This window comes from uncultured Ferrimonas sp., assembly GCF_947489035.1.
Taxonomy (GTDB): domain Bacteria; phylum Pseudomonadota; class Gammaproteobacteria; order Enterobacterales; family Shewanellaceae; genus Ferrimonas.
Map to the genome: position 1 here is coordinate 1 of NZ_CANLCI010000030.1, position 57,671 is coordinate 57,671.

Below are 57,671 nucleotides of genomic sequence, written 5' to 3' on the forward strand. Positions count from 1 at the left end.
TCGTCAGCAAGTTGCATAATCAGCCAAGCTCTTTGATATAGCTGTGTTTTCTGGTTTGATTTGATCAACAACGCCTCGCTGAAGTGTTAGATGCAACAACTGACTCCAGTAGTAATCTACATTTTGCTAAATCAGCCTTTAATGTCTTATCTAGCCCTGTTGTGGCAAACGACACTTTAGATAAATTAAAAATAATAATTGCTGAGCAGCAAAAATCAGAGAAAAAAGAGACGGATGACTTTATAAAAACTATTGAATTAGAAGTTCCAGAACTCTCTGGTTTATCTAATTTAATTGTTCCAACCAATGCAGGTGAGTTTTACTCAATGTTAGGCTTTCTTCTTACTTTGATTTTATTCATTCAAACAATGAGAGCTTCGAACAAACAACCAGAGCCAACAATTATAAATAATTATTATGGGTCACAAGATCCAGAGAAATCTGCTTACGAGGCAGCACATAAAAGTGGTGGCTTAAAAAGAAAAGAGTTATGTCCTTGTGGTAGCGGTAAAAAATTCAAAAACTGTCATGGAGACTAGGCACTTAACAAGTTGCTTAAACGGACAAAAAACAGTTGGCTTTTGCTCGTTCCTCGCTAATTTTAGCCAACTATTTTATTGCCGCTTAGCAAGGCGTTATGCTTAATTTAACCCCTGTAAATAGGGGTTAAATTATTAGTATTGATATTGACCTAAAATGTCTTTCTTATACAGATATGAAAGCTGTGCGGCGTTGGAGCTCCAATTGTTAGTTATTCTGGGCCATTCATTCGCCGGTATCCCCTCAAGTGTTAATATGTCATCTCTACCGATGATACTTTCAGAAACCGCCATTTGAAAATTAGTAAGGGCTTCAAAAAACTCATTTGCTGCTGGTAAACATTTTGAGATGTATATGCGCTCTCCTTCTGTAACCCAAGATGTTAGCCCTTCATGCTTGAGTGCTGTAACTGTTTTGTCATATTCAAACCATAGGTCATAAAAACAGCGGAAATCACTTTCTTTAACATATCCGCAAGAAAAATCCCAAGTGTCTAGCCAAGTTATAGAGTTAGTATTGAGCCACCGTGGAATAAATTCTTTCATTGCTCGTATTGACTCTAGATATGCTTCCCGTGAATCTTGCCCAGCTTTAAAAAGCGAAAAAGCTGCTGGAAACAAACGAGACAAAACATTTTGAGGAACAAATGAAAGATCCTCATAATCTGAGAAGTATTTTACTAAGACTCTAAATTTTTCCCCATTAGGTCGCGTGTAATAATAAGGCTCATGGTTAAGCTTATCTTGGATAGTCGTATGATGGTTGGCGGTAGTAAAAAGAATGTAGCAACGAATAATGTTGGGGTAGTGGTCAGTTTTTTTTAGTTCTGCGTACACATCATTCCAGCTTAAATTGGTCTCTTTAAGTTTGCTTTGCCCAACAATGCCTGCAAGATTCCCTACCTGTGGGTATCTAGGTACAAGGTCGATGCCGTACTGACTTTGTCCTCTAGTACCATATGTTTGAAACTCAATAACGTTGTTTGTTTGTTGCTTAATGAAATGTTGCAGTAGGTAGCAGGTTAGTTCCTCCCACTGCTGCCAATTTTCGACTTTTAAGCCTTTCATATTGATCTTCCGTGGTATTTTGATTGTGATTACTCAGCCATACATTACAATAAATGCAACCTAAAGCATAACAAACAATTTAAGATTGATTCGGCACGCGTGGCATTTTTACTATGCGTTGGTTTTAGTGGTTTTAGTGGTTTTAGTGGTTTTAGTGGTATGCGGTAGCTTCGGTATTGCGTGCCTCACCCCTTAATTGTGCGTTATAATTACAAAGAGGCAGCATGAAATTATCAGGATTACTTGAAAGCTTTAAAAACTCTTGTGAGCGGACACAATTAGTTTCCTCTAGTTACACATCTCAACAGAAATACTCAAGTATTGCAGCTGTAGGTTGGGATGAAGATGATTTTTATTTTATTCCTGATGGTTGGGAAGGCTGTTTTGCTGACGCCATTAAAATAGAGGGCTTTAATGATTTGGCTCTTCTGCTGATAAAAAGGCGCAGTTGCAATCTTTGAATGTTCGAGTTCGAACAGGTAACAGGTGGGCAGAAGAAGGTACGGCTATTTCAAGTAATTCATTGGTGTTAGAGGTTAAAGAGTTAAATGAAAGTCTCTTTAACTTAATTCATGAAAGTGAACCGTCTACTTTGACATTTAAAGGTGTTAGAAACATTAAATATGTGCAATCAGCGTAATGCCAACACGATGGCAGCCAACGAATACGCGGCCGCGGCAAACGCCTCTTCGGCTCACTGTTATTTCGGCTCAAAGAATCGTTGTTTCCGCCAAGCTGTGGCAGCTTTTGCTGCCTGCCTTTCACTGATCCCGTCAACCAAGCCAACACATCGCCCCTTGCGGCTATAGATCAGGCTAACCGTCACCTCGAAAGAACAACACTCACACCGACAAACACAGAAAATAAGATGGATTATTGACCATCCATAAGATGGCTATCATTGTCGCCTTAGGTGTATTGTTATCTGTTTTTTGGCTAATTGAGCCCTAATATGTCGTAAATATTCAATTTTTTTGCCGTAAAAATCGCCATAATACAGCCTGATTGTTACAAATTATTATCGGTTGAATGAAAATGATCAGGCAGTTCAAACCAGAGGATATCGAGCAAGTTCTCGATATTTGGCTTAAAGCTTCAGTACAAGCTCATAACTTTGTTGCTGCAGAGTTTTGGGAATCTCAAGTCTCAAATATGCGTGAAATCTACATTCCCGCCTCAAAAAATTATGTGTTTGAATCTGATGGAAATGTCATTGGTTTTTACTCGCTACATGAAAACCTGTTGGCAGCAATTTTTATTTTCCCTGAGCATCAAGGCCAAGGTATTGGCAAGCGGCTGATTTCACATGCGAAAGAGCAATGTTCGCAATTGACTTTAAACGTATACAAAGCCAATGAAGCAACTTACCAGTTCTATTTGTCACAGGGTTTTAAGGTTGATAATGAGCACGTTTGCGAGCATACCAGTTGCGTTGAGTACGCCATGAGCATGAACACACAACAAAGGATCTAACAACGGCTCTTAGCTTGAGAACGAGGCTGCTAGCTGGCTCGAACTCACCCAAGGGGTTGAGCACCAGTTTGCTGGCTTGGAAGGCGGTTAACAATGCCGCCGCCAACAGAATGGCAGCCAAAAAATAGGCAGCTTCGGCGAATCTTTAACGTCACTTAAAGCCCGACCCCATTACTGCCAAGGTGCTGTACATCTGTTGCCTGTTGTTCACTGTTTGGGCCAATCAAGCACAACACTGTGCCCCTTGCAGCGGCAGATCCGCTAACAGACACCTCGAACCGAAGCCACAGCCATGAATACAGAAAACTTAGACGGATTATCGAACATCAATAAGATGGGTCTCTATTTAATTCTATTTGATTATTAACTCCGCAGACCGATATTGTGTGTATAATTAAATGGTAGAGGATGCCCTTTATTTTCTAAACTTAGCGTGATGTATCCGCTAAAATTAACGATTACTTACAATTAAATGTTTTGATTGTTGGCGTCATTTAAAAAAACATGGATTACTTAATGATTAAATATATTTTTGTGGCAGCCGCCAGCTTGATAAGTTTTAATGCTTTTTCTGACAGTTTGACTCCTTACTACCTTCAATTGAAAGATAGGTTGGATCGACCATCAGATGGCTACTGTGTGGATGTTGCAGGGAATGGCGAATATGTTCGATTCGACGTGCCGCTTACTGCACATAATTGTAAAGGCCCACAGCCATATGCGGATGAGACAATAGAATATAGAAAAGATAATACGATTTACTTCCCAAGTTATAACGGTTGTGTAACGGTTATGGGAATTAACGATAAAGCATTATCTGGAAATGCATTAATGCTGAAAGGCTGCGGTATTGAAGAACCGTTCTTAAATGCTAAGAATTTTCAAAAATTTGAATTTAACTCTAAAGGGCAAGTTCAATTAGAGGGAAGCCACTTGTGTATGGCTGCTGGTCCGGAATCACACACCACTTACACTCAGATGCATAAATGGCGAAGCCTGTTAATGCTTCCTTGCTCAGAGGTTGAGCTGAGCCGCAGTGTTTGGGAAGTTGTTCCAGCAGGCTACAAGTAGCGATCATAACAACGGTATCTGCTTCGAGCTTGGGCTTCATCCTTTACTTTGCGCGCCACGGCGCGCATTTGTTGTTTACCGTTCATTGATGCTTTTTATCCACGGGCCAATAAGATCCGCTGCAGCCAAAATGATCGAAAAATGATTTTCGCTCTCTACGGTTTTTATCACTTTGTTGGCCTTTTTGCCGCTGTGTTGTTGTGCAAATAGGGTGACTTTTACGGGATCAAACGCCTCGTCTTGTTGGCCTATCCATAAGCCGAACGGGCTGATTTTTGCTAATTGTGCATCCGGTGCATGGGGCGTAACTGCCTTCGACATATTCACGGTGTTAAACGGCACGATTTCAGGGTGATCTTGCAGTACCGCATCGGGAAAGTTAAACATAACGGCTTTTGAATGGCCCAGCAGTAACCCACCGCTGATGGCGTTGATGATAAAGCGTGAGGTTTTTACCGTGGAAAACTCAAAGCCGTTATTCGCGTTGTTATCGTGATCGGTTTCGGAACGAAACCCGAAGTAGGGCGCGAGAAAAACATAGCCATCAACCTCAGCACGCTGATCCCAGCTGGAGTAATTCAGTGCTAAGCCTGCACCAGCAGAATGGCCACCCATAAAGATGGGCAGGTTGGGGTGCTGCTGGCGAGCCAGTTCAACCATGGTTTTGGTGTCTGCCCACACTTGCTCAACACTGGGGCTGTCGCCTCTGTCCCCTGCGGAAGCGCCATGGCCGCGTATGTCGGGCATGTACACGGCGATAGCAAAGTCGCCACTTAAATCAACGCCAATGTGGTTGTAGCTCAGCCCACTGTGGGCCCCCGCGCCATGATAAAAGATCAGGACGGCTTGCGGTTGTGGCGGCCGGTAGGCGCGATACGCCAACCCGATCCCATCCGTTGCGCTGATCTGTTCAATGGCAGCCAGTGATTTTTTGGCGGCATGGTTAATTTCAGCCAGAGAGAAAAACGGCTCGGGTTCTGCGGTGCTAATGTGGTCGGAACCGTGATTGGCAAAAGACATAAATGAGAGTGCTATCCCGATGTAAGCAACAATGAGGTTGAGTTTCATTGAGGGTTCCTACTGTTTACTGCTGCCGAAGTTATCAGCCTAACCAGAAACGGCGAGGTGGGCGATGGGGCTTAATCGTTGGCATGGGTTCTTGGTGCGAACTCAAGCCAAACCCGACTCAAAACATTGCTGTGGTTTGAACGCCATGTTCTTGAATCAATGGGGCTGCACGATTAACGCCAACCGTGGCACATTATCCCCCTTTGCCCCAAACAGCAAACCCGCCAAAAGGCGGGTTTGTTGGTGCAACGCTTAGGCCAGATTGCGGCGTTATTTCACTTCTTTGCCCTGCGCTTGCAGATCGGCGTGGTAGCTAGAGCGCACCAGTGGGCCACAGGCGGCGTGGTCGAAGCCGATGCCTTCGGCAAACACCTTAAACTCGTCAAATTCGGCGGGGGAAACGTAGCGTTTCACCGGCAGGTGGTGACGGCTTGGTTGCAGGTATTGGCCAAGGGTCAGCATGGTAACGTCGTGCTCGCGTAGGTCACGCAGCACTTGCTGGATCTCGTCGTTTTCTTCGCCTAAGCCCAGCATAATACCGGATTTGGTCGGCACCTCTGGGTGGCGCTGCTTGAACTTCTGCAGCAGCTCTAGGCTCCACTGGTAGCTGGCACCAGGGCGCGCCTGACGGTACAGCCGCGGGGCGGTTTCCAAGTTGTGGTTAAACACATCCGGTGGGCTCTGGCTTAGAATATCCAGTGCTTTGTCGATGCGGCCACGGAAATCCGGCACCAAGGTTTCAATCTTGATGTGTGGGTTCAAGGCGCGAATTTCCCGGATGCAGTCGGCGAAGTGCTGAGCGCCGCCATCGCGCAGATCGTCACGGTCGACCGAGGTCAATACCACGTATTTCAGCTTCATGTCGCGAATGGTGCGCGCCAGTTTTACCGGCTCTTCCGCGTCGGGCTTCAGTGGGCGACCGTGGGCCACGTCGCAGAAGGGGCAGCGGCGGGTACAGATGGCACCCAAAATCATGAAGGTGGCGGTGCCGTGGTTAAAGCATTCGCTTAAGTTCGGGCAGCTGGCTTCTTCACAGACGCTGTGCAGGCCATTTTTGCGCATCGCTTGCTTTACTTCGTCGATGCGCTCGCTGGTTGGCGGCAATTTGATCCGCAGCCAATCGGGCTTACGCAGCATCTCTTCCGGCTTGCTAGGAACCACTTTTACTGGAATGCGCGCCACTTTGTCGGCGTCACGCAGTTTTACCCCTGGCTGCATCTTTACTGGCGCATCAGACATGAGGAACTCCTTGTTGAACTTCTACGTGCTGGTAGCCAAGGCGACCAACAAAAATATCACTTAGCTCGCGCCCGGTTTGGGTCACGTCGGTTGGGCCACCTATGTGACTGGTTTGGATCATGTTCATGCCCGCATAACCACAGGGATTGATCCGCAAGAACGGCGTTATATCCATGTTGATGTTCAGTGCTAAGCCATGAAAAGAGCAGCCTTTACGGATGCGTAGCCCAAGGGAGCAGATCTTATCGTCGCCAACATACACCCCTGGGGCATCGCAGCGTGGGGCGGATTCAATGCCGTGCTTGGCCAGCAGATCCACCACGGTTTGCTCGATTTCGGTCACCAGCTGGCGCACCCCAAGCTTGCGGCGTTTGATGTTTAACAGCGGGTAAGCCACCAGTTGGCCGGGGCCGTGGTAGGTTACTTGGCCGCCGCGATCCACCGGCACCACCGGAATGTCGCCGGTATTGAGCAGGTGTTCTGCTTTGCCAGCTTGGCCTTGGGTAAACACCGGTTGGTGCTCTACCAGCCACAATTCGTCTGGGGTGTTGTCGTCGCGGTTGTCGGTAAACTGCTGCATTGCCTGCCAAATTGGCTCGTAGGATTGCAGGCCCAGTTCTCGAACGATAAGCGTGTGTTCAACCAAGAGGAAGCCTTCCTTGCAGTGGGGGTGGGCGGAACGTGGGGCGATTATACGCCCGCCCAGATATGAAGTCAGCCAAGCCCGATAAATGGGCTTAGCTGCTTGGTCGATTGCGCCAATCGATTCACTTCTGTTGGCACAAACAACGGTTTTAGTACGGCAATGGCGGTTACAGTACGCCTTTAACGCCGTCTAATGCCGCCAATTCTGTGTACAGGGTTTCGATCTGCTCTTTGCTGTGGACAGTGCAGTTTACGGCGACTGAAATGTAGGTGCCTTTAGAGGAAGGCTTTTGGGTTGGGGTGTAATCGCCTGGGCAGTGTTTTTGTACCACTGCCACCACGCGATCCGCCAAGGTGTCGCTCTTCAGGCCCAATACTTTGAACGGGAAGGCACAAGGAAACTCGAGAAGTTCGTCGAATTTAGTCTGCATGGGATGGCTCCAAAAATACGTAAATAAGGTGCAATGGCACACAATCTTGGGGCGCTGCTGTTATTTTTCAAGCACTGCCGCCAGAAAAGCAAAAGGCCATCGGACGATGGCCTTTCAAATCAATGTGTTGTGCTGCTAGGGCAACAAAATTAGTCCAGCAAAGATTTAAACAGCAACTTGAAGTAGTCCAGCAGCTTAGAGAACAGGCTGCCTTCTTCCACGTCTTCCAACACGGTCAGCGGGTAGCTGGCTACGTCTTTGCCGTCGATGCGGAAGTACAGTTTGCCCACTTCTTGGCCGCGGCTCAGTGGCGCTTGCAGCTCTTGGCTGAGTTCAAACTCGGCTTTCATGTTTGCGGCTTGGCCACGGTAGATGGTGACCGGAGTGTCTTCCAACACGCCCAGTTTTACCTCTGGCTTGTCGCCGTACCAGATCTGCTGGCTCACAAAGGTGTCGCCGGCTTTGTACGGGGTAACGGTTTCAAAGAAGCGGAAACCGTAGTTCAGCAGTTTTTTGCTTTCGGCTTCGCGGCCTTTGGCGCTTTTGGCGCCCATCACGACGGAGATTAAGCGCATGTTATCGCGCTTGGCGGACGCCACCAGCGAGTAACCGGCGTTGTTGGTGTGGCCGGTTTTGATGCCATCAACCGCGAGCGAACGATCCCACAGCAGGCCGTTACGGTTGTGCTGACGGATCTTGTTGTAGGTGAACTCTTTTTGCGAGTACAGCGGGTAGTGTTCTGGAATATCACGAATTAAGGCGCGACCCAGCAAGGCCATGTCGTAGGCGCTGGTGAGCTGGCTTGGGGCATCTAAGCCGTGGGCGTTTTCGTAGATGGTGGCCGTCATGCCCAGCTCTTTCGCCCAGGTGTTCATCAAATCGGCGTAGCCCGATTCGGTGCCAGCAACGTGTTCGGCAATGGCCACACAGGCGTCGTTACCGGATTGGATCACCATGCCTTTGTACAGATCGGCCAACTTCACGGTGCTGCCCGCTTTGAGCCACATCAGTGACGAGCCTTCCAGCTTCGGGTTTTGTGCCCACGCGTTTTCGGAAACAACAATTTCGTCTTCCAAGCCAACGCGACCGGCTTTAAGTTCTTGCCCCAGTACGTAGGAGGTCATCATCTTGGTTAGGCTGGCCGGAGCGCGTTGCTCGTGGGCGTTTTCTTGCGCCAAGATCTGGCCAGTTTGGTAATCCATCAGCACGTAGGCACCAGCGGCTACGGTGGGTGAGTTCGGGATCACTACGGGCGCGGCGGCAACAGCGGTGCTGAGCAGCAGAGAAGCGGAAAGCAAAGTTCGTTTGATCAAAGTCATCTTTAGGGCTTGTGTCGTTTTAGGGCGGACGATTGTGTTGTGACAACCGGCGGCTGAAATAAGTTTCAATCGGTGGCGGCGCTATCGAGAATTTTAAAGGCGCTGCTGAAACCCGCTTGGCGCAGCAAGTTCAATAATTCTTGGGTACGGGCGACGGTGTCGAATGGACCCAGTTGAAGTTTATACAAGCTGCCTTGCTGAGTCACCCGTGAAGGCACGGAATATTGGGCGGAAATCCGCTGTTCTAGCTCGGTTAGGCTGGCTTGTTGGCCGCTGGCCGCCAATTGAATGAAATGACCAGCGTTGCCGTTGCTTGGGCGCTCAGAGTGGGGGGCCGCGTCTGCGGTTGCGTTGGCGGCTGGATCAACGGCATCACCGCGCTTGGCTTTCGCCGTTGGGCGCTCAAAGGTGATGGCTTCCACCCGCACATTGGCGGTGCCCGCTTTGAGCATATCCAGCTTGTAGGCGGCGGCGTAAGACAGATCGATTTCACGGTTACCATGAAACGGGCCACGGTCGTTGACGCGCACAACCACGCTGTTGCCGTTACCCAGGTTGGTTACCTTAACGTAGGTTGGCAGGGGCAGCGATTTATGGGCGGCGCTGAAACCGTACATGTCGTAGGTTTCACCGTTGGAGGTTAAGTGGCCATGAAACTTCTTGCCGTACCACGACGCGGTGCCCTCTTTGACAAAGCCGCGGGCGTCAGTCAGCACTTGGTAATCTTGGCCGCGCACGGTGTAGTCGCGGTTGCCGCCGGGGCTCATCGGTTCGTAACGTGGCGCGGGTGGTTCGATGTGGCTGAGATCCGGCGCGTTGTTGGGGGCGTGATCCTGATCGATGGCGTAGCGGCCTTGGGGGCCGCTGGCACAACCGGCCAAGGCCAGCGAGAGGGCCAGTGCGCCTAGGCGGAGCAAGGGGGCGACGAATGGCTTCATGGCTGGGCCATCGCTTGTTTCAATTGCTGGCTAAACTGCCACACCGCCATGGCATACAGCGGGCTGTGGTTGTAGCGGGTGATGGCGTAGAAGTTTGGGTGCACCAGATAGTGCTGCCACGTATCTTCGGCCACATCCAGCGCCAACAGCCCCAGTTTGTCGGCCTGGACCCCAGCCACATCAACCCCCGCTTGGGTTAAGGCATCGCTGCTGTGACGCAGCTTTTTGCCATTCCACAACAGCGGCTTGGCTTGGGCGGCATCGGTAACACTGACCGCTTGGGTAACCGGCTGGCCAGCTTGCCATTTGTGGCGAGCAAAGTAGTTGGCCACCGAGCCAATGGCGTCGCGGGTGTTGTTGAACAGATCTTTGTGGCCGTCGCCATCAAAATCCACCGCGTAGCTTAAGTAAGACGAGGGGATAAACTGGCCCAAGCCCATGGCGCCGGCGTAAGAGCCTTTTTGCTGATCCAGCGCCCAGCCTTGCTGCTGCGCTAACTGCAAAAAGTAACCTAGCTCTTTGCGGAAGAAGGTTTGTCGTGGCGGGTAATGGAAGCCCAAGGTGTACAGCGCGTCCACCACATTCCAGCTGCCTTTATGGCGGCCGTAATAGGTTTCTACGCCAATGATCGCCACCACAATTTCAGGCTCTACCCCAAACTTGGTGAAGGCGTCGTCCAGCGCTTGTTGGTTCTGTTGCCAGAAGGCGGTGCCTGCCGCTAAGCGCTCTTCGGTCAGAAACAACTTACGGTATTGGTACCACGGCTTGGCTTCCCAAGGTCGGGTAATGGCGTCGATGATCTTTTGTTGTTTGCTGGCGCCGGCGAGTGCCTGTTGCAGCAGTTCAGGGGCAACCCCTTTGGCTTGCCAATCGGCCACAAATTGCTGCTCGGCGTCGGATAACGCGCTGGCAGCATGGGCACTCAGGCTCAGCCCCAACAGGGCAGCAGGGGCGAGCAAGCGGATGAGTCCTTTCATGAAATACCTTAACGACTGATGAAGCGACGATGGGTGTGAATGCCCATCAGAATGCCAAAGCCAGCCATCAATGTCAGCATTGATGTGCCGCCATAAGAGACCAACGGCAGTGGCACGCCTACCACCGGCAGCAGCCCAGAGACCATGCCGATGTTTACGAACAGATAAACGAAGAAAGTCAGGGTAATGGAGCCTGCTAATAGCCGACCAAAGGCGGTTTGTGCCTGCGAGGCGATAAACAGGCCGCGGCCGATGATGAACAGGTACATCCCCAGCAGCAGGATCACCCCAAGAAAACCAAACTCTTCCCCCAGCACCGCGAAGATAAAATCGGTGTGGCGTTCTGGCAGAAAATCCAACTGCGATTGGGTGCCGTGCAGCCAGCCTTTGCCATCAAGGCCGCCAGAGCCAATGGCGATTTTGGATTGGATGATGTGGTAGCCCGCGCCTAAGGGATCTTTTTCTGGATCCAGCAGGGTCATCACGCGGGTGCGCTGGTAGTCCTTCATTAGGTAGAACCACAGCACCGGCATAAACGCCAACACGCCCACCACGCACACGGCGATCACTGCCCAGCTCATGCCCGATAAAAACAGCACGAAGACGCCGGAAGCGGCCACCAAAATGGAGGTGCCGAGATCCGGTTGGCTGGCGATAAGCAGGGTTGGCACCAATAAGATGGCGGCACCACCGGCCAGATAGCGTTTTTTTGGCGGTAGCGGAAATTGGCTGATGTACCACGCCATCATGATGGGGAACGCCAGTTTCATCACCTCGGAAGGCTGAAACTCCATAAAGCCCAAGTTCAGCCAACGTTGGGCGCCCTTGTTGGTTTCGCCAAAGAAGGTAACGGCCAGCAGCAGGCCGATCCCCAACAGGAAAATCGGCAGGGCCCAGCGGCGGAAGATCTCCGGATTAAACTGGGCGAGAACAAACATCACCCCTAAACCTAAGCCGATCCGTACCAGCTGTTTTTCGAGCATTAACGCGCTTTCACCACTGGCGCTGTACAGCACCATTAAGCCGTAACACATCAGCAGCAGCAAGCCGCCCAGCAGGGGCACATCAATGTGTAATCGTTGCCAAAAGGTGGGGCGTTGGTGTCCTACGTTAGGCATTAGGGGGTGTCCTTGGGCGCCAGATATTGATCAAACAGCGAACGGGCCACGGGGCCTGCGTTGACGCCACCCCAACCGGCGTTTTCCAGTACCACCGCCAAGACAATTTGGGGGTTGTCGTAGGGGGCGAAACCCACAAACAGGGCGTTATCGCGCAGGTGCTCGGCCACCTCGTTTTCATCGTATTCGGCGTCTTCGGCCACGCCGAACACCTGGCCGGTACCGGTTTTCACTGCGGCTTTGTAGGGGGCGTCGTTAAACAAGCGGTAGCCACTGCCGCCGGGGCGGTTCGCGGTTAGGTACATGGCGCGTTGAATGCTTTTCCAAGCGCTGGGTTGTTCAAGCACCAGCGGTGGCTTTTCTGGCGGCGGCACCGCTTGGCGTTCATTGCCGTCGCTCATCGCTTGCAAAAAGTGCGGCACGGCGCGGCGGCCATTGTTGGCTAAGGTGGTGATGGAGTTTGCCAGCTGCAACGGGGTTGAGGTCCAGTACCCCTGCCCAATGCCCACCGAGATGGTATCGCCGATGTACCACGGCTCTTTGTATTTACGCTGTTTCCAATCGCGGCTTGGCAGGTTGCCGTTGGATTCTTCGTACAGATCGATGCCGGTGCTTTGGCCGAAACCAAACTGATACATAAAGTTGCTGATGTTGTTGATGCCGGTGTTGTAAGCCAGTTCGTAGAAGTAGATATCACACGAGCTTGCGATCGCTTTGTTCAGATCAACCCAGCCGTGGCCCCACTTCTTCCAGTCACGATACTTGCGCTTTACGTTGGGGATCTGCCACCAGCCGGGATCCCACACCTTGGTTTTTTCGGTGATCAGCTGTTTTTCTAGCCCTAACAACGCCAGCAGCGGCTTTACCGTGGAGGCGGGGGCGTATTGGCCTTGGGTGGCGCGGTTGATCAGGGGCCGATCTTTGTCGTTCAGCAAGCCGCTGTACTCTTTGCCAGAGATGCCACTGACAAACAGATTCGGATCGTAACTGGGGCTGGAAACCATTGCTAAGATGCCGCCGTCTTTGGGATCCAGCGCCACCACGGCGCCACGGCGACCGGCCAGCAGTTCTTCCGCTTTTAACTGCAGCGGCAGATCCAGCGACAGGTGTAAGTCTTTGCCAGCCACCGGTGCGGTGCCGCTGATGGTACGCACAATGCGGCCACGGTTGTTGACTTCCACTTCGCGCATGCCCGGCTGACCGTGCAATGTGCCTTCGTAGTAGCGTTCAATCCCTTGCTTGCCGATGTTACGGCTGGCGGCGTAGCGGGCGGTGTCGCCCCGGTCATCAATGCGCTGTTGATCGCGGCTGTTGATGCGCGCTACGTAGCCCAATAGGTGGGTTAAGCTGGCGCTGTGGGGGTAGCTGCGTTTTAAGCCCGCTTCAACGGTGAAGCCGGGAAAACGATGGCTGTTGACGGCAAAGGTGGCGACTTGTTGTTCGTTCAGCTGCCCCATTAACGTAATCGGCTTAAAGCGGCGATGGCTTTTGACCCGACCTTCAAAACGCTCGATCTGTTCGGCACTGATCGGCAGCACCGATTGAATGTCTTGCAGCTGCCGCGCCATGTCGTCGACTTGTTCCGGCACCACTTCCAGTGAGAACACCGGTTGGTTGTCGGCAATCAAGGTGCCATTACGGTCGTAGATGAGGCCACGGTTGGGGGCAACGGGAATTAAGCGAATGCGGTTGTCGTTAGAGCGGGTTTGAAACGAGTTGAATTCGACGATCTGCAGGTTATACAGATTGCCCAACAGCACCCCAATCAGGGCGATAACGAACAAAAAGCCGACGATGGCTCGACGGCTAAACAGCGCGGACTCCGCCGCGTGATCTCGAAGGGCAGCACGCTGCTTATAGCGTCTCATTCGCGATGATAAGGGTGGTTGTTGTTGATGCTCCACGCGCGGTAGAGACTTTCTGCCATCACAATCCGCACCATAGGGTGGGGCATGGTGAGGTTAGACAGCGACCAACTTTGTTCGGCGGCCTGCTTAACCGCTGGGGCCAGTCCCTCTGGACCGCCAATCATAATGGCCACATCGCGACCATCTAATTGCCAACGGGTAAGTTGTTTGGCTAATTGCGGCGTGTCCCACGGCTTGCCGGGGATGTCCAAGGTGACAATATGACAGCCCTGTGCCGCCGCCAACATCGCTTCGCCCTCTTTTTCAAGAATGCGCGGAATGTCGGCGTTTTTGCCCCGTTTACCGGCCGGGATCTCAACCAATTGCAGGCTAAGATCCCGTGGGAAACGGCGCTGATACTCGGTAAAGCCTTCGGTTACCCATTTGGGCATTTTGGTGCCGACGGCGATCAGTTTCAGCTTCATTTAGTTTCCTGGCTTAGCGCCCCACAGCTTCTCTAGCTGGTACAGATCGCGGGTCTGTTCTTGCATTACGTGCAGCAGCACGGAAGACAGATCAACCAGCGCCCATTCGCCATCTTGGGTGCCTTCAACGCCCAGCGGAGCCCAATCGGCGCGCTTGGCTTCAACCGCGGTGTGTTCGGCAATGGAACGCACGTGAGTTTTGGAGGTGCCGGTACAGACGATCATGAAATCGGTCACGTCAGAGCGATCGCTCACATCCAGCACTACAATATCGCGGGCTTTAAGATCTTCAATCTTTTCAATAACAAAGTCTTTCAATTCGGTAGGTTGCACCGCATAAACCTCAATCTGGAAAATTACAAGCGGCGAAGTATAGCGTTTTCGTCGCGTCGCTACCATGCCCACAGCGGGGGTTAGCTGCGGTAGAGCTGGTTTTGTTGGATATAGTTTACTACCGAGTTCGGCAGCAGGAAGTCGGGGCCTAAGCCTTGGGCCATCTGAGCGCGCAAGCGGCTGGAGGCGATGTCGAGCTCGGTGGCGGCAAACAAACAGATGCCGCCGTGGCGCTGTTGCAACAATTGTTGCTGATTGATCTGATGCTTAGCCAACAGCTGGGCCGCGTTGCTGTTGGCCTGCAACGGGTAGCCTGGGCGATGGCACACCACCAGATGGCACAGTTCTAAAATGCGCTGATGCTGATGCCAATGGGGAAAACTTTGCAGCGAATCCATGCCAATAATAAAGTGCAGCTGCGTGTTTGGCTGCTGCGCTTTGATGTCGGCGAGGGTATCGACGGTGTAGGACGGCCCTTGGCGTTGCAACTCGCGATCATCCACCCCCAGCTGCGGCTGATCGGCGCAGGCCAGCTGCACCATTGCCAGGCGATTGGCGCTGCTGACGCCGGGGCTGGCTTTGTGGGGCGGGATGGCGTTGGGCAGTAAATCCACCCGATCCAGCCCTAAGCCGTGTTGCACCTCCAAGGCACAGCGCAGGTGGCCGTGATGAATGGGGTTAAAGGTGCCGCCTAATATGCCAAGACGCATTAGCCGCGAGGCCCCGCCGCCGCAAACGACAGCGGCTGATAGTTGCCGTCGAAGCGGGCGCACAGATCGGCCAACGCTAACCATTGCTGGCTGTCGCTGCCGCCGTCGAGCTTGATCAGCTGTTCCAGTTGCCCCACCCCCGCCAGTGCCGCGCCCAATTGGGCTGGGCTTAAGCGGTCTAAGCAGTTGCCATAAAGCCGCTGCTTCTTTTCCCAGATCTTTTCGGTTTTCATTGCCGCGTTGCGGTTTTGTCCCGCTTGCTGGTGCTGAGCCAAGCGGCACAACAGCGCAAATTCACGGCTGAACGCCCACGCAATCAGGGTGGGGGCGGTGTCTTCTTGTTGCAGCTGGTTAAGCATCTTAATCGCCATTGGGATCTGCCCTGCCAGCAGCGCGTCCACCAGTTGGAACACGGTGTAGCGGCTTTGATCCTCAAGCAGCTGTTCCAGCTGCGCCTGATCAATGCGGGCGCCGTCGCTGATCAACCCCAGCTGCGCCATGGCCTGATCCGCCGCCATCAAGTTGCCTTCAAACATCGACGCCAGCAGCGTACTGGCGCTGTTGGACAGGTTGAGTTTATGGCGGCGGGCGCGTTCGCCAATCCAGCGTTGGTAGTGGCTGCCTTCTGGGGTCAGCGCCTGCACATGCAAGCCGTGCTTATCTAAGGTTTTAAACCACTTGCTGTTGGTTTGTTCCCGTGCAGGCTTAGGGCCATGCAGCAGCAAAAAGGTGTCTTGTTGCTGCGACAGGGCGGTGGCGATGTCGACCAAGGCCGCGGCGCCATCGGTGCCAGGTTTAAGGCTGGGCAGTTCCAGCTCGATTAAGCGGCGCGAGGCAAACAGCGACAGCGCCTGGCACTCTTGGGTTAAGTGCTGCCAATCAAACGAAGACTCTTGCACCAACGACAGTCGCTCTTCCACGCCGCCTTGCTTCATTAACTGCTGGCGCAGGGTGTTGCGGCACTCTTCGCGGATCAGCACGTCGTCGCCAAACACCATCAATATTTGCGGCAGCTTGGGCAGCTCACGGTTAAGCTGGCTGGCAAAAATTCGCATTAGCTGGCGTCGGGAGTGGGGTTAACTTGGCTGGCTTGATCCACTTCGGTGGTGGCCAAAATCCGCATGATCTTATCGGCGGCGCTTTGACGCATCTCTTGCAGCAGCAGATCCAGTTCGCGGTTCTTGGCTAAGGCGGTGCGGGGATCGTCAAGGTAATCGCGGCGCACTTCCACGTTGAAGGTTTGCGCTTGCTGTTGTTGCAGCTGCACGTTAAACGAAACCGAGTACACCAGCTGGTATTCCGCCACCTGACCCGATGGGAACAGCGATAAAGTGGTGCGCTCAAGTTGGTCGTTGTTCAGCCAGATCCGCGGGGCGTTGGCGTCGTTCACCACCTGGATGTTGTGCAGGCGCATCTTGTCTTGCAGCAGGCGGTGCAGTTCGCCGTATTGGTCGTTACTTTGCAGTTGCACCTGCGCCAGCTGTTCGGGGTATTGGTAGTTGCCCTGCAGGCGGAAGCCGCAGCCGGATAGCAGCAGTGTGGTGGCCAGTGCGGCACACAGAAGGCGTGAGATCACCTTCGTCTCCTTATGTTGTTCGGATGGGGGTTTAATTGCATCAATTAAACGATAGCCATAACCACTGGAACAATGGGCATGGCTAACGCCTAAGCGAAAAAACGGCGCCCCGAAGAGCGCCGTCATCGAGCCGGTTAGTTGGCGACGATGTTCAACAGCTTACCCGGTACGAAAATCACTTTACGTACGGTTTTGCCGTCGATGAACTTAGACACGTTCTCGTCGCCCATGGCCATCGCTTCCACCGCGTCTTTGGTTGCATCAGCCGCCACGGTTAAGCGCGCCCGCAGCTTGCCGTTCACCTGCACGATGATCAGCTTTTCGTCTTCAACCAGCGCGGATTCGTCCACGATTGGCCAGATGGCCGCGTCAACGTCGCCTTCGTTCCCTAAGGCGTTGTACAGCGCGTAGCTGGTGTGCGGGGTGATTGGGTACAGCATCAAGGTCACTGCATCCAAGGCTTCTTGCAGCAAGGCACGATCGTTGTCGGACTCTTGCGGTGCTTTGGCCAGCTTGTTCATCAGCTCCATCACTGCGGCGATGGCGGTGTTGAAGGTTTGGCGACGGCCGAAGTCGTCGTTCACCTTGGCGATGGTCTGGTGCAGAGCACGGCGCAGGGCTTTTTGGTCGTTGTTCAGGCTGGCTTTATCCAGCGCAACCACCGCGCCTTTGCTGGTGTGTTCAAACGCCAGTTTCCACAAACGCTTAATAAAGCGGTGGGCGCCTTCAACGCCGGATTCTTGCCATTCCAGTGTCATCTCTGGTGGCGCGGCGAACATGGTGAACAGACGCACGGTGTCGGCACCGTACTTGTCGACCATCAGCTGGGGATCGATGCCGTTGTTTTTCGACTTCGACATCTTGGTCATGCCGGTGTGGATCAGTTCACGGCCTTCGCTGTCTACCGCCTTGGTGATGGCGCCTTTGCCGTCACGCTCTAGGGTTACGTCGGCAGGGGAAACCCACACCCGTTGACCGTTGCTGCCCAAGTAGTAGAAGGCATCGGCCAGTACCATGCCCTGACACAACAAGCGCTTGGCTGGCTCGTCGCTGTCGACCAAGCCCGCATCGCGCAGCAGCTTGTGGAAGAAGCGGAAGTACAGCAAGTGCATGTTGGCGTGTTCGATGCCGCCGATGTACTGATCCACGGGCAACCAGTGGTTCGCGCGGGCGGGATCAACCATGCCAGTATCGCAGCCTGGGCTGGTGTAACGGGCGTAGTACCACGACGACTCCATGAAGGTGTCGAAGGTGTCGGTTTCACGCCAGGCTTTTTCACCGTTGATGGTGATCTCAGACCAACTCTTGTCGGCTTTGATCGGGCTGGTTACGCCATCCATCACCACATCTTCGGGCAGGGTTACCGGCAGCTGCTCGGCCGGAATGGTGACGGTTTCGCCGTTCTCTAAGGTGGCCATTGGAATTGGCGTGCCCCAGTAACGTTGACGAGACACCCCCCAATCGCGCAGACGGAAGTTGGTGGTTTTCTTGCCTTTGCCTTCGCTTTCCAGCTTGGCGGCAATCGCATCAACCGCCGCTTGGAAATCCAAGCCGTCAAATTCGCCGGAATTAAACAGGGTGCCCTTGTCGGTGTAGGCCGCTTCAGAGATATCCAGCTCGCCTTCGGCTGGCTTGATCACTGGCAGCAGCTCGATGCCGTACTTGGTGGCAAATTCGTAATCGCGTTGATCGTGGGCTGGTACGGCCATGACCGCGCCAGTGCCGTAACCCATCAGCACGAAGTTGGCGACAAAGATCGGCACGCGCTTACCGTTTAATGGGTGCACCGCGTACAGGCCAGTGGCCATGCCTTTTTTCTCCATGGTGGCCATTTCTGCTTCGGCAACCTTGGTGTTTTTGCACTCGTTAACAAACTCAGCCAGCTCAGGGTTGGTGGCCGCCGCGTGTTCCGCCAGTGGGTGACCGGCGGCGATGCCAACGTAGCTGACGCCCATCAGGGTGTCTGGACGGGTGGTGTAGATGTCGAAGGTTTGCTCGGAATCGGCAACGGCGAAGGTTACTTCAACCCCTTCAGAGCGGCCAATCCAGTTGCGCTGCATGGTTTTCACCATGTCTGGCCAGCCTTCAAGCTGATCCATATCCGCCAGCAGCTGATCGGCGTAATCGGTAATGCGGATAAACCACTGTGGGATCTCTTTTTGCATTACTGGGCTGTCACAGCGCCAGCAGCAACCGTCCACCACTTGCTCGTTGGCCAGTACGGTTTGGTCGTTGTCACACCAGTTTACCGAGGCGGTTTTCTTGTACACCAAGCCTTTGTTGTACAGCTCGGTGAAGAACCACTGTTCCCAGCGGTAGTAATCTGGCTTACAGGTTGCCAATTCACGGGACCAATCGAAGCCAAAGCCCAAGGTGTTGAGCTGGCCCTTCATGTAATCAATGTTGTCGTAGGTCCACGGTGCCGGTGCGGTTTTGTTTTTGATCGCCGCGTTTTCTGCCGGTAGACCAAACGCATCCCAACCAAACGGCTGCATCACGTTTTTGCCTTGCAGACGCTGGTAGCGGCTCACTACATCACCAATGGTGTAGTTACGCACGTGACCCATGTGCAGATGGCCGGATGGGTACGGGAACATCGACAAACAGTAGAATTTTTCTTTGCCTTCAATTTCTTTTGCGACAAAGGTTTGCTTTTCTTGCCAGTGCTGCTGCACTTGAGGCTCGATTTGTGCGGGATTGTATTGCTCTTGCATCGACACGTTGAGAGTCCACTCGAATTTTGATTTAAGGCAGGGAATGGCCCATAAAGATCTGCATAGAATACAGTAGGAGTCGGACAAGCAACAACCACTACAACCCCACTGTTGCCACTCAAACGCAAGGAGCTGTCTATGACCAGCCAAAATGACGCTTTGATCCGTAAATATGAGTTCCTGCTAAAGGAGATGGAGAAGCGCTATCGCGCCGCCCCAGATCTGACGCTCGGCGAGCTCGACAAGGTGTTGCAGCAAAGCAAAACCTATCTGGCGCTCAATAAAGAGCTTAGCGCCGAAAAACTGGAACTGGTGGAGCAATTCCTGCGCCGCGACTTAGCGGATTACGCCGAGCGCCACGCCCGCGCGCAGTTTGATATGGAAGGCGACAGCATCTTCACCATCGGCCTTGAAAACACCGTATGGCGCTGGTTGGCTGAAATTACCGATCGCAGCCAGCTTGAGTGGCATGAGTTTGGCGACGAACTGCGCCACCACGGCACCTTTGAAGCGGGGGAAATTGTCGGTTTGGGGGAATTGGTGTGCGACAACTGCCACCACAGCATGAGCTTCTTCCACCCCACGCCGCTGCCAGCCTGCCCCGAGTGCGACGGGGTGCTGTTTTCCCGTAAACCGCTGGAGCCTTAAGGCCAAAGAACGGCACCGGCCACGCGGATTGGTTTGGTGGCCGTGGCTTCTTTGCGCGCGGGTTCAGCGCCGCCAATGGCCAAGATCATCATTGGTTATCAGCCAGGGCGGCGACTTTGCCCGACAAATCGCTGCCAAGGCGTTATTTGACCGCCCGCTGTCGGTGGCGATCCCCCCGTTCGCCAAACAAAACACCTCAGTAGTCACTGCGTTACAGTCACAAATGTGGATAAATTTGTGAAATGGATCGTTGCGGTTGAAAACTGAGTACAATTCGCCCCCTTACTGGCCAGTCTTGGCCACAAACCGTATCGGCAAAGGATGTTCCTATGACGGTTTACACCACCTTGTGTGCACTGGCGGCGTTGGCGATGTTGATCGCCTTTATCAATAGCAAAATCGGCAAGATGCAAACCACCATCGCCATTACGGCGGGGGCACTGCTGTTGTCGCTGGGCATGGTGATCGCGGGGCAAAGCGGTTGGTTGCTGCTGGAAAACGCCGCCACCGACGCCATCGAGCGGATCAATTTTGAAAGCTTTTTGCTGAACGGCATGCTGGGCTTCCTGCTGTTTGCTGGTGGCCTAGGCATTAAGTTGCCCAACCTGCGGCGGCAAAAGTGGGAAATTGCCATCTTGGCGCTGCTGGGCACCACCATTTCGGTGGTGTTGATTGGCGGCAGCTTATGGTGGCTGGGGCAGTGGCTGGGGCTGGATGTGGCGCTGGTGTACTGCTTGCTGTTTGGCGCGCTGATCTCGCCCACGGATCCGATTGCGGTGCTGGCGATTGTGAAAAAGATGGACGCGCCCACCGACATCAGCACCCAGATTGAAGGGGAATCGCTGTTTAACGACGGCTTTGGCTTGGTGCTGTTCGTTACCCTGTTTGCCATCGCCTTTGGCGGGCAAGAGCCCAGCGCCAGCGGGATCACCATGCTGTTTGTGCACGAAGCCTTTGGCGGCATTGCCTATGGCTTGGTGTTGGGGCTGTTTTTCCACACCCTGATCAGCGCCACCAACGATCACTCGATGGAGCAGCTGCTGACCTTGGGGATCCCCACCGGCGGCTACGTGTTAGCGGGCTATTTAGGGGTGTCGGGGCCACTGGCGATGGTGGTGGCGGGGATCATCATCGGCAACTGGACGCGCCACACCGGCATGTCTCACGCCAGTGAAAAACACATGGATCACTTTTGGGAATTGGTGGATGAATTCCTCAACAGCGTGCTGTTCCTGCTGATCGGCTTGGTGTTGGTGACGCTGACGTTCCACAGCGAAGATTGGCTGCTGATGTTGCTGGCGGTGCCGGTGGTGTTGTTGGCGCGCTTTATCAGCATTCGGGTGTGTTACCTCGGCTTTGAACGCGTGCGCCGCTACAACCCCTATTCGGTGTCGATTCTGACCTGGGGCGGCTTGCGGGGTGGCTTAGCGTTAGCGATGGCGCTGTCGGTGCCCGCTGGGGTGCCGCTGTTTAGTGGGGCAGAGATCAGCGTGCGCGAAGCGTTGTTGGTGATGACCTACTCGGTGGTGGTGTTCTCTATCTTGGTGCAAGGATCCACCATCACCCCGCTGATCCGCCGAGCCAAGCGCTGGGAAAACGACAAAGCCGCCGCCGAAGCCAAGCCGTTGCCCAGCGAATGGGAGTAACCCCGCGGCGTAAACACGCCAATGGCGCCGTTAACTTATCTCAGACCACCAGCGTGAGTGATTGTTTTGTAAATAAAAGTAAGCCTTAGTCAGGCAGAGTAACAGTGTGTAAAGGTGCTGTGCCTGCCCGATCCGAATGGGTAGTTTCGCCTCCATCAGAACCCGCTTAGCGTTATGGCTCAGCGGCATCAGAAGGAGAGCGATGTGGTGTGTAAAAAAGCAGAGCAACAACCGGTAACCGGCCCTTGGCACCGTTGGGGCAGTGTTGGCGTAGTGGGGTTGTTGGCGTTGGGGCTCAGTGGGTGTGATGCGCTGAGCAGCGACGATGACGATGAGGATGGCAGCGGTTACGTGCAGTTTTATAACGGCTCGGCCAACGCCCCCAGCCTCTACCTGACCGTCAGTGATGCCAGCGATGAAGACGACGATGGCAGCACGTTTTCCGGGGTGGCGTTTGGCAAGGTGTCCAGCGCGGTCAGCTTCGACAGCGACGATTATCTGCTTGATCTGGGTTGGAAAGACGCCGATGGCGACTTGGAGTCCTTTTACGAGCAAACCGTTGGCCTGAGTAACGACAAACTGAAGCTGATGGTGCTGGCGGAATCGATCCAAACCCCGCAACTGTTGGAATACACCATCAACATTGAGGATCTGGACGACGACGAAGACATCTTCAGCCTCCATCTGCTTAACTTGGCGCAGAACGATCCGCAGCCCCTCGACATCTACTTGTCGCTGTCTAACGAAACCTTTAACGAGGCCGAGTTGGTGGGCCAATACGGTTACCAAGAGCTGTCGAGTGAGCAGGCGTACGACAACGACGATTACACCCTGTACATCACCGCCGCGGGCAGCGAGCAGGTGTTGTACCAATCCGATGAGATCAGCTTTAACTTCACCAGCCAATACATCGTGGTAGTGCGCGATAACACCGGCCCCGGTGGCTCGCCATACATGGTGGATAAACTGCTGCGAGGTTCCGGCGGCACCGCTTACGCCCACCTGGATTCCGATGCCAGCTACCGCGTTTACAACGCCATCAATCAACATTCACTGCTGCCGCAATACCAAGGCAGTGTGAACGTGTACTTAGACGGCATTGACGCGAGCCCTGAGATCAGCGCGCTGCAAGAGGGGCAATTCAGCCAAGCCTTTGCCATGGCTTCAGGCGATTACAGCTTGGATTTCACCAACCCCAGCAGCGATGAGGTGGTGTCGCAAAACCACCTGATGACCCTGAACTCGAATGAAGATCGCACCGTGTTTGTGTTTCTGAAAGAGGAAACCGAAGAGGACGACGACGGCGAGGAAGAGACCACCGTGGCGATCAACACCTTGGTGGTGGACAACAGCACCGTGGATTCGGTGTACGCCCATCAGATCAACGTGGTGAACATGGTGGACGACTACGACAGCCTGAAGTTTTACTTTGTGCTGAGCGATGAAACCATCGACAGCGCCAGTAATGCGTTAAGCAACAGCTACGCCAGCAACAGCACCATCAGTCTCTACAACAACACCTACAGCGTTTATGCCATTGGCACCGAAGACAGCACCGATTACATCTTGGGCAGTCTAGAACTGACCTTAGATGAAACCAGCGTGGATTCGTTTTTGATTGTGGAAGAAGACGCCAATGCCAGCAGCGGTTACCAACTGACGGTTGCGCCGCAGCAAGGGGATTAACCGCCACTTTCGCCCAGAAAAACGGGCCGCCCAGCGATAGGGCGGCCCGTTGCGTCATCGGGCAGCACTCAGGCTACCCTGCTGCTAACGGTAACCTAACGCGGCTTACACCGGCGTGCGCTGCCGCGATGGCGGTTGCTGGCGCTGGGGCTGATCCCGTCGCGCTTTGTGGCGTTGCGGTTTGGCCGATGGCGGCGGCGCAAACTGGATTGCCCGTTTGGGCAGGCGCTGGATGATCTCGGCAAACAGGTTGCGTTCCCCGTTGCTGCAAGGGCGGCGTAAGAAGGGCAGGTGGCCGAAAAACACCAAGTTCTCTTTGGCGCGGGAACAGGCCACGTTCAACCGTTTCCAATCCAGCAAGAAGCGCAGATTACCGGCGGTGCGTACCGTGGAGTAACACACCAGTTCGGCTTCGCTGCCTTGGAAACTGTCGACGGTATTGATGCGGATAGTAAACCCACCCCAGCGGTATTCCCCGTCTTGCTCGCCATCACAGGCTTGCCCCATCAAGCGGCGGATGGCGCGCTTCTGGGCACCATAGGGGGTGATCACCGCCACCTCTTTGTGCGCCCCTGCGGGCAACCGTTGCCGCTGCTGATCGATAAAGCGCACGATGGCGTTGGCTTCCTCGCTGTTGTACTGGCTGGTGCCTTCGCGCTGCTGGCGGCCGCGCACCTCGTGCCACATCAGGGTTTCCGGCAATAAGAACTGCGATTGATCGATGTCGCGGCCATTGTGCAGCTGCCGTTGCCCATTGGGGCTGTAGAACATCTCTGCCACCAAGTCGCCAATTTGGCGCGGCATCCGAAACTGCTCGCCCAAAAAGCTTTTTGATTGCGCTGGCAGGCCGTTGTAGAGGGTTTCGAAGAAGCTGGTTTCCAGAAAGCGTTCTTGCAAAAACGGCAGTTCATCGTTGGCTTCGTCGGTTTGCAGCAGTGGTGCCACACTGGGGGGCAGCTGGAAGTGATCGCCAATCAAAATCACCTTTTTGGCGCGCAGCATGGGGATCATCAGCTCGGGCACGGTGGAACGGCCCGCTTCATCAATGATCACCAGATCAAAGCGCAGCTGATCGATGCTTTGTTGGCGCGAAGCCAAGCCAACGCAGGTGGCGCCCACCAGATTGTGGTTTTGCAGCAGCAACCACGTCAGTTCTTGGTTCAGCGCTGGGGGCGCATCGGCCTCGGTGGGCTCGCCTAATACGCCATACAACCATTGGCAGGCCAGTTCGCGGTGCGCGGCGCTGCCGCTGGTGGCGGCGGCTTCGGCGGCGGGTCGGCTTAGGTCGATAAACTCTTGCTGACGCTTGCCCAAGGTGTAGTTGCGCAGCTGGCCTTCAATCTTTTTCTCTGGCCCGATCCGCAGCAGCTTGATCTGTTCGCGGCTCAGTAACGATTGGTGCAGCTCCACAAAGCGTTCTAGGGCGTTGTCTACCGCCGCGTGTTGCTGCGACACCAACAGCACACGGGTGTCGGGCTGTTGACTGAACACTTGGTGCAGCATCTCGACGATGCTGGTGGTTTTGGCGGTGCCCGGTGGGCCTTGGATCAGCGCCAGATGTTGTTCGGTCAGGGCGGTGCTGATCACCTGTTTTTGGGTGGGGGTTAATAACTCATTTTGCCACGCAACTTGCCCGGCAAAGTGGGCTTTCCAAAACGGATCTTGCTCGCCTTGGTACTGGCTTGGCGACAGCAAAATTTGCTTGATCCGTGGCGAGGCCATGGTGTCGTTACGGAACGCTTCCAGCGCCCCATGCTGGCGGGTTAAGGCATCGTCGTATTTGTGCAACGTAAGCTGCAACAAGGTGGTGTTGGGCGCTTGTTCTAAGGTGCTTTGCAGCGGCTTGGTTACCTTCGCGGGCAAGACCACGCTGAGGCTGTTGGGCAGGGCGTTGACCGCTAACTTATATTGCAGCCGTGGCGGCAGGGGCGCGAGCCAGCGGTGCTGTTCTGGGGCGGATTCGCCCCAGTAAGTCAGCTGGCAGCGGGGCTCGTAGCCGGATTTTTGGATCTGGTTAAACTCATCCAAAAACGCGTTGTAGCGGGTTGGATCGGTGGGGTGCAGCGTCAGTTGCAGCTCGCCCTCGCACTCAATCAGGTGGCCGGCGCGAGCCTCAACCACAAACTGCAACTGCTGCTGTTGGTAATCCAGCACTTGCTGCCATTGCCCCAGCATCTTGGCTTGGGCCAAACGTTGCTCTTGGTTGGCGTCGGCGGCGGCAATTTGGGCGGTTAAGTTGACCAGCAGATCGAAGGCGTCGGGGTTGGTTGGGATCACCGCCGCTAAGCGGGAGTCCACCGCCGTCATCGCCAGCGGCAGTTCAAAGCCTTGGCCGTGATCCTGATGCAGCGCCACATGGCGCACCGTCAGTGCCAGACGCTCGTGGTTGATGTCGCAATCTAAACGCAGGTTGTGGCGGGCTAAACTTAGGCTGGCACCGTCCAGCGCCAGCATGCGCCACGGCGTGTTATCGCTGGCATCCAGTGCCGTAACCCAATCCGGCTGCAATAAGCTGGGATCCACCAACAGAAACAAACCGCCGTGATCGTCGCCGCCCAGCTCGGCACTGCTGAGCATGCTGACTTGGATCTGTTTAAATTTGGGGTGGTTATTGCCCGGCGCGTTGGCCAACAGCAGGTTGTATTGATCGGCGTAGGCTTGGATCTGTTGCCCCGGCAGCAGCTCAATCAGCGGGTTGTTGGTTAACTGCACCGGCAAGTTGGCGCGCAGCACCCCGTGCTCGGATTGCAGCAGGTAGCCTTGCTTGGTTTTGCGCTCTACCTCTAGGGTCAGTGGTTCCCCCGCCATGATGTGATCAACCCAGGCGGTGCCTTTGGCGACACAGCCATAAAACACGCGGCGGCCACGGGCGCCGGGGCGGTAATGCACGATTTGCATCGGAATGGCGTCACGCTCTGGGTAGGCGTGAAACAGCTGCAGCTGATAATCGTTGCTCCAGCCGTGCATCATCTTAGTGTTGGTGAGGTGCAAGCGGCTGTTGAAAGCCATGTCGGCGTCCAATTCACCGGCTTCAATCAACACCACCTTGCCAACATAAAGCCAATTGTGAGGCAGCGTTGCCGAGGGCAACTCGATGCGGTCGAGCAGATGTTGCAGCTGCTCCACGTCGTCGCCATTTACTTTCAGCGTGGCCCAATGGCTGCTGAGTTCGTCGTTATACCAATCCAGATATTCCGCAAACGCACTCAAGCGCGCTTGCGCGTCTTCAATTTGGCAGAAGCTTTGTTTTAAGGCGCGGCGGCGATAGGGGCTGATGCTGTCGTCGTTCAGCTCTCGCGTCAGTTGCGCCGGTAGCTTGCTGAGCTCGGCATTGATGTCGCCAATCTTATTGCGCTGGCTGGCGTGTTCTTCGGTGAGCTTGTGCAGCAGTTGCCGTAAGGCCGTCCGCAGATGCTCCGCATAAGCGCCTTCCAGCTTGATGCCGTGCTCTGCCAATTGCTCGTTGATGGCGTCAATGTCGGCGCGCAAGCGCCCATGGCGTTGCACTTCAGCATCGGTGGCTTTATCAAAGTACCAAGCGGCGGCCGTTGCGGTTAACGTGATGCCAACGCCAATGGCGGTCAGGGTAAATAGCATCGGGCTTAGCTTTGGCTGCTGTGCAGCTGTTGCAACAGCACAATTTCATCGGCACTGGCTTCGCCGGTGGCCACTTTGGCGCGCAGCAAAGCGATGGTTTTTTCGCGACTGTCGTGTTCGGCCAACCATTGCTGGTGGCTGTGATCATTCTGCTGGCGTTCGCTTTTCGCTTGGTATTTTTCTAGCGCCAGCTCTTCGCTGCGCTGATGAAACTCAATCTGTTTTTCCCGCACTTGGTTGTCTGACTGCTGCATCTCTTTCAACGCGGTCGCTTTGGTTTGGGTTGTGCGTTCACGTTCGCTGCGCAGCTCGTTGTAACTGCTGAAGGCTTTTGCGCCTTCTTGCGCCAGCTCAACCAGTTGCTGACCGTCGAGTTTGTCTAACGCTTTCGAACCGGCACCTTGGGCCTTGCTTCTGGCTGAGGGTTTGGATTTGGATGGCATGCGAGTTGGGGTTTTCATTCTTTTTACCTATCGGGTTAAACGGGGCAAGCCGACGCTGGCCGGATCAATTAAGGGCATACACCAAGCAGGCTAACTGCGCCTGCATCATGTTGTCGGCGGCTTGGGTCAGTTCTGTTAAGCGCGGGCAGTGGCTGCGATTTTGGCGGCGCAGTGCGCGCACTTGAGTGAGCAGCATCTCTAGGCTTTTGTGTTGGCTTTTCAGTTGCAGCAGCAATTGCGCGGCCTGCTGTTGGCGGTTGTCGATGCAGTTTTGCACCACGCGTGAGCGTTGCTGTTGCTCCATCTGCCACAGGTTTTGGTCGATCTCTAAGGCTTTGCTGGCGTTCCGCAGTTGATGCTCTAACGACCGTTTTTGCGCCTGCAATTGTTGGGTGATCTCCCGTGCGCGCTGCAGCTTGCAGTAAGAGTTAATGGCGTCGGCCACCGAAATGGCGGCATCGACCCACACGGCCACGGGGTTAACCCCTTTGGCGCCCACCCGCACCAGCTGCACAGCGGTTTTGCCATTTTTCATCATGCGCATTTGCCGGGCGGAGCCGATATCGAGCTGATTAAATTGAAATAGATCGACGGTTTTCATGATTGCGGCTCAGGGCTAGATGGGGCGATAGGCTCGGCTTGAGCTAACAGGGCTTGCAACAGCGTGTTGCGGCCAAGGATCACCGCCCGGCACGCTTGGGTTAGCGAAACGTGCTGGCTGAGCAACGGCGAGGTGGCTGGGGGTTGGGGTTGCCAGTCGGCCAGCGCATGCAGTTGCGCGGTTGGCCAGTGCAGATCCTGCTTGCGAGAGACCGATTCGGTTACGTTGCTGAGCGGCGTGGCCGACACTAAACAGAAGTCCTGCGTAAAGGGCGGCTGCGGTGGCAGTTGCGCGGCCAGCAAGGGCGGCACCTGATACTCGATGCGGCAGCGGATCAGCGGCAATTGCACGGTGTAGCCATACCAATGCTCGGTTTCCAGTGGCGTGCCTTGGGGCAGGGTCACTTCGCGGTAAAGTGGGTTGATTTGATCGCCATCAACGCTTAACTGGAACTGCCACGCGTGGCGCTGGCTGTCGATAATCGCCTGTTGTTGCGGCCACAGTTGGCCGATGAAATCGACAAACTTGGTGCCGTCGTCGTCGCTTAACTTGCGCGTAAGTCGACGAGTTTGCTGCACCTTTTGTACGTTCCAATCGCGTTCAAATTCCGGCACCACCACCGCGGTGTCAGGCGTTGGCTGCTGCAGTTGCTGTGCATCCATGCAGCAGAACAAAGCGCCCATGCTGTCTATCGCGTCCAGATACAGCGGTTGGCTTTGGCCATTCAGGGCGGCTGCCTGTGCCATTTCAAGCCCCATTTCGGTTAAACATTGCCGATCTAAATCGAACCAACCCAAACTTTCTAGCCGAGTCAAAATGGGCTCTAGATGGGAATCGGTTAGGGCGGTGATGGTTTTGATGTGGTGCAGGGTGGTGCCGTCGGTGGCTAAGGCTTGCAGCACAAATTGCGATACCGTGCCGAGCGCCGACAACAGCTGATGTTGCAAGGTAAGCTGGTAACGCCGAATGGGCAGTTGCACGCTTAGCGGGGCAGGTAAAGTTGCCGGTGAATTCATATTTGGAGGCGCGGCCTGTGCAATTTTGTCCATTAAATCAATCCTACCATAGCAACGGCTGACCATCTTGTGATGGCGGATCGGTTCTTGCCTGCAAAATATACATGTCGCTTTTTGGCGCGGATCCCCAGTAGACGGCGGTTATCACCGGCCACGGCATCGCTGGAAGACTGCAGGGCGAGAAGGCCCAAATGACCGGTTTTTTTTTCGGGCTATCGTCGCCAGTGTTTGCTGTTGCCAAAGGCAATAAATGCCGTGGTTTTATTTGCTTTTATTATCCATTTAGAACATTTGCACTAGATGTTAACAGTTTGAGTTGCCGTTGAATTTTCATCCGTTAAAGTAGGCCAGTTCAGGGAGGAATATATGGTTCGATTGGGATTGGCTTTACTGCTATTGAGCAGCATGGCTCAGGCGGCGGTGCCCTTAGTGCATTGCGATGGTTGCGCCTTGGCCAAACTGAAACAGTTTAAACAGCATAAGCCGCAGGCCGAGCAAGCGTTGGTGTTGGATCTGCAGCAGCCGCTATTAGCGCACTACCGTTTTGCGGCTCAAGACCATGGGATTGGCCAGCTGAGCACCAAAGTGGCGCAGCCTTTGCCAGCCAAGCTGCGGGTCAGTTTTAAGCAAGCGATACAATCGCGGCAGCAGTTGCAGCGGCAGCTCAAGCAGTTAACCAAAAACGGCGCCATCGCCACCAGCACCTTACGTAACCCGCCGCAGGACGTGTTCACGCTGATCAGCGACAGCCGCGCGCGGCAGCGTTTATGCCAGCAGTTGGCCAGTCAACTGCCCAGCTACGCCAGCGCCCAAGTGGATTGGCAACTGCTGCAACAGCAAGGCCGCGCTTACCACCAAGACTTGCAGCTGCCGTTAAACCTGCTTACGCAGGGGATGGAGCTGCGGGTGCGCTTTAACGACAATTCTTGGGCGCAGTTAGAGCTGACCCCAGCCAATAACAGCTGTGCGGTCTTCACCGCGATGGATCAGCAGTTTAATGAGATCCCAATGCCCGGCGCGATGCTCGGCGGCGTGTACGACATTAAAAACGGCCCCCATTGGCAGCAGTGGCGCCGTTACATTGACCACCATTGGCAGGCCAAATTGGTTGAGCGCAGCAACGTCGCGCAGCCACAACAGATGCGCTGCAAACGCCGCAGCAAGCCCAAGTGGCAGTGCGATTATCAGTAACAAAATCGCGCCCTCGGCTTGGTGATTGCGCCAGACTGGCTCGGCCGTTGACCGTACAATAACCAAGCCCGCATACGGATATGCGGGCTTGCTGTGGGTAGCGGCTTGGGGGGCTAGATCAGCAAAAACAGAATTGGGATAACCACCCCAGCGCTGATCAACAGCAGCGATTTAGGCCGCTTGGGGCCATGCTTGCCCTTAACCATAAACAGCGCCGACAGCGCCAAGAAGATCAGCAAAGCGGCGAACATGTCAGAGAAATAGACCCAAGCGTTGCGGGTTTCATTCAGGTGCAGTCGATTCAGCGCCTGCAGGATCGGCCGTGGTTCGATTTGCTCAATCGCCAGTTGATGATTCTGGGTATCGAGGATTAGATTGCTGCCCCCTTCCAAAAACAGCTGATAGCGCTTTGGCGACAACCACACTGACGACCGCACGGGGGCAGTCAACTGCGCTTGGGTAAGCAGCTGCTGGTTGATCTGCTGATCGCTTAGCTGCAGCCACGGCGCTGGGGTAACGCTAAGCTGGGAATGCGCTACCGCGTAGTTGGGGTTCCAATCCGCCATGTGATTCACCGCAATGCCGCTGATGGCGAACACCAGCGCAAAACCGATGCACAGATAGCCCACATCGCGGTGCAGCTGGCGGTTTAAGCGGTACCAATTGATCCGCTTAAACGCCTTAATCAAGGATCTTCACTCCGGTAGGCACCAGCTGGTAGGCGGTGTGCGCCTTGGTCACCGAGGCCGGATCAAAGGCGTCGCCATTGGCTTCGGCTTGGCGCGCGCGCATGGCAATGGTTTGCTCAAGGCTGTAAGGGATCGCCTGCAAGGTGCCGGTGGCTAACGCTTGGCGCCCTTTCGCGCTTAACGGAAACACCATCTCGCCATCTTTTACTTTAACCCGCAGATCTTGAAAGCGTTGATCCGACGCCAGCGTCAACCAGCAGCCGCGCTTAGAGCACACCGAAACAATGGTGCCTTCAATGGTAACCGGCTGTTCCAGATAGTTTTGCGGCGTGGCCAAAATGGTGGAAACCTTGGTCAGCAGCTGTGGCTGTACCGGCTGGCCAAACTCCAACTCGGCCGCAAAGGCGCTGCTGCTTAGTAACAGTGCCGCACTTAATAGGGTTTTTAGCATCGGGGTAGTCTCTTTCCTTGGGCGTGTTCGGGCGCTCACTTTACCTGAAACGAAAATCGTTATCATCTGTGTAACCTCAGCCTTAACGCTGAATCGAGGGTTGATCACAGCGGCTTAATGTTGCTGCCACCCTGTCAGTGCCGTTTTTAGTCGCTTAACCGGTGAAACCTCAGCGCCGTGGCTTCCCCCTAAGTGCCGCTCGTCCCACGCTGGGTTCAGTCTAGGCCAGCCACTTTAATTCTTGTTGTAGCCAAACTGGCGGGTTTTCAGGGTGTTCTTCCACCAGCTTTCGCGGTTTAGGATCATCTTATCGTCGGTGGTGGATTTGAAGATCTCAAGAATGCTGTATTCAAAATGGCTTTGAATGTGCTCAAACGGCAGCGGCTTTAGCCCTTGGTTTTGGCCGTGACCGGTGTTGACGTAAGCCTGCCAACGGCCTAACAGCATGTGCTCGCCGCTGGCGGAGCCAACGTACATCTTGCCGTTGCTGGTGTCGGTGATCAGGTACACCGCTTTCTGGTTTTGCAGCGCGGTTTTCCAGTTCTCTTTTTGCACCACCGCCGCCAGATCCCGCCACGACAGCCGCACGTTGTCGTAACCGGGGAACCGATCGTTACCAAAGTCGTCGGCTAAGATCTGCGCCACCTTACAGTCGCCAATCACCGATCCCGCCTTGCGGATCATCGCTTGCGATTTGTTCTTAAATTCAATCACCAAGCGGCCACAGTATTTGTCGTACTGCGGCAGCGACTCGTATTGATAGCCGACCCCATCCAGCACGTTCAGATCTTGGGTTACGCGGCCAACGTGAAACAGCAAAAAGCGGTTGCCCTCAATCTTGAGGAAGCCCACGGTGATCTGCCCGACCTTGTAGGATTTCTTGGTTTTGTAGTTCCAATAGTGGCCATCCAACAAGGTGGACAGATCCTGCTGCTTGTAGATGTCGGTGGGGCTCCAGTTGCCGCCAAACATCAAGTTAAAGCGGATCTTGACGTTATCTAGGTCGTCAAAGCGCAGTATGTCGTTTAGGTAGATCATCGGGTTCCTGCAAGGGCGGGGAGTGCTGCGTTTAGTGTATCGCAGCAGCACGGTAACTTGGGCGACAATTGCTCGCCGCAGCTCACGTTTGCCGCAGTTGCCGATGGCTTGTTGCAGTTGTTCGCAATCGTTCGATTACGCCTGCGGCGAATCAAACCTACGGCCATTGGTGTGCCACGGGCTTATAGCGAGCGGCAAAAGGTAGGTCACGTTAGCCGCTGTTTGGCGTAACGTGACAATGTCTGTCGTTATTTCGCAATGGTTCGATTACGCCTGCGGCTAATCAAACCTACGGGCTGTCACTCGATGAGGGCGCGGCTAAATGGGTTGTCCGGCCAAATTTCTAACCGTGTACCGCAACGCTATCCTTTGGTGCTTCACCCCGATTATCCATGCCATAGTCTCGGATTACGCCAGCAACCCTTAACCTGTAGTTTTCAAATACCCCACCACGCCCTTTGGATTGTGCAAAGCGATGGGACTCTAAACTGCGCCACTCTTGGATGGACGCTTCATCTCGCCAAAATGACAACGACAACATCTTGCCTTCATTAGACAAACTCTGAAAACGCTCAATAGATATGAAACCGTCAATTTCAGACAGCAATGGTTTGATTTTATTAGCAATGTCCAAATGTTGTGCGGTCTTACCCTCAGCAACTTGAACCTCAAAAATTACAGCAATCATATTTCACCCAGTAACCATGCAAACAGGTTGTATCTTAACGGTTGGTGATAAAAATTCATGACGAAATCACCATAACCATCAGCAAAAACGTAGGTCACGTTAGCCGCTCTTTGGCGTAACGTGACATGCCCATTGGCTCGCCATCGTTCGATTACGCCTGTGGCTAATCAAACCTACGGCGGTTCGTAAATTCATGACGAACGGCAATAAATGGCCAATCACCATAACCATCAGCAAAAACGTAGGTCACGTTAGCCGCTCTTTGGCGTAACGTGACAATGCTCATTGGCTCGCCATTGTTCGATTACGCCTGCGGCTAATCAAACTTACGGTCTGTATTTTGGGGCTAAACAATGTGAGAGCAACACCGCTTATGCTCTACCGCCGCATTGGAGGTGCCCAGCGCAGCGTTTTGGGCGCCGACCTAAGGCGAAGGGATTCCAAAGGGCAGCGCCCTTTGGGTGCCGTCGCCACCGCGACCTAACCCCCGCGCAATCCACGCCAAAGGCACACGCCGCAGGCGCAACGCCAGTAATCGTAGGTCGGGGGTTATCCCGACAAATAGCACAACCGACCGCTGCAATCTCTGTACCCCAAAACACCCTCGTCGGCATCAATGCCGAGCTACCACCAATTCACCGCCCGCGCTTGTTCCTGCGCCGCATCCGCAACTGTGGCTGCTCACGAGCAGCCCTACTCCTTGACCTTGCGGCCAACGCTTTTGATTTTGCTCTACCGCCGCCACCGCGACATAACCCAGTGCAAGCCACGCCAAAGGCACACGCCGCAGGCGGCAATGCCTCTCTCGCATTCAATGCCGACCTACAACAGCAGCCGCAAAACACCCGCCCACAAAAAAGCCGCACTGTTCAGTGCGGCTTCTGGCATTGCGACAAACGCCATCAACGAAACGATCAGCTGATGCGCTTGTACTTAACGCGGTGCGGCTCGGTGATGTCGATGCCTTGCTCTTTCTTCATCCAGTCAGCGTATTCTTGGAAGTTGCCTTCAAAGAAGTTGTGCTTGCCTTCGTCGCGGTAATCCAGAATGTGAGTGGCAACGCGGTCGAGGAACCAACGGTCGTGCGAGATCACCATGGCACAGCCAGGGAAGTCCAGCAGGGCGTTTTCCAGCGCGCGCAGGGTTTCGATGTCCAAGTCGTTGGTTGGCTCATCCAACAGCAGCAAGTTGCCGCCGGTTTGCAGCAGCTTGGCAAGGTGCAAGCGGCCACGTTCACCACCGGACAGTTCGCCCACGCGCTTCTGCTGATCGCTGCCTTTAAAGTTAAAGCGCGATACGTAAGCGCGAGAAGGGATCTCGAAGCTGCCGATCTTCATGATGTCTTGACCGCCAGACACTTCGTCAAACACGGTTTTTGAATCGTCCATGTCATCGCGGAACTGATCCACCGAGGCGATCTTAACGGTGTCGCCCAAGGTGATGGAGCCGGAATCTGGCTGCTCTTGGCCGCTCATCATGCGGAACAGGGTGGATTTACCGGCACCGTTCGAACCGATGATGCCAACAATGGCGCCCTTAGGCACCGAGAACGACAAATCATCAATCAGCACGCGGCCGTCGTAGGATTTGGTCAGGTTTTCGATGTCCACCACTTTGTCGCCCAGACGTGGTCCTGGCGGGATAAACAGCTCGTTGGTTTCGTTACGCTTCTGGTATTCAGCAGTGTTCAGCTCGTCAAAGCGGGCCATACGGGCTTTGGATTTGGCTTGGCGACCTTTTGGATTCTGGCGAACCCACTCCAACTCTTTCTGGATCGACTTCTGGCGGGCTTTCTCTTGCGAGGCTTCCTGCTGCAGACGGGCGTCTTTTTGTTCCAGCCAGGAGGAGTAGTTGCCTTCCCATGGAATGCCTTCACCACGGTCCAGTTCTAAGATCCAGCCAGCGGCGTTGTCCAAGAAGTAACGATCGTGGGTAATGGCCACCACGGTGCCTGGGTATTCCACTAAGAAGCGTTCCAGCCACGCCACGGATTCGGCATCCAAGTGGTTGGTTGGTTCGTCCAGAAGCAGCATGTCTGGCTTTTCCAGCAACAGACGACACAGCGCCACACGGCGGCGTTCACCACCGGACAGGTTGCCAATTTTGGCATCCCACGCGGGCAGACGCATGGCATCGGCGGCGCGCTCTAGGGCGTTTTCAAGGTTGTGGCCATCTTTGGCGTTGATGATCGCTTCCAGCTCGCCTTGCTCTTTGGCGAGGGCATCAAAGTCGGCGCCTTCTTCGGCGTACTCAGCGTACACCTCGTCCAGTCGCTTCATTGCACCGGCCACGTCGGCAACGGCTTCTTCAATCGCTTCGCGCACGGTTTGGTTTTCGTCCAGCTTCGGTTCCTGCGGCAGGTAACCGACTTTGGTGCCAGCTTGTGGGCGGGCTTCGCCTTCAAACTCGGTATCAACCCCGGCCATGATCCGCAGCAGGGTGGATTTTCCGGCGCCGTTCAAACCTAATACGCCGATCTTGGCGCCGGGGAAGAACGAGAGGGAGATGTCTTTCAGAATATGACGCTTCGGCGGCACAACTTTGCCAACGCGGAGCATGCTGTAAATGAACTGGGCCATTGTTTTTCGCACTTATTCGCTGAGTTAAAGGCGTAATTTTACCGCAAAAATGCCTTGGCGGGGCAAATTTGCAGTACGGCGCTGTCACCGCGAAAAGATTGCCGTAAGGCTGCATTTGTTAACGGCGAATTATCAGACTGTGGTGCTGGCTTTGCCGCTAGGTTGAGGTGAGTTTTTGCACAGAAAAATGAGAGCTACCGCGCGGTTTTCTTGCTTCAGCTTTGCTACTTTTCGCGCCCTTACCTCACCCAGCTGAGAATGGTTGCTATTTACGGCGGCCGTGATGTTGAGGGCGACTCAGGAATTGATGATGAACATGAAGAAAACTGCACTTGGTTGTGCGGTCGCCGCGGCGCTGTTTGCGCCGATTGGCGCGCAGGCCGAAACCGTACGAGATGATGTTGAAGTTATGGTGATCTCCGCCTCGCGGGTGGAGCAAAACCTGCAACAGGTGGCCGGTGCCGTTAGCGTAATTGACGAAGAAGAGATCGCCCGCAACATGAGCACCGATTTCGCCACGCTGTTCCGCACCAACGCGGCGGTGGATGTGAAAGGCGGTGCCGGTAAATCGTCGTCGGTAACCATTCGGGGCATCGGCGGCAACCGGGTGATGATGGTGAAAGATGGGGTGCGGGTGAACAACCAGTACGCTTCGCCATTGGGCCCCGGCGCTGAAGGCACCGGCCGTGGCTTAACCGAAGTCACCAACCTGAAACAGGTTGAAGTGGTGAAAGCGGCCGCATCAAGCATTTATGGGTCTGATGCGCTGGGCGGCGTGGTGGTGATGACCACCAAAGACGCGGGCGATTACCTGTATGGCGACGATCGCTACTTAAGCGTAAACAGCGGTTTCACCGGCATGAACAACGAATGGTTCACCGGGGTCACGGCGGCGGCGGCCTATGGCGATGTGGAATCGATGATCAGCGTGCAACACCGCGACGGTGAAGAGCAGTCTAATTACGATGATGATATGCCGGATTCGGATCTGCTGACCGACAGCATCACCTTAAAATCCAGCTACCAGTTAAGCGGCGCCACCGAACTGCAGTTGAGCATCGATTACCTGCGTCAGCAGCTGGATCGGTACGAGAGCGTTCGCAACAGTAGCGCCGAGGAAACCGACACTTTCATTGATACCGACCGTACGACCGAAGTATGGAATGGGTCATTGAAAGTTCGCACCAACGCTCAGCACGCCGCCTTTGATACTTCTGAAGTGGTGTTTTACTACGGTTTAACCGATCAGAATGAGTGGCGTGATTACATCGATAGCGACACCGATCTAAACCGCGAATACCGTTTTGAAGAGCAGCGTTATGGTGTTAGCTCTGTTTACACCAAAGCACTGAATAACCATCAGTTGGTTTATGGCTTCGATGTAGAACATTCCAGCATGAGCCGAACCCGAGACTACGTGGTTTTGCAATTTGGTCAGCCGGTTGCAAAGCAGCCTTTTGCCTTCCCAGATACCGACAGTTTACGCAGTGGTGCTTTTATCCAAGATGAGATCACTGTGAGCGATGCGCTCAATGTGATTGCGGCATTGCGTTACGACAACTTCTACAACGATCCTAATGCGGCTCAAGCAGAAGAAGCGGGTAAAGATCCGAAGAACTTCAAAAGCATGAGTGACGACTTCTGGTCGCCAAAGTTGGGTCTGATCTATGGCGTCAGCGACGACGTGAGCGTTTACGCTCAGTACGCTCACGGCTACAAGATGCCAACCCCAGATCAAAAGTGGGGCGAACTGGAAGTGAAAGTCGGCAAGATGCCTTTCCCTGTGCAGGTCAAACCGAATTACGATTTGGAGTCCGAGTCCAGTGACACCATCGAGCTGGGCGTGCGTGGCCAGCATCGTGACACCAACTATGAAATGACCCTGTTCTACACCGAAGCCGATGATTTTATTGAGTGGGAGCCAACCGGTTTCTTAACCTACCAATACACCAACATCGACAAGGTGAAGTTGCGCGGGGTTGAGCTGCAACTGAGCCAGTGGTTGGGACAGGACACCCAGCTGTCCGGCAACGTCGCTTACACCCACGGCAAAGATGGCGACGGCAACTACCTCAACAGCATCAGCCCGCTGCAAGGGGTAGTATCGTTGCAGCAGTTTGCTGAGTTTGGTGCCATGCCTGCAGAGTTCAACTTGGCGGTGCGCTTTGCTGATGATCAAGACAAAGTGACTAAGCAGAAGTTGGTGGAAGGGCCATTTATGGGTCACCTGAACGAGGTTTACACCACCGCCGGTTACGCCGTGGTGGACTTAACCGTGGGGCTGGAACTGAGCGAGTCGTTGAAGCTGCGCGCAGGGGTACACAACCTGCTGGACAAGCAATACACCAACTACACCGATGTGGCGGGGCTGTCTAAAGGCTTAACCGAGATGCTCGGTGGCCGCGACAGCGATTACACCCAGCCGGGTCGTTACGGCAGCGTGAACCTCAACTACGTGTTCTAAGGCGCCCCTTAGCTGCTGCCGCCCTCATGGCGTGCGCGGCGCTAGGTTGCCACTAAAGCCCCTGTTACGGTTCGCGTAACAGGGGCTTTTTCGTGGCGGTGTCTTGGTTACCCACGGTTGGGGGTTGCTGTGGTGAAGGCATTGGCACCTGCGGTGCGATGCCGCAACGTTGCTTTTAAGTGGTTAGGTCGCGGTGGCGACGGCACACTCGCTCGTAGAAAAGAGGGGGGATAAATCCCCTTTGGGATCCCCACTGCCTTAAGCACAGCGTCACTTTCGCGCCTTGCCCGCCGCTGGGCGATCCCAGCAATAACCGATACGCCAAAGCAACTCATCCGTTACCTCAAACGCAGCGTTTTTATATGGTGAACAACGTGTTGTTTATTTGCGTCGGTCAAGGCTTGGGTTCCACAGGCTTAGCGAGTAAACTTTCGCGCAACCCTACAAGAACGAAGCGCCACGGAGACAGGTATGCTGGAAAAGAAGATGAACATCGCCGACTTTGACCCAGAGTTATGGACGGCCATGGAGGCGGAGCGGGTTCGCCAAGAAGAACACATCGAGCTGATCGCGTCGGAAAACTACACCAGCCCACGCGTACTGGAAGCACAGGGTTCGCAGCTGACCAATAAGTATGCCGAAGGCTACCCCAACAAGCGTTACTACGGCGGTTGTGAGCACGTTGATGTGTCGGAACAGCTGGCGATCGATCGCGCCTGTGAACTGTTTGGCGCCACTTACGCCAACGTGCAGCCGCACTCTGGTTCTCAAGCCAACGCCGCGGTCTTCATGGCGTTGCTGCAGCCAGGCGATACCGTACTGGGCATGAGCCTCGCCCACGGTGGTCACCTAACCCACGGTTCTTCCGTTTCTTTTTCGGGCAAAATCTACAACGCGGTGCAGTACGGCATCACCCCAGAGTCCGGTGAAATCGATTACGCCGAAGTGCGTCAGTTGGCACTGGAGCACAAGCCGAAGATGCTGATCGCCGGTTTCTCGGCTTACTCTGGCGTTATCGACTGGGCTAAGTTCCGCGAAATTGCCGATGAAGTTGGCGCGTACCTGTTTGTGGATATGGCCCACGTGGCCGGTTTGATTGCCGCAGGGGTGTACCCCAACCCACTGCCGCACGCCCACGTCGTCACCACCACCACCCACAAAACCTTGGCGGGCCCGCGCGGCGGCCTGATTTTGTCGGCCATTGATGATGAAACCATCACCAAGAAGCTGAACTCGGCGGTGTTCCCAGGTGGCCAAGGTGGCCCGTTGTGTCACGTGATTGCCGCCAAAGCGGTGGCCTTTAAAGAAGCGCTGCAGCCAGAATTTAAGATCTACCAACAGCAGGTGGTTACCAACGCCCAAGCGATGGCCGATGTGTTTATGGGGCGTGGCTACGACATCGTTTCCGGTGGCACCCACAACCACTTGTTCTTGCTGGATCTGATCAGCAAAGACATTACCGGTAAAGACGCCGATGCGGCGCTGGGCCGTGCCAACATCACCGTCAATAAGAACTCGGTGCCGAACGATCCACGCAGCCCATTTGTGACCTCGGGCCTGCGTATTGGTACTCCGGCGTTAACCCGTCGTGGCTTGGGCGAATCCGAAGCGCGCGAGCTGACCGGCTGGATCTGCGACATTTTAGATAACTTTGGCGACGCGGCGGTTGAAGAGCGGGTGAAGGCACAGGTGCTTGAGCTGTGCGCTCGCTTCCCTGTTTACGCGTGATCTAACCCCGAATGCTGCCCAAAAGCCCGCAATATTGCGGGCTTTTTTTGGATCGGCCGACTTACCACCACGGCCAAAATTCGGTATTCTTGCCAGTTAATTTATTTCCACATTTCCAATAACCGGAGGGATCATGCACTGCCCATTCTGTGCTGCTAACGATACTAAAGTTATCGATTCCCGGTTGGTTGCTGATGGCCATCAAGTGCGCCGTCGTCGTGAATGCCTAACCTGTCATGAACGTTACACTACCTTTGAAACCGCCGAGCTGGTGATGCCTCGTGTGATCAAACAAGATGGCGCCCGCCAACCGTTTGATGAGGAGAAGCTGCGTCGGGGGATTCAGCGGGCGTTGGAAAAGCGCCCAGTAGGCGCAGATCAAATCGAGCAGGCTATCTCGAAGATTAAATCCGCAATGCGCGCCACCGGCGAACGCGAAGTGGGCTCAGATCTGTTGGGCAACTTGGTGATGGAACAACTGCTTACACTGGATAAGGTGGCCTACATCCGTTTTGCTTCGGTGTACCGCTCCTTTGATGATTTGGCTCAGTTTGGCGAAGTGATCGCCAGTTTGGACAAACGCTAATGTTCTCTGAAATCGATGCACGCCACATGACCCGCGCGCTGAAGCTGGCTGCTCGTGGCTTGCTGACCACCCGCCCTAACCCACGGGTTGGCTGCGTGATTGTCAATGATGGCCAGGTGGTGGGCGAAGGTGCCCACTTAAAAGCGGGCGAGCCCCATGCTGAAGTGCATGCCTTGCGCGCCGCTGGCGACGCCGCCCGTGGTGCCACCGCCTACGTTACCCTTGAGCCCTGCAGCCACTATGGCCGCACCCCGCCGTGCGCGGAAGCGTTAATCAACGCCGGCGTGGCTCGGGTCGTGGCGGCGATGGTGGATCCCAACCCGCAAGTGGCAGGCCGTGGCTTAAAGATGCTGCAAGACGCGGGCATCGAGGTGCAGCACGGCTTGCTGCAAGCCGACGCCGAAGCCCTGAATCCGGGCTTTATTAAGCGCATGCGTACCGGTTTCCCGCTGGTGCGGATTAAGATCGCCGCCAGCGTTGATGGCCGCACCGCTTTAGCCAATGGCGCATCGCAGTGGATCACCGGCCCCAAGGCGCGACAAGACGTACAGCGGTTGCGCGCCCAAAGCGACGCCATCATCACCGGCACCGATTCGGTGCTGGCGGACGATCCCAGCATGAACGTGCGCCACGGCGAACTGGGGCACTGGCAAGCGCAGGTGGCCGCCGCCGAGCTGCAACAGCCACTGCGAGTGGTGATTGATGGCCGCAACCGCTTAGCGCCGCCGCTGCAGTTGCTGCAGTGCCCTGGTGACATTCTGCTGGCCAGCACCGGCGAGTACGAATGCGACTGGCCAGCAGCGGTCAGCACGTGGCGCAGCGCCCCTCGCGACGGCAAAGTGGATTTGATCATGCTGATGATGGAGCTGGGCAAACGCGGCATCAACGAAGTGCTAGTGGAAGCCGGTTCCAACTTGGCGGGCGCCTTTATCAGCGCCGAATTGTGGGATGAAATTATTCTTTATCAAGCGCCGAAGCTGATGGGCAACCCCGCCCGTGGCTTGCTTGAGCTGCCCGAATTCACGCGGATGACCGACGCGGTTAGTCTGCAATTTAACGATGTACGTCTTGTCGGCGGCGATCTGCGCCTAACTCTGACGCGACGGGAGAGATAAGTGTTTACCGGAATCATTGAAGCGGTGGGTAGCCTCCGCAAACTGGAAGCCCGCGGTGGTGACTTACGCCTAACCGTAGCCACCGGCAAGTTGCCGCTGGATGACGTGCAGTTGGGCGATTCCATTGCCACCAACGGCGTTTGCTTAACCGTGGTCAGCCAAGGCGCCGATCACTTTGTGGCGGATCTGTCGGCGGAAACCTTAAGCCTAACCAACTTTGGCGGCTTTAGCGTGGGTCAGCGGGTTAACCTCGAGCGCGCCGTTACCCCCAACACCCGTTTGGGTGGGCACTTGGTCAGCGGCCATGTGGATGGCGTGGCCACCGTCGCCAGTCGTGAAGTGCGTGGCCGGGCTATCGAGTTTTGGCTGCAAGCGCCGGCGCAACTGGGCCGCTATCTGCCCCACAAAGGTTCGGTTACGGTGGATGGGGTCAGCCTTACCATCAATGAAGTGGATGGCGCTCGTTTTCGCTTAACCATTGTGCCGCACACCGCGGCCGAAACCACCATTATCGATTTAGCTGTGGGCGATAAAGTGCACCTAGAGGTGGATTTGATCGCTCGCTATTTAGAGAAACTGATGCAGGGCCAGGCTGAAGCGCCGGCAAGCAGCGGTTTGACGCTAGAAACCTTGGCCCGTAGCGGCTTCGTGAAGTAAAAGGAACTGATCACAATGGCGCTGAACAGCATCGAAGAGATTATTGAAGATATCCGTCTGGGCAAAATGGTGATCCTGATGGACGACGAAGATCGCGAGAACGAAGGCGATCTGATCATGGCTGCCGAAGCGGTAACGCCGGAAGCCATCAACTTTATGGCGCGCTACGGCCGTGGCCTTATCTGTATGCCAATGAGTGCCGATCGCTGTGATCAGCTGGGGTTGCATCAGATGGTGAGCCGCAACACCGAGCAGTTTGCGACCGCCTTCACCGTATCGATTGAAGCGGCCAAAGGGGTGACCACTGGGATCTCCGCCTCGGATCGCGCGGTGACCGTGCAAGCGGCCGTTGCCAAAGACGCCAGCCCGGCAGATCTGGTGCAGCCGGGGCACATCTTCCCACTGCGCGCCAAAGACGGCGGCGTGCTCAACCGCGCTGGCCACACCGAAGCGTCGGTGGATCTGGCGCGTTTGGCTGGGTTTGAATCCGCTGCGGTGATTGTTGAGATCCTAAACGAAGACGGCACCATGGCCCGTCGCCCAGAGCTGGAAGAGTTTGCGGCCGAGCACGACATGAAAGTGGGCACCATTGCCGATTTGATTGAGTACCGCAACCACAACGAAACCACCATCGTGAAAGAGAGCCAGTGCACCTTGCCGACCAAACACGGCGAGTTTGAACTGACCCTGTACCGCGACACCATCGACAACCAACGCCACGTGGCGCTGGTGAAAGGCGAGATTGGCGACGAAACCTTGGTGCGGGTGCACCTAGGCGATCCGCTGCGTGACTTGCTGGGCGCCAGCCATAAAGGCGAAACCACTTGGCCGATTGAGCAAGCGATGGCCAAAATTGCCGCCGAAGGTGGGGTGGTGGTGCTGGTTGGGCGCGAACATCAAGAGCAAGACATGCTGGAACAGATTGAAGCGTTAGCCCGCAGCCAAAGCGGCACCGAGATCGGCCAGCGTCCGGCGTTTGAAGCGCCGCGCACCGTGGGCGTTGGCTCACAAATTTTGGCGGATCTGGGCGTGACTAAGATGCGCTTACTGTCGGGTCAGAAGCGTTATCACTCGCTCTCTGGCTTTGGCTTAGAAGTCGTGGAATACATTCACCAATAACATCGCAAAACCGGCGGCTGTTATCGCCGCCGATTGTGCTATTATACGGCCACTTTTTTGCCCATCACTGGGCGTTAAGAACAGAAAATGGAAAATAACATGAACGTTATCGAAGGTAACATCGCAGCCAAAGACGCTAAAATTGCTCTGGTCGTCGGTCGTTTCAACAGCTTTGTGGTTGAGAGCCTAGTTGAAGGCGCATTAGACACCCTGAAGCGTTTTGGTCAGGTTAGCGATGACAACATCACTGTTGTTCGTGCGCCGGGCGCTTTCGAGCTGCCACTGGTCGCTCGCCGCTTAGCAGCAAAAGGCGAGTTCGACGCCATCATCGCACTGGGTGCAGTGATCCGCGGCGGCACGCCACACTTCGATTTCGTTGCCGGTGAGTGCAACAAGGGACTGGCCCAAGTGATGTTGGAGTTTGATACTCCAGTGTCTTTCGGGGTACTGACCGTCGATACCATTGAACAAGCCATCGAGCGCGCCGGCACCAAAGCTGGTAACAAAGGCGGCGAAGCTGCTTTGAGTGCACTCGAAATGGTTAACGTATTGAATCAGCTGGCCGACTAAGGTCAGATTGGAGAGTTGTGTGAAGCCTTCAGAGCGTCGTAAAGCCCGCCAATTGGCGGTACAGGCCCTCTACTCCTGGCAGATGAGCGGTAACGCCGTTGCCGATGTAGAGCATCAGTTCCTAACCGAACAAGATACGCAAGCTGCCGATGTAGCTTACTTCCGCGAGCTGCTGTCTGGTGTGTCTAACCAAGCGGCTTCTCTGGACGCCAAATTGAAGCCAAACTTGGCTCGTTTGGTTGAGGAAGTGGATCAGTTAGAGCTGGCCATTTTGCGCTTGGGTGCATATGAACTGATCTGTCGCGATGATGTGCCTTACAAGGTCGCCATTAACGAAGCCATTGAACTGGCTAAAGTTTTTGGTGCCGAAGAAAGCCACAAATTTGTGAATGGCGTGCTGGATAAGCTGGCCATTTCCATTAACCGTCAAAACGGTTAATCAGTTCAGCCCGCGGGGTAACTGCGGGAATTAAGACAAGGAGTATGGCCAGCGCTGGCGTTGGCCGTACACCACTCCACCTTGATATCTGAACAACTCAGACGCCCACCATTTGGTGATTTAGCCTTGTGCTAATGCCACCACGACGGCGGGCAGAAAAGGGCTCCATGCGGCGTTCGTTAACTCTGTGCTGATCATCAGCCGGCGTTAACGGCCTTGCCTGGGGCCTTTTGCATTTCAGTTGCGCAAACAATATCAGCACGGATTGGTAATACGTTATGAGTACTGGTGAATTTTCTATCATTGAGCGTTTCTTTACCCACCGCCGCAGCCGTAAGGATGTGGTGCTAGGGGTGGGGGACGACGGTGCCATTTTAGCCGTGCCGGAAGGCCACCATCTGGTGGTGTCGACCGATACCTTGGTCAGTGGCATTCACTTCTTTGCTGACATCTGTCCGGCCAAGTTGGCTGTTAAAACCGTGGCGGTCAACCTGAGCGATCTGGCGGCGATGGGCGCCGAGCCAGCGTGGATGACGCTGGCGATCACCATGCCTGATGTGGACGAAGGCTGGCTGAGCGAATTTGCTCGCGGGCTGGAACAGGTGTGTGATTACTATGGCGTGGCGTTAGTGGGGGGCGATACCACTCGCGGCCCATTAAGCCTAACGGTGACGATGCAGGGCCATGTGCCGATCAATCGCGCGTTGCGCCGTGATGGGGCCAAGATTGGCGATTGGATCTACCTCACCGGGGCCGTTGGCGACAGTGGCGCGGGATTGCAGGCGCTGTACCAAGGCGAACAGGGCAGCCAGTGGCAACCGTTTATTGAGCGCCACCTAACCCCGAAACCGCGGTTGGCGGCGGGCATTGCCCTGCGTGGCATTGCCAGCGCGGCGATGGATCTGTCCGATGGCTTGGGCTCTGATCTGGGCCATATCCTGCGTGCCTCTGGGGTGGCGGCCCAGCTTGAAGTGGATCAAATTCCGCTGAACCCGCAGCTGATCGAGCTGGTTGGGCGCGAGCAAGCGTTGCAACTGGCGCTGGGCGGCGGTGAAGATTACGAGCTGCTGTTTACCGTGTCTGACAGCGATAAGGGCACCTTGGCTACGGCCATGGCAGAAACGGGCAGCCACGCGATCTGCATTGGCCAGATTGTGGCGGGCAGCGGCATCAGCTACCGCCGTAACGGCCAAGAGGTGGATGTCAGCATTAGCGGCTACAACCACTTCAAGGAGAATCAATGAGTCGATTTACCGGGATCTCAATGCGAAATCCCATCCATTTTTTGGCCTTTGGCTTTGGTTTAGGCTTAGCCCCTAAAGCGCCGGGCACCTTTGGCACCTTGGCGGCGTTGCCGTTCTTTGTGTTGATGCAGGATCTGTCGTTGCCGGTGTACGCCGCCATTGTGGCGTTGATGGGCGTGGTGGGGATCTACCTGTGCGATAAAACCGCCAAAGACATGGGCGAACACGATCATCCGGCCATCGTTTGGGATGAAGTGGTGGGGATGTTGATCACCATGGCGGCGCTGCCAAGCGGCTGGCATTGGTGGCTTATTGCCTTCGCGGCTTTCCGCTTCTTCGACATCCTCAAACCGTGGCCGATCCGGCTGCTGGATCGCCACGTCCACGGCGGTTTCGGCATCATGATCGACGACGTGCTGGCGGGCTTCTTTGCGCTGGCTGTAGTGCAAGGGTTGGCGTACTGGCTGTAGCCGTTGCTGGCGGCATGATAAAGGGCATGAGCGCGATCTCATGCCCTTTTTTGGTGTTGTGTATTAGTTAACTGCTGGCGTTGCTGCGCGGTCGCTATTGTCGCCTGCGGCGAGCTTCTCAACGCTGTGATGCGGCAGTAAAGCCAGTGCGGCGTATCTGTCACGGCTAAGTCATCATCTGGCGGTTGCTGCAACGCAATGCTGCGAAAACGAGGGGGCTGTCGTCACCTCGGAGGCGCTTGGGATTGCAAAGGGACGAGTCCCTTGCCCGCCGCCGGGCGGTCCCGGCAATGACCTTTATGCCGCAGCTGGTCATGCACAATAAGTTCAACAGCTCATTGGTACACAGCCCTTTTTGTGGCTGTTACCTCGCTGGGTTCGCTGGCGAATGCAATACTGCGATCTGTGTCCGGCTCGCCTTCACACTCTTCCAATCCCCTTATCGGCTACGCCAAACGAAGCGCGCAATTTTGCCGTGGCTCACAGACAAAGCCGCTATCGGCTCGCCACAATGGCGCTCAGATTCAGGTAAACACCAACCAATTCAAGGAGTTTTGATGCGACGTTTAGCAATAGGGTTATTGGCATTAGTGCCTAACTTAGCGTTGGCCCACGCGGGCAATGGCAGTGGGTTTGAAGCCGGACTGACTCACCCCGTGCTGGGGCTCGATCACCTGTTGGCCATGGTACTGGTGGGGGTCTTGGCGGGTCAGATCGGCGGCAAGGCGATGTGGCAAATTCCCGCGACCTTTGTGGCGCTGATGACCGCTGGCGGTGTGGTTGGCATGCTGACCTTAGAGCTGCCCTTTGTTGAACTGGGGATCATGCTGTCGGTGGTGCTGCTGGGCATCGTGGTGGCCGTTGGTCAGCGCGTGCCCCGCATGCTGGGGTTGGTGATTGTGGCCTTTTTTGCGGTGTTTCATGGCCACGCCCACGGCACCGAAATGCCCAACCTAGCTCAGCCGCTGATGTACGCCTTAGGCTTTATCGTTGGCAGCGCCAGCTTGCACATCATCGGCTTGATGCTGGTGCAGTTGGCGCACAAAGTGGGCAACGGCGCGCTGTTGTGCCGCTTTGCTGGCGCGGTGTGCGTGGGCATGGGCTTGCAGATGCTGATTGGCTAACCCCATTTGAGCGTGCTGTGGTGAATGAAAAAAGCCTGACTTCGGTCAGGCTTTTTTGGTGCTGTAGGCTGCGACTGGGTTAGAGCTTCAGCTGCGCTCGGTGCGCCCACACGACGGTTTCTCCCCACAGTGGCAGGATCCACACGCCGCTTTGTTCGTCTTGATACAGCTGGTGCAGGGTCATCTGTTTTTGGCCCAGTACGGCTTTTTGCAGCTCGCGGTAGATCACCGCGCCCTCTTCCGACAGTTGCGCTGGGCGGCGGAAGTTCTGATTTTCAATCTCCACCAAGTAACGGGTAACGGTTTGGCCATCAAGCTGTTGCTGCTCGGCGATGAAGGGGCCGGAGAATTCGTAACGCATGCTGATGTCGCTGCTGGCGTCGGTAAAGCAGGCGGCCACCAGCAGTTGGCCACGGCCTTCACTTTGATTAACCACTGAAAAGCGCAGATCGCCGCGCACCACGTTGGCGCTGTCGCCATAGTAATAGACGTCGGCTCGATAGACGTTTTCTAGGAGCCCATCTTGCGGCTCTTCAAAGCGATTAAGCAGGATCTTGTTGTAGGTGACTTGCTCCATGCGCAGCTTGGTGTCGTACAGCCATTTCAGATCAAGGGGCGGTTGCTGCTGGTGGCGGCGCACCAAATTGAGCGGCAGCGCGTCTTTGCAGCGGCCGTTGTAGTTGGCGCACAGGGCAATGGAATCAAAATCTTGGCTTTGTTTTAGGTAGCTTTGTTGTGGCTTCGATTGCGGCATCATCTCGTCGATGCGCTGCCAGTTACTGACAAACTCGGTGGCCGCCAGCGGTTGCGGCGTATTGTTCTGTTCGAACTGGACGTGATGGACCAGATTGGGGTGGGCGCCAATCTGGATCTGTTCGGTGCTGATGGCTTCAACACCGGGCTGTTGTTGCAGCCGTAAGGTATCCACCCAGTGGGGCAGGGTGCCGTTGACGTGCAGCATCGCCACGGTACCGACAACAACAAAGAGGCTGACGAGCAACAGCGCCAGCGGGCGACGACTGCTTGGTTGTTGCGGGTGTTCGCTCCTGGCTGAGGCGCAGGGGGCGGCTGTGGCGGCGGTCATCGGTTGCGCGGGTGCAGCCTCTGCGAGGGACTGCCCCGCTTGGCACAGGCTGTAGCCGTAGCGCGGGATGGTTTTTAATTCGATGTCGTGATGTTGCTGCAGCTTGCGCCGCAAGGTACTGATGCACTGAGTGAGCGACGACTGCGCCACGACGCGGCCGGGCCAACCTGCGTCGGTGAGGCTTTGTTTATCGACCACTTCGCCTTGGCGTTGCTGCAACAACAATAAGATCGCCAATTCCGCAAACGACAGCGGCACACTTTGGTGGCTGCGACCGTCAACCAGCTCGCGCCGTTCCAGATCGATTTGCAGGTGTTCAGATAACTTCAAGTTGGTACCTCACTGCCCAGTCAGAAAACGCAGGAACAGTCAGGGACACTGTGCGTTGTCGCTGCGGATGATACTGATAAAAAATCCATTTTTGCATGATGCAGTTCTAGCTTTAATGATCCCAAAGATGGAAATAATGGCCCAACAAAATTGGGCCATTAACATTGCAGGGGATGAATATGGCGGGGCAGCATGGCTGCCCCGGTTTTATCCGTTACTTCAAACCGTGGACGGTCTTGATGTTGTCGAGGCTGTGACAAACGGCACAGGATTCTTGGCCGTTATACTCACCCTCGGTCACCCCAAACTGGGCGCCGTTTTGCTTCATGTGAGCCACAACTTCAGCGCGAACCTGTTTGCGATCCTCGCCGTTGGTGGCGGCGCGCTTACCGTGACAGCTTAAGCACACGGCGGCGGTTGGCGACACGTAGGCATCGGCTTTGGCATCCACCGCGTAACGCTTGTTGCCGCTGGTGTCTTTACCGTCAGCCGGATCCAAGCCGTCGTAGCTGTCCATGTAATCCAGATCCAGCGCCAGCGGCTTGCGACCAATCAGGGTTTCAGCACCGAAGCTATCGCCTTCGTGACATTTGCTGCAGTTGGCCAGCTCTGCTGAGTATTCAACATTACGAACCCAACCTTCACCACCTTGGTTGGCGCGGTTGTTGGCGTGCATGGCGTGGATCCACACTTTCTGATCCGGGTGGCTCATGGTCAGCTGTTCAACGAAATCGACATCGCCTTGCTTGGTGTGAGCATCACGCAGTACCTGAGTTGGCGGGTTGTTGGCGTTGTGACATGCCATGCATTCATCGGCGGCGTTGGATGCAGTAGTCCAATCGCGCTCACCTCGTGGCATCAGGTTTTTCAACATGATCTGCTCATCCAGGCTGCCGTCACCATCGTGGTCGACCGAGCCCGATGCACAGGTGGTACCGAAGTACTCTGGCTCGGTTTTGGTTACCGGGTGGCAAGAGCGGCAGTTCAGCGTCATCTGCACCATGCCGTCGCTGTCGCGAGTGGTGGTGCCGTGGCAAGAGCCACACTTTTCATTGCTGACCACTTGGGTGCGAGGGCGCTCTGCCAGTAAACCGTCACGGTCGAAGTAGTGCTGCCAGTTGAAGCCGGCGGCACCTTGCCCCCAAACCGAGGCGCTTTCCTTACAGGATTCCAGCTCACCATCGGGATCCATACAGAACCAGATCCGTGGGTTTACCAAACCGTAGGAATCGTTTAAGTCGCCATCGAAGGTATCGGTTAATTTGAATGGGCCGATCTCGTAAGTGGTTACGCCATTTTGGTAAGCCAACACGATAGGGTCGTCAACGTAGCCTGGGTAGTTCTCTTTGTTGGTGAAGACCCGCAGTACCTTACCCCGTTCCATCGCCAGATCGCGGCCACCCCAGTTCAGGTAGAACTCGGCATAGTAGAAGAAGTCGGTCTTATCGAGCTGCAGCCCCATGCTGGTGCCAGCTTGGTCGCGAATATCAACGCTAAGCTGAACGTAGCCGAAGCCATCATCCGCTCCGGCGCCCGCTTTGCCTTGGTTTTCAGTAGCCTGAGCCACATCCACCATCTTGGCGTCGGTGACGGTCAGGTGCACGTTCTCACGACGATCGGTTTGGCCTTGGTAGGTGGCCAAGTGGCTTTCGACGGAGGTGTAGTTGTCGTTGTGGCAAGACTGACAATTGCCATTGTCTGGTTGCTTACCGCCCACGTGGCCAGCGCCGGTGGCGAAATCAACGTCGCTGTGGCAGCTGGAACAGGTCGCTAAGGTGGGCACTTGCTTCCAGTTTTCAAAGTCGGTCGCGGCTTCGTTGGCGCTGTGGCAATTGTCACAGCCGCCCACCGGGGCGGAGATCACGCCGATGTGGACCTTGTGGGCCAAGGTGGGGAAAACGGCTTCGGCCGATACCTTGTTGTCGGCGTGACACGCGACACAGGTTTCCACTTCGGTGTACTTGCCGCCGTGCATGGCGATGCTGTCGTGGCAGCTGGCACAATTGCTGGCATTGACCACATTCTTGCTGTAGCTCAGGGCATTGCCATCAAGGCGGAAGTCGTGGATGGCGTTGGCGTAGGCCACCTCTGAGTTACCCACGGTTTCGCCGCCCGTACGCAGGCTCAGGCGCAGGGTCTTGTCGTCGGCCAGCGCAAAGGCAGTAACGGCGCTTACGTCTTTATCGAAGCGGTAGCTGTAGCTGCCGTTGTTGTGATCGGTGATGGTGCCGCATTGGGCGTACTTACTGCTTGGGCAGCTTTCCGAGCTCAGCAGTTTCCAGTTGTTGGCGTCGCCGTTGCTGCCCTGCTCTAGGCCCGCTAACACAAAGCCAAATTTGTTCAGGCCGACGACGGGCAGATCGTTTTCGTTGGTGACGTGGAAAGTCAGGCTCGATTCTGCGGCAACGCTAATGCTGTCGATCTGAACCGACAGGGACTGAGCGCCGTCAGCCACAATCGGCGCTGGGGTGCCAGGTGCACCATCTTGACCATCTTTGCCGTCGTCGCCACTGCAACCGGCCAAGGCCAGCGCGAGCATCGTTGCCACTGAGGCAACCTTAATATGTGGAGAGTTCATCATCATTCTCATCTCTATGAAGCTATCGGAGTGCCCTTTGCTGGGGCATCGATACGGTAAGAGTTGAGTGCGGCGCAGACTGTGATTGCGCCGGTTGCAATCACGGGCAAGGCTGAGGCTGTGATCGTTGTGGCGAGTTTGCGTTAAGGTGTAGCGAACCGGATCGGCTCGCTTTGACGATCGGTAGCGGCATTGTTATCGCTTTGTGTTGCTGGCGGTTTTTTGGGTGATTTGGGACACCTTTTGGGATCCCAAATCGGCCAAATGGCGCAAATTATTGCCAAAACAGCAGAAATCTTGCCAATGCGGGCACAGCGATTGATACAAATAATGTGGTTGCTGAAAGGTGAAAGTGGCTTATGGTAGCTGGCGTAATCGCAGGTGCACGATTACGTGGGATTATTTTTAGAGGGAAGATCGGCGCAGTGAGTATGGTTAACAACATTCAAAGCCAGCTGTTTCAGCTTAAAGAAAACAAAGCATTTGAATTAACGGTGGTGGCGGTGATCATCATCTCGGCATTGGAGGTGGGAGCCAAAACCTTCGATTTGCCCGAACAGGCGGTGTCGGTTACCGGCATCTTGGATCTGCTGATCACCCTGTTTTTCCTGTTTGAACTGAGCGTGCGTTTTTTCGCTGAGCCCAATAAAAGCCAGTTTTTGCGTAAGGGCTGGAACCTGTTCGATACCTTAGTAGTGGTGATCAGCCTGATCCCCATCGACGACAGTGAAATGGCGCTGCTGGCGCGGTTGGTGCGGGTGTTCCGAGTGTTGCGGATGGTGTCGGTGGTGCCCGAGCTGCGGGTGCTGATCAATTCGCTGCTTAAGGCGTTGCCGCAGTTGGGGTACGTACTGCTGTTGATGTTCATCATCTTCTACATCTACGCCGCAGTGGGCAGCTTCCTGTTTGCCGATATCAACCCCACCCTGTGGCGCGACATCGCCATCTCGATGCTGACGCTGTTTCGAGTGATGACCTTCGAAGATTGGACCGACATCCAGTACGAAACCATGGAAGTCTATTCGTGGAGCTGGATCTACTACCTGAGCTTCATCTTCTTCACCGCTTTTGCCTTTTTGAACATGGTGATCGGCATTGTGGTCAGTGTGATGGAGAAAGAGCAGCAAGCGTTGCAGGCGTTGGAACACCCAGAGCCAACCATGGCGGAGTTGCAGCAAGAACTGCAACAGATCAAAGCGCTATTGGCGCAGCAGAACCGGTCGAGTTAGCCAAGGCACGGCCAGAACTAACGACAAAAAAAACCGCCAATCGGCGGTTTTTTTCATGGGGTCTTTGCCGGAGCTGCGCTTACGCCATGGCGGGGCGCGCTAACGGCTTGGCGTTAATCGGCAGGTGTAACAGGGCGGCAATAAAGGCCAACACCACGGTGCTGTACCAAATGGGTTCGTAGCTGCCGTAGTAATCGTAGATGCGGCCACCGGCCCAAGCGCCTAAGAAGCTGCCAACCTGATGGGTAAAGAACACCAGCCCGTACAGGGTCGACATGTACTTAGCGCCGAAGATCTGCCGTACTAAACCGGAGGTCAGTGGTACGGTGCCCAACCAGCAGAAGCCGATGGCGCCGCCAAACAGCACCGCGGTGTATTCGGTTACTGGCAAGGTAACGAACGCGGCAATCACGGCGGTACGCAGCAGGTACAGCGCGCACATGACGTGGCGTTTGTCGTAGTGATCGCCCATTACGCCCCAGAAGTAGGAACCAAAGATGTTGAAGATGCCAACGTAGGCCAACGCCATGGCGGCGGTGTCGGCACTGAGGTGCTTATCGGCTAAGTAACTTGGCAGATGGGTGGCGATAAACATCACGTGGAAGCCACACACAAAGAAACCGGCGTGGATCAGCCAGTAACCTTTGTGGTTAAAGGCTTCGCGCAGGGCCTGCTTTAAGGTTTGTTTATCCTGTGCCAGTGCCGCCGCTGCCGCAGGGTTGGCGTTGTTGTTGGTTTTCATAAAGGCGGAAAACGCCACCATGGCACAACAACACAAGGCGAAGAACTGCATCGCCGTTTGCCAATCGTAATTGGCCAACAGCGATTGCGCGCCGGGGATCACCGCAAACATGCCAAAGGAACCGGCTGCGGTGGTTAAGCCAAAGGCTTTGGCGGTGTGCTCGGCGGGCACCACTCGGGCAATGGCGCCTAACACAATCACATAGCTGGTGGCGCTTAAGCCCAAGCCCACCAATACCCCAAGGCTGATAAACAGCATATTGGGTTCTTGGGTGACGGAGGTTAAGTACAGCCCCGCGCCGTAGGCTACCGCGCCCAAACCGATAATGCGCTTAGGGCCAAAGCGATCGGCGGCCATGCCGACGAACGGCTGAAAGGCACCAAACAGCAGGTTTTGCACCGCGATGGCGAGGCTGAAAAACTCACGGCCAGTGCCAAAGGTATCAACCACCGGCGCCATGAAAATCCCGAAGGATTGGCGGATCCCCAGACTGAAGATCAAGGTGGCGATCCCTAGCCACACTAAGATAGGAAAACGAAAAATGCTCATTAATGGTGACTCATGTTGTGGCCGGAATGATCGGCCATGGTGTTGCTACTGCTGTCGCCTTGATGGCAACCGGCTTCCACGGCGTTTTGCGATAGGGCATCACGTAATGGTTGATAGTTGTGCACCACCAGTAAAGCCACAGCGAGGGCAAAGCACATCCGCAACAACTGGGCTGGTAAGGATTGACTGAACATCGCCACTCCATTGGAGGAATTAAGGTGCGGGATTCTACGCAGTGGGCAGATAGTGGGCAAAGGGTAGCGAGCGCTTCTGTGACCAACAGGACAGATTGGAATCGGTGCCGAGAGTGGATATAACCCTTTACAGATTATGGGTTAGTTGATTGTGTCTGCGTGGTAGCAAAGGTGATCATTAGCACTCGTTGTCAGGCAGCAACTCTCTTATAATCGGCCCATATTCTTCATTACAAAACGATTACAACGCCATGTCGTTATTTTCCAACGCAAGTTTGGTTACCAAGACCATGCTCACCCTGCTTTTGGGCTTGGTTATTGTGGCTGCCGGAGCGGGGCTGAGTATTGTTGGCCAGCAACAGGCACTGCGGAACTATCAAAGCTTGATGCAGCAAGAAGTGGTGCACGAGCAGCAGTTGAATGTGTTAAATCTGCAATTTAAAACGCAGGTGCAAGAGTGGAAAAACGTGCTGCTGCGTGGCGTTAACGAGCAAGATCGCAGCAAGTACTGGGATCGCTTTAAGCGGATGCAGCAACAGATCCAAACCGAAGCTCAACAGCTGTTGAAGGCGCTGCGTAAAGCCGATGAACCGGATCAAAAACTGGTGCAGTTTATTGATGAGCATCAGCAGCTATTCACCCAGTATCAGCATGGGTTCCAGCGGTTCCAAGAGAGCGGTTTCGATCCCCACCAAGGCGATAGTGTGGTGCGGGGCATCGATCGTCATGCCAGCCAGCTGTTGGCGGAATTGGCCCAAGAGCTGATTGACACCAACAACAGCCGCGCGTTGGCGGTACAACAGCACGCCAATGAAGCGCTGTGGTCTGGGGCGATCATTATGTTGCTGTCGGGGTTATTGGCCTTTGTGTTAAGCCGGATGTTGTTGATGAAGCAACTGGTGCAGCCATTGCAGCGGGTGATGGCGGCGCTGGATCGGATGGCGAATGGCCATTTCGAACGGCCACTGACGTTTGAAAGCCACGATGAAATTGGGCGCTTGGCCGACAACGTACGCTACCTGCAAAGCAACTTGGTGGCTTTGCTCAGTGAAGTGGCCGACATTGCCGCCCGCTTGGCCAGCTCCTCTGCTCAGCTGCAAGGCAGCGCCCGCGATACCGATGTGCAGATTGATGGTCAAAGCGCGCAGGTGCAGCAAATTGCCACCGCCATGACCGAAATGAGCGCCAGTGCCAGCGACGTTGCCGCGAACGTGCAGCACGCCCACACCAGCACCAATAACACCAACACCAGTGTTGGCCAAGGGCAACAGCAGTTGCAGCAAAGTGTGCAGGCGCTGGGCAGCCTAGACACCACCATGGGGCAAAGCAGCGAGGTGATCGCCAAGCTGGCTGAGCAAAGCGAACACATTGGCGGAATTTTGGATGTGATTGGCAACATCGCCGATCAAACCAACTTGCTGGCGCTGAATGCGGCGATTGAAGCGGCCCGTGCCGGCGAGCAAGGCCGTGGCTTTGCGGTGGTGGCGGATGAAGTGCGCTCGTTAGCGAGCCGCACTCAGCAATCCACCGCTCAGATCCACACCATGATTGGCGATCTGCAGCACCACAGCGAACAAGCGGTGATTGCGATGGATCAAGGCCGGAAAGAGCTGAGCCACAGCGTGACCCTAGCGGATGCCGCTGAAAGCGAGCTGACTCGAGTGGTGGACGATGTGGCCCAATTAACCCAAGTGAGCGAAGAGATCGCCACCGCCGCCGAGCAACAAGGGCGGGTGAGTGCCGAAGTGAGCGACAATTTGCATCGCATGGTGACCATGGCGCAGCAGCTGAGCGTGCGCTCCCATGAGACCACCGCGGTTGCCACCGATCTGGCGGTGATTGCCGAACAACTGCAAGGGCGGATCGCCAAATACCACATCCGCTAGTGCCGGTAGCACCTTGACTGAGCGGTCATCGAATTGAGTTCGATGGCCGCTTTTTTCGTGGTCGCAACTGCTGCTTTATTGGTCGTAAAGTTTTTCGAATGATCTTTATTTAAATTCGCCGGTTAGTGCTGTTTTGTTTTGTTAATGGTTTGTAGCGGTCGTCAAGGGCAGAAATAACAGTAAAAAGGCGGTGTGCTGGGGTGGCAGTACAGTAGGACTGTTAACAATAAAGCAGCATTAACAGGGATGTAACAAGCTGGCGGTTTATTCAACAAATGTTGTTGGTTGACAGTGATTTACATAGGTAAGAGCATCCGTGACGATGAATCAAAAATCGCGTAATTAAAACGCGATTCATGCCCTAGATGAGTACCCTAATGATGTTGTACAACGCTGTCTCTCGCTCGGTTAAGAGCGCCCTGATTTTGGCTGTGCTTGCCCCGGTAAGCGCCCACGCCGCAGAAAACCAAGCCATTGAGCGCATCGAAGTGACCGGTAGCCGCATTAAGCAGGTGGATTTGGAAAGCGCCAATCCACTGTTGGTGATCAGCGCCGAGCAGATCGCCGCCAACGGTTTTGACAGCGTCTTTGAGGCACTGGATAGCCTTAGCCAAAACGCGGTGGGCAACTTCAATCAGCAGCAAGCGACCAGCACCACCCCAGCGGCATCCAGCATCAACTTACGTGGCGCGGGGCCGGGGCGCACGCTGACGCTGATCAACGGCAAGCGCGTGGCGAAATACCCCTTTGGCATCAACGGCACCGACAACTTTGTTGATGTCAGCAACCTGCCGATGGCGGCGATTGAACGCATTGAAGTGCTGACCAGCGGTGCCTCCGCGGTGTATGGCTCTGACGCCATAGGCGGGGTGGTTAACATCATCATGAAAGAGCAGGTGGACGACACCACCATTAACGCCCGTTACAGCGACACCGACGCTGGCGGCTTAGCCACCTCGCAGTTGTCCATGGTTACGGGCTGGAGCAGCGACAAAGGCCACCTCACCCTGTTTGCCGAGTATGAAGATCGTGAAGCCCTGTACGGCCACCAGCGCAGCAAGTGGGGCAGCGATGTGTCGCCTAATGGTGAAAACGGCGGTTACAGCTCGTTCACCCGTTCCATCATGACCTTGAACAACCAAGGGCAAACCGTTGGGGTGTTGCGTCAACTGTCCGAGCAGCAGTGCAATGAACCGGGCATGATCTGGAACAGCAACTACAGCTACTGTTACTTCGATCGCGCCTCGCAGCGCAGCTTGATGCCAGAGCAGCAGCGACTGGCCGCCATGGTGCGGGCAGATTACGAGCTGAACGACGGCCACCGTCTGTATGCCAACGCCAGCGTGGCTGACAGCAGCACCAAATCAGAATTAGAGTCGTACGCGTCTAGCGACATTGTGTTCGAAGTCAGCGGCAACGACGTACTGCTTTACAGCCCTGGGGGCTCTGCCACCGTGGTTAATGGCACCCAGCAGTTTAATGGCGACTTTGCCGATGCCGCCGACGGTTACTACAAAATCAATCGACGCTTCACCGAGATGGGGCCGCGGATCACCGAAACCGACAGCACCGGCGTTGCGGTGGATGGTGGCATTGAAGGGCGTTTGAACGAGCGCTTCGAATACGACCTCAATCTGGGTTACAACCAGCAACGGCTGAAGCAGGCTCAACGTGGCAATCCGACCGATGCGGCGCTGCTGGCCTATCTGGCGGCGGGCAACTCGATCATGACCACCTTG

At 55.1% G+C, this 57,671-nt stretch carries 51 protein-coding genes (1 of these 51 running past the window's edge); 22 read left to right on the plus strand and 29 right to left on the minus strand.

Annotation, left to right across the window (positions count from 1 at the left end):
* The first annotated feature begins 83 nt into the window (after nt 1-83).
* Nucleotides 84-539 carry an SEC-C domain-containing protein gene (locus tag Q0796_RS15310; protein ID WP_298444728.1) on the plus strand — a complete coding sequence of 152 codons (456 nt, stop codon included), beginning with the start codon at nt 84-86 and terminating at the stop codon, nt 537-539.
* Nucleotides 540-674: 135 nt separating this feature from the next.
* Here the strand turns inward: Q0796_RS15310 and Q0796_RS15315 are convergent, their stop codons facing one another.
* On the minus strand, nt 675-1,607 hold the full coding sequence (locus Q0796_RS15315; RefSeq protein WP_298444729.1) for a hypothetical protein: 933 nt from the start codon (nt 1,605-1,607) through the stop codon (nt 675-677).
* 224 nt (nt 1,608-1,831) lie between these two features.
* On the opposite strand from Q0796_RS15315, the gene Q0796_RS15325 reads away from it, so the two are divergent.
* The 3 genes from Q0796_RS15325 (at nt 1,832) to Q0796_RS15335 (ending at nt 4,151) form a co-directional block, all read left to right on the plus strand.
* Nucleotides 1,832-2,068 (plus strand): hypothetical protein, encoded by a 237-nt coding sequence (locus Q0796_RS15325; protein ID WP_298444730.1) that lies wholly within the window; start codon nt 1,832-1,834, stop codon nt 2,066-2,068.
* A 568-nt stretch (nt 2,069-2,636) separates the two neighbouring features.
* The gene (locus tag Q0796_RS15330) at nt 2,637-3,080 is read left to right on the plus strand and encodes an N-acetyltransferase (protein ID WP_298444732.1); all 444 of its coding nucleotides are present in this window, start codon (nt 2,637-2,639) and stop codon (nt 3,078-3,080) included.
* A gap of 516 nt (nt 3,081-3,596) precedes the next feature.
* Nucleotides 3,597-4,151 carry a hypothetical protein gene (locus Q0796_RS15335; protein ID WP_298444734.1) on the plus strand — a complete coding sequence of 185 codons (555 nt, stop codon included), beginning with the start codon at nt 3,597-3,599 and terminating at the stop codon, nt 4,149-4,151.
* A 75-nt stretch (nt 4,152-4,226) separates the two neighbouring features.
* Here the strand turns inward: Q0796_RS15335 and Q0796_RS15340 are convergent, their stop codons facing one another.
* The 15 genes from Q0796_RS15340 to leuS form a co-directional block, all read right to left on the minus strand.
* A complete protein-coding gene (locus tag Q0796_RS15340) occupies nt 4,227-5,219 on the minus strand; it encodes an alpha/beta hydrolase (RefSeq protein ID WP_298444735.1) in 993 nt (330 codons plus the stop codon).
* Between the two features lie 270 nt (nt 5,220-5,489).
* Nucleotides 5,490-6,458, minus strand: coding sequence for a lipoyl synthase (gene lipA, locus Q0796_RS15345; protein ID WP_298444737.1), 969 nt, complete (start codon nt 6,456-6,458; stop codon nt 5,490-5,492).
* The gene (gene lipB, locus Q0796_RS15350) at nt 6,451-7,104 is read right to left on the minus strand and encodes a lipoyl(octanoyl) transferase LipB (RefSeq protein ID WP_298444738.1); all 654 of its coding nucleotides are present in this window, start codon (nt 7,102-7,104) and stop codon (nt 6,451-6,453) included. Before lipB ends, lipA begins: the two co-directional genes overlap by 8 nt.
* A 166-nt stretch (nt 7,105-7,270) precedes the next feature.
* A complete protein-coding gene (ybeD, locus tag Q0796_RS15355; protein WP_298444740.1) occupies nt 7,271-7,534 on the minus strand; it encodes a DUF493 family protein YbeD in 264 nt (87 codons plus the stop codon).
* A gap of 149 nt (nt 7,535-7,683) precedes the next feature.
* Nucleotides 7,684-8,853 carry a serine hydrolase gene (locus Q0796_RS15360; protein ID WP_298444741.1) on the minus strand — a complete coding sequence of 390 codons (1,170 nt, stop codon included), beginning with the start codon at nt 8,851-8,853 and terminating at the stop codon, nt 7,684-7,686.
* A 65-nt stretch (nt 8,854-8,918) separates the two neighbouring features.
* Entirely contained in the window at nt 8,919-9,791 is an 873-nt protein-coding gene (locus Q0796_RS15365) for a septal ring lytic transglycosylase RlpA family protein (protein WP_298444743.1), read from the minus strand.
* Nucleotides 9,788-10,768 (minus strand): lytic murein transglycosylase B, encoded by a 981-nt coding sequence (mltB, locus tag Q0796_RS15370; protein ID WP_298444745.1) that lies wholly within the window; start codon nt 10,766-10,768, stop codon nt 9,788-9,790. The genes Q0796_RS15365 and mltB overlap by 4 nt, the downstream gene beginning before the upstream one ends.
* Nucleotides 10,769-10,776: 8 nt before the next feature.
* Nucleotides 10,777-11,886, minus strand: a complete 1,110-nt coding sequence (gene rodA, locus Q0796_RS15375) for a rod shape-determining protein RodA (protein ID WP_298444747.1) — start codon at nt 11,884-11,886, stop codon at nt 10,777-10,779.
* Nucleotides 11,886-13,754, minus strand: a complete 1,869-nt coding sequence (gene mrdA, locus Q0796_RS15380) for a penicillin-binding protein 2 (RefSeq protein ID WP_298444749.1) — start codon at nt 13,752-13,754, stop codon at nt 11,886-11,888. Before mrdA ends, rodA begins: the two co-directional genes overlap by 1 nt.
* Nucleotides 13,751-14,218 (minus strand): 23S rRNA (pseudouridine(1915)-N(3))-methyltransferase RlmH, encoded by a 468-nt coding sequence (gene rlmH / locus Q0796_RS15385; protein WP_298444751.1) that lies wholly within the window; start codon nt 14,216-14,218, stop codon nt 13,751-13,753. The genes mrdA and rlmH overlap by 4 nt, the downstream gene beginning before the upstream one ends.
* On the minus strand, nt 14,219-14,551 hold the full coding sequence (gene rsfS / locus Q0796_RS15390; RefSeq protein WP_298444753.1) for a ribosome silencing factor: 333 nt from the start codon (nt 14,549-14,551) through the stop codon (nt 14,219-14,221). It abuts the gene before it with no gap.
* An 80-nt stretch (nt 14,552-14,631) separates the two neighbouring features.
* A complete protein-coding gene (gene nadD / locus Q0796_RS15395) occupies nt 14,632-15,261 on the minus strand; it encodes a nicotinate-nucleotide adenylyltransferase (protein ID WP_298444755.1) in 630 nt (209 codons plus the stop codon).
* A complete protein-coding gene (gene holA / locus Q0796_RS15400) occupies nt 15,261-16,316 on the minus strand; it encodes a DNA polymerase III subunit delta (RefSeq protein ID WP_298444757.1) in 1,056 nt (351 codons plus the stop codon). Before holA ends, nadD begins: the two co-directional genes overlap by 1 nt.
* Complete coding sequence (gene lptE, locus Q0796_RS15405) at nt 16,316-16,837, minus strand: LPS assembly lipoprotein LptE (RefSeq protein ID WP_298444759.1); 522 nt, start codon at nt 16,835-16,837, stop codon at nt 16,316-16,318. Before lptE ends, holA begins: the two co-directional genes overlap by 1 nt.
* Nucleotides 16,838-16,971: 134 nt before the next feature.
* A complete protein-coding gene (leuS, locus tag Q0796_RS15410) occupies nt 16,972-19,551 on the minus strand; it encodes a leucine--tRNA ligase (RefSeq protein ID WP_298444814.1) in 2,580 nt (859 codons plus the stop codon).
* 138 nt (nt 19,552-19,689) lie between these two features.
* On the opposite strand from leuS, the gene Q0796_RS15415 reads away from it, so the two are divergent.
* From Q0796_RS15415 to Q0796_RS15425, 3 genes are all read left to right on the plus strand, one after another.
* Complete coding sequence (locus Q0796_RS15415) at nt 19,690-20,199, plus strand: zinc ribbon-containing protein (protein WP_298444761.1); 510 nt, start codon at nt 19,690-19,692, stop codon at nt 20,197-20,199.
* 329 nt (nt 20,200-20,528) lie between these two features.
* A complete protein-coding gene (locus Q0796_RS15420) occupies nt 20,529-21,845 on the plus strand; it encodes a sodium:proton antiporter (protein WP_298444763.1) in 1,317 nt (438 codons plus the stop codon).
* Between the two features lie 207 nt (nt 21,846-22,052).
* Complete coding sequence (locus tag Q0796_RS15425) at nt 22,053-23,531, plus strand: hypothetical protein (RefSeq protein ID WP_298444764.1); 1,479 nt, start codon at nt 22,053-22,055, stop codon at nt 23,529-23,531.
* A gap of 105 nt (nt 23,532-23,636) precedes the next feature.
* Here the strand turns inward: Q0796_RS15425 and Q0796_RS15430 are convergent, their stop codons facing one another.
* From Q0796_RS15430 to Q0796_RS15445, 4 genes are read right to left on the minus strand one after another with little or no spacing between them, the layout of a single operon-like run.
* Entirely contained in the window at nt 23,637-27,128 is a 3,492-nt protein-coding gene (locus Q0796_RS15430; RefSeq protein ID WP_298444766.1) for an AAA domain-containing protein, read from the minus strand.
* A gap of 5 nt (nt 27,129-27,133) precedes the next feature.
* Nucleotides 27,134-27,589 carry a hypothetical protein gene (locus tag Q0796_RS15435; protein ID WP_298444767.1) on the minus strand — a complete coding sequence of 152 codons (456 nt, stop codon included), beginning with the start codon at nt 27,587-27,589 and terminating at the stop codon, nt 27,134-27,136.
* 46 nt (nt 27,590-27,635) lie between these two features.
* Nucleotides 27,636-28,172 carry a hypothetical protein gene (locus Q0796_RS15440; RefSeq protein ID WP_298444769.1) on the minus strand — a complete coding sequence of 179 codons (537 nt, stop codon included), beginning with the start codon at nt 28,170-28,172 and terminating at the stop codon, nt 27,636-27,638.
* Nucleotides 28,169-29,221, minus strand: a complete 1,053-nt coding sequence (locus tag Q0796_RS15445) for a hypothetical protein (RefSeq protein ID WP_298444772.1) — start codon at nt 29,219-29,221, stop codon at nt 28,169-28,171. The genes Q0796_RS15440 and Q0796_RS15445 overlap by 4 nt, the downstream gene beginning before the upstream one ends.
* Before the next feature lie 333 nt (nt 29,222-29,554).
* On the opposite strand from Q0796_RS15445, the gene Q0796_RS15450 reads away from it, so the two are divergent.
* Nucleotides 29,555-30,379 carry a hypothetical protein gene (locus Q0796_RS15450; RefSeq protein ID WP_298444774.1) on the plus strand — a complete coding sequence of 275 codons (825 nt, stop codon included), beginning with the start codon at nt 29,555-29,557 and terminating at the stop codon, nt 30,377-30,379.
* 113 nt (nt 30,380-30,492) lie between these two features.
* Here Q0796_RS15450 and Q0796_RS15455 read toward each other — a convergent pair whose 3' ends face one another.
* From Q0796_RS15455 to ettA, 5 genes are all read right to left on the minus strand, one after another.
* Complete coding sequence (locus tag Q0796_RS15455; RefSeq protein ID WP_298444775.1) at nt 30,493-31,068, minus strand: PepSY-associated TM helix domain-containing protein; 576 nt, start codon at nt 31,066-31,068, stop codon at nt 30,493-30,495.
* Entirely contained in the window at nt 31,061-31,519 is a 459-nt protein-coding gene (locus Q0796_RS15460; protein WP_298444777.1) for a DUF4920 domain-containing protein, read from the minus strand. The genes Q0796_RS15455 and Q0796_RS15460 overlap by 8 nt, the downstream gene beginning before the upstream one ends.
* A gap of 234 nt (nt 31,520-31,753) precedes the next feature.
* Nucleotides 31,754-32,557, minus strand: coding sequence for a GIY-YIG nuclease family protein (locus Q0796_RS15465; protein WP_298444779.1), 804 nt, complete (start codon nt 32,555-32,557; stop codon nt 31,754-31,756).
* 343 nt (nt 32,558-32,900) lie between these two features.
* Nucleotides 32,901-33,245 (minus strand): antibiotic biosynthesis monooxygenase, encoded by a 345-nt coding sequence (locus tag Q0796_RS15470; RefSeq protein WP_298444781.1) that lies wholly within the window; start codon nt 33,243-33,245, stop codon nt 32,901-32,903.
* A 914-nt stretch (nt 33,246-34,159) separates the two neighbouring features.
* Nucleotides 34,160-35,824, minus strand: coding sequence for an energy-dependent translational throttle protein EttA (ettA, locus tag Q0796_RS15475; protein WP_298444782.1), 1,665 nt, complete (start codon nt 35,822-35,824; stop codon nt 34,160-34,162).
* A 316-nt stretch (nt 35,825-36,140) separates the two neighbouring features.
* Between ettA and Q0796_RS15480 the strand changes: the two genes are divergently transcribed.
* The 11 genes from Q0796_RS15480 to Q0796_RS15530 all read left to right on the plus strand — a co-directional run bounded on the left by Q0796_RS15480 (nt 36,141) and on the right by Q0796_RS15530 (nt 47,340).
* Nucleotides 36,141-38,288 (plus strand): TonB-dependent hemoglobin/transferrin/lactoferrin family receptor, encoded by a 2,148-nt coding sequence (locus tag Q0796_RS15480; protein WP_298444783.1) that lies wholly within the window; start codon nt 36,141-36,143, stop codon nt 38,286-38,288.
* Between the two features lie 471 nt (nt 38,289-38,759).
* Complete coding sequence (gene glyA, locus Q0796_RS15485; protein WP_298444785.1) at nt 38,760-40,016, plus strand: serine hydroxymethyltransferase; 1,257 nt, start codon at nt 38,760-38,762, stop codon at nt 40,014-40,016.
* A 133-nt stretch (nt 40,017-40,149) separates the two neighbouring features.
* Entirely contained in the window at nt 40,150-40,602 is a 453-nt protein-coding gene (nrdR, locus tag Q0796_RS15490; RefSeq protein WP_298444787.1) for a transcriptional regulator NrdR, read from the plus strand.
* On the plus strand, nt 40,602-41,717 hold the full coding sequence (gene ribD, locus Q0796_RS15495) for a bifunctional diaminohydroxyphosphoribosylaminopyrimidine deaminase/5-amino-6-(5-phosphoribosylamino)uracil reductase RibD (protein WP_298444789.1): 1,116 nt from the start codon (nt 40,602-40,604) through the stop codon (nt 41,715-41,717). The genes nrdR and ribD overlap by 1 nt, the downstream gene beginning before the upstream one ends.
* Nucleotides 41,718-42,374 (plus strand): riboflavin synthase, encoded by a 657-nt coding sequence (locus Q0796_RS15500; protein ID WP_298444790.1) that lies wholly within the window; start codon nt 41,718-41,720, stop codon nt 42,372-42,374.
* Nucleotides 42,375-42,389: 15 nt separating this feature from the next.
* Nucleotides 42,390-43,493 (plus strand): bifunctional 3,4-dihydroxy-2-butanone-4-phosphate synthase/GTP cyclohydrolase II, encoded by a 1,104-nt coding sequence (gene ribBA, locus Q0796_RS15505; RefSeq protein WP_298444792.1) that lies wholly within the window; start codon nt 42,390-42,392, stop codon nt 43,491-43,493.
* 99 nt (nt 43,494-43,592) lie between these two features.
* A complete protein-coding gene (ribE, locus tag Q0796_RS15510) occupies nt 43,593-44,063 on the plus strand; it encodes a 6,7-dimethyl-8-ribityllumazine synthase (RefSeq protein WP_298444794.1) in 471 nt (156 codons plus the stop codon).
* A 19-nt stretch (nt 44,064-44,082) separates the two neighbouring features.
* Nucleotides 44,083-44,502 carry a transcription antitermination factor NusB gene (nusB, locus tag Q0796_RS15515; RefSeq protein WP_298444796.1) on the plus strand — a complete coding sequence of 140 codons (420 nt, stop codon included), beginning with the start codon at nt 44,083-44,085 and terminating at the stop codon, nt 44,500-44,502.
* Nucleotides 44,503-44,780: 278 nt separating this feature from the next.
* Entirely contained in the window at nt 44,781-45,746 is a 966-nt protein-coding gene (gene thiL / locus Q0796_RS15520; RefSeq protein ID WP_298444798.1) for a thiamine-phosphate kinase, read from the plus strand.
* Nucleotides 45,743-46,216 (plus strand): phosphatidylglycerophosphatase A, encoded by a 474-nt coding sequence (locus Q0796_RS15525; protein WP_298444799.1) that lies wholly within the window; start codon nt 45,743-45,745, stop codon nt 46,214-46,216. The genes thiL and Q0796_RS15525 overlap by 4 nt, the downstream gene beginning before the upstream one ends.
* 557 nt (nt 46,217-46,773) lie before the next feature.
* The gene (locus Q0796_RS15530; protein ID WP_298444801.1) at nt 46,774-47,340 is read left to right on the plus strand and encodes a HupE/UreJ family protein; all 567 of its coding nucleotides are present in this window, start codon (nt 46,774-46,776) and stop codon (nt 47,338-47,340) included.
* 79 nt (nt 47,341-47,419) lie between these two features.
* On the opposite strand, the gene Q0796_RS15535 is transcribed toward Q0796_RS15530, so the two are convergent.
* Together Q0796_RS15535 and Q0796_RS15540 are read right to left on the minus strand one after the other, a co-directional pair.
* On the minus strand, nt 47,420-48,754 hold the full coding sequence (locus tag Q0796_RS15535; RefSeq protein ID WP_298444802.1) for a winged helix-turn-helix domain-containing protein: 1,335 nt from the start codon (nt 48,752-48,754) through the stop codon (nt 47,420-47,422).
* A 214-nt stretch (nt 48,755-48,968) separates the two neighbouring features.
* Nucleotides 48,969-51,302: a hypothetical protein gene (locus tag Q0796_RS15540; RefSeq protein ID WP_298444804.1), complete on the minus strand. Its 2,334-nt coding sequence runs from the start codon at nt 51,300-51,302 to the stop codon at nt 48,969-48,971.
* 461 nt (nt 51,303-51,763) lie between these two features.
* Between Q0796_RS15540 and Q0796_RS15545 the strand changes: the two genes are divergently transcribed.
* Nucleotides 51,764-52,561, plus strand: coding sequence for an ion transporter (locus tag Q0796_RS15545; RefSeq protein ID WP_298444815.1), 798 nt, complete (start codon nt 51,764-51,766; stop codon nt 52,559-52,561).
* Between the two features lie 79 nt (nt 52,562-52,640).
* Here Q0796_RS15545 and Q0796_RS15550 read toward each other — a convergent pair whose 3' ends face one another.
* Together Q0796_RS15550 and Q0796_RS15555 are read right to left on the minus strand one after the other, a co-directional pair.
* The gene (locus tag Q0796_RS15550; RefSeq protein WP_298444805.1) at nt 52,641-53,852 is read right to left on the minus strand and encodes an MFS transporter; all 1,212 of its coding nucleotides are present in this window, start codon (nt 53,850-53,852) and stop codon (nt 52,641-52,643) included.
* Nucleotides 53,852-54,046 carry a hypothetical protein gene (locus Q0796_RS15555; RefSeq protein WP_298444806.1) on the minus strand — a complete coding sequence of 65 codons (195 nt, stop codon included), beginning with the start codon at nt 54,044-54,046 and terminating at the stop codon, nt 53,852-53,854. The genes Q0796_RS15550 and Q0796_RS15555 overlap by 1 nt, the downstream gene beginning before the upstream one ends.
* A gap of 251 nt (nt 54,047-54,297) precedes the next feature.
* On the opposite strand from Q0796_RS15555, the gene Q0796_RS15560 reads away from it, so the two are divergent.
* Together Q0796_RS15560 and Q0796_RS15565 are read left to right on the plus strand one after the other, a co-directional pair.
* Nucleotides 54,298-55,932 carry a methyl-accepting chemotaxis protein gene (locus tag Q0796_RS15560; protein ID WP_298444808.1) on the plus strand — a complete coding sequence of 545 codons (1,635 nt, stop codon included), beginning with the start codon at nt 54,298-54,300 and terminating at the stop codon, nt 55,930-55,932.
* Nucleotides 55,933-56,309: 377 nt separating this feature from the next.
* Nucleotides 56,310-57,671 carry the 5' portion of a TonB-dependent receptor gene (locus Q0796_RS15565; protein WP_298444810.1) on the plus strand. It continues 1,227 nt past the right edge of the window, so 1,362 of the gene's 2,589 nt are visible here — the first part of the coding sequence; the start codon lies at nt 56,310-56,312; the stop codon falls past the right edge of the window.

Bases quoted from the DNA above. Each gene is read 5' to 3' on its own strand.
- Q0796_RS15315 (WP_298444729.1), bottom strand. From the start codon at position 1,607: ATGAAAGGCTTAAAAGTCGAAAATTGGCAGCAGTGGGAGGAACTAACC.
- Q0796_RS15325 (WP_298444730.1), top strand. From the start codon at position 1,832: ATGAAATTATCAGGATTACTTGAAAGCTTTAAAAACTCTTGTGAGCGG.
- Q0796_RS15330 (WP_298444732.1), top strand. From the start codon at position 2,637: ATGAAAATGATCAGGCAGTTCAAACCAGAGGATATCGAGCAAGTTCTC.
- Q0796_RS15335 (WP_298444734.1), top strand. From the start codon at position 3,597: ATGATTAAATATATTTTTGTGGCAGCCGCCAGCTTGATAAGTTTTAAT.
- Q0796_RS15340 (WP_298444735.1), bottom strand. From the start codon at position 5,219: ATGAAACTCAACCTCATTGTTGCTTACATCGGGATAGCACTCTCATTT.
- lipA (WP_298444737.1), bottom strand. From the start codon at position 6,458: ATGTCTGATGCGCCAGTAAAGATGCAGCCAGGGGTAAAACTGCGTGAC.
- ybeD (WP_298444740.1), bottom strand. From the start codon at position 7,534: ATGCAGACTAAATTCGACGAACTTCTCGAGTTTCCTTGTGCCTTCCCG.
- Q0796_RS15360 (WP_298444741.1), bottom strand. From the start codon at position 8,853: ATGACTTTGATCAAACGAACTTTGCTTTCCGCTTCTCTGCTGCTCAGC.
- Q0796_RS15365 (WP_298444743.1), bottom strand. From the start codon at position 9,791: ATGAAGCCATTCGTCGCCCCCTTGCTCCGCCTAGGCGCACTGGCCCTC.
- mltB (WP_298444745.1), bottom strand. From the start codon at position 10,768: ATGAAAGGACTCATCCGCTTGCTCGCCCCTGCTGCCCTGTTGGGGCTG.
- rodA (WP_298444747.1), bottom strand. From the start codon at position 11,886: ATGCCTAACGTAGGACACCAACGCCCCACCTTTTGGCAACGATTACAC.
- mrdA (WP_298444749.1), bottom strand. From the start codon at position 13,754: ATGAGACGCTATAAGCAGCGTGCTGCCCTTCGAGATCACGCGGCGGAG.
- rlmH (WP_298444751.1), bottom strand. From the start codon at position 14,218: ATGAAGCTGAAACTGATCGCCGTCGGCACCAAAATGCCCAAATGGGTA.
- nadD (WP_298444755.1), bottom strand. From the start codon at position 15,261: ATGCGTCTTGGCATATTAGGCGGCACCTTTAACCCCATTCATCACGGC.
- holA (WP_298444757.1), bottom strand. From the start codon at position 16,316: ATGCGAATTTTTGCCAGCCAGCTTAACCGTGAGCTGCCCAAGCTGCCG.
- leuS (WP_298444814.1), bottom strand. From the start codon at position 19,551: ATGCAAGAGCAATACAATCCCGCACAAATCGAGCCTCAAGTGCAGCAG.
- Q0796_RS15415 (WP_298444761.1), top strand. From the start codon at position 19,690: ATGACCAGCCAAAATGACGCTTTGATCCGTAAATATGAGTTCCTGCTA.
- Q0796_RS15420 (WP_298444763.1), top strand. From the start codon at position 20,529: ATGACGGTTTACACCACCTTGTGTGCACTGGCGGCGTTGGCGATGTTG.
- Q0796_RS15430 (WP_298444766.1), bottom strand. From the start codon at position 27,128: ATGCTATTTACCCTGACCGCCATTGGCGTTGGCATCACGTTAACCGCA.
- Q0796_RS15435 (WP_298444767.1), bottom strand. From the start codon at position 27,589: ATGAAAACCCCAACTCGCATGCCATCCAAATCCAAACCCTCAGCCAGA.
- Q0796_RS15440 (WP_298444769.1), bottom strand. From the start codon at position 28,172: ATGAAAACCGTCGATCTATTTCAATTTAATCAGCTCGATATCGGCTCC.
- Q0796_RS15445 (WP_298444772.1), bottom strand. From the start codon at position 29,221: ATGGACAAAATTGCACAGGCCGCGCCTCCAAATATGAATTCACCGGCA.
- Q0796_RS15450 (WP_298444774.1), top strand. From the start codon at position 29,555: ATGGTTCGATTGGGATTGGCTTTACTGCTATTGAGCAGCATGGCTCAG.
- Q0796_RS15460 (WP_298444777.1), bottom strand. From the start codon at position 31,519: ATGCTAAAAACCCTATTAAGTGCGGCACTGTTACTAAGCAGCAGCGCC.
- Q0796_RS15465 (WP_298444779.1), bottom strand. From the start codon at position 32,557: ATGATCTACCTAAACGACATACTGCGCTTTGACGACCTAGATAACGTC.
- Q0796_RS15470 (WP_298444781.1), bottom strand. From the start codon at position 33,245: ATGATTGCTGTAATTTTTGAGGTTCAAGTTGCTGAGGGTAAGACCGCA.
- ettA (WP_298444782.1), bottom strand. From the start codon at position 35,824: ATGGCCCAGTTCATTTACAGCATGCTCCGCGTTGGCAAAGTTGTGCCG.
- Q0796_RS15480 (WP_298444783.1), top strand. From the start codon at position 36,141: ATGAAGAAAACTGCACTTGGTTGTGCGGTCGCCGCGGCGCTGTTTGCG.
- glyA (WP_298444785.1), top strand. From the start codon at position 38,760: ATGCTGGAAAAGAAGATGAACATCGCCGACTTTGACCCAGAGTTATGG.
- nrdR (WP_298444787.1), top strand. From the start codon at position 40,150: ATGCACTGCCCATTCTGTGCTGCTAACGATACTAAAGTTATCGATTCC.
- ribD (WP_298444789.1), top strand. From the start codon at position 40,602: ATGTTCTCTGAAATCGATGCACGCCACATGACCCGCGCGCTGAAGCTG.
- ribBA (WP_298444792.1), top strand. From the start codon at position 42,390: ATGGCGCTGAACAGCATCGAAGAGATTATTGAAGATATCCGTCTGGGC.
- ribE (WP_298444794.1), top strand. From the start codon at position 43,593: ATGAACGTTATCGAAGGTAACATCGCAGCCAAAGACGCTAAAATTGCT.
- thiL (WP_298444798.1), top strand. From the start codon at position 44,781: ATGAGTACTGGTGAATTTTCTATCATTGAGCGTTTCTTTACCCACCGC.
- Q0796_RS15525 (WP_298444799.1), top strand. From the start codon at position 45,743: ATGAGTCGATTTACCGGGATCTCAATGCGAAATCCCATCCATTTTTTG.
- Q0796_RS15530 (WP_298444801.1), top strand. From the start codon at position 46,774: ATGCGACGTTTAGCAATAGGGTTATTGGCATTAGTGCCTAACTTAGCG.
- Q0796_RS15545 (WP_298444815.1), top strand. From the start codon at position 51,764: ATGGTTAACAACATTCAAAGCCAGCTGTTTCAGCTTAAAGAAAACAAA.
- Q0796_RS15550 (WP_298444805.1), bottom strand. From the start codon at position 53,852: ATGAGCATTTTTCGTTTTCCTATCTTAGTGTGGCTAGGGATCGCCACC.
- Q0796_RS15555 (WP_298444806.1), bottom strand. From the start codon at position 54,046: ATGTTCAGTCAATCCTTACCAGCCCAGTTGTTGCGGATGTGCTTTGCC.
- Q0796_RS15560 (WP_298444808.1), top strand. From the start codon at position 54,298: ATGTCGTTATTTTCCAACGCAAGTTTGGTTACCAAGACCATGCTCACC.